Source organism: Bradyrhizobium sp. Mp19, from assembly GCF_029952935.1.
Classification (GTDB): domain Bacteria; phylum Pseudomonadota; class Alphaproteobacteria; order Rhizobiales; family Xanthobacteraceae; genus Bradyrhizobium; species Bradyrhizobium elkanii.
In genome coordinates, this window is sequence record NZ_JASAUT010000057.1 from 1 (window position 1) to 51,356 (window position 51,356).

47 protein-coding genes and 1 riboswitch are annotated in these 51,356 nt (G+C 66.0%); of the genes, 32 read left to right on the forward strand and 15 right to left on the reverse strand.

The window, feature by feature from the left end; translation table 11 throughout:
* Nucleotides 1-301: 301 nt before the first annotated feature.
* Nucleotides 302-2,770 (reverse strand): ATP-dependent helicase HrpB, encoded by a 2,469-nt coding sequence (hrpB, locus tag QJT82_RS36900; protein ID WP_028343507.1) that lies wholly within the window; start codon nucleotides 2,768-2,770, stop codon nucleotides 302-304.
* Nucleotides 2,771-2,976: 206 nt separating this feature from the next.
* Here hrpB and QJT82_RS36905 point away from each other — a divergent pair, with 206 nt between their 5' ends.
* The 9 genes from QJT82_RS36905 (at nucleotide 2,977) to QJT82_RS36945 (ending at nucleotide 11,346) form a co-directional block, all read left to right on the forward strand.
* Nucleotides 2,977-4,044, forward strand: coding sequence for an acyltransferase family protein (locus tag QJT82_RS36905; RefSeq protein WP_028343508.1), 1,068 nt, complete (start codon nucleotides 2,977-2,979; stop codon nucleotides 4,042-4,044).
* A 246-nt stretch (nucleotides 4,045-4,290) separates the two neighbouring features.
* On the forward strand, nucleotides 4,291-4,902 hold the full coding sequence (locus QJT82_RS36910) for a sigma-70 family RNA polymerase sigma factor (RefSeq protein WP_016848063.1): 612 nt from the start codon (nucleotides 4,291-4,293) through the stop codon (nucleotides 4,900-4,902).
* A 405-nt stretch (nucleotides 4,903-5,307) separates the two neighbouring features.
* On the forward strand, nucleotides 5,308-6,063 hold the full coding sequence (locus QJT82_RS36915; RefSeq protein WP_028343509.1) for a cytochrome c biogenesis CcdA family protein: 756 nt from the start codon (nucleotides 5,308-5,310) through the stop codon (nucleotides 6,061-6,063).
* A 17-nt stretch (nucleotides 6,064-6,080) separates the two neighbouring features.
* The gene (locus tag QJT82_RS36920) at nucleotides 6,081-6,659 is read left to right on the forward strand and encodes a thioredoxin family protein (protein ID WP_028343510.1); all 579 of its coding nucleotides are present in this window, start codon (nucleotides 6,081-6,083) and stop codon (nucleotides 6,657-6,659) included.
* 190 nt (nucleotides 6,660-6,849) lie between these two features.
* Nucleotides 6,850-8,256 (forward strand): cytochrome ubiquinol oxidase subunit I, encoded by a 1,407-nt coding sequence (locus QJT82_RS36925; RefSeq protein WP_028343511.1) that lies wholly within the window; start codon nucleotides 6,850-6,852, stop codon nucleotides 8,254-8,256.
* Complete coding sequence (gene cydB, locus QJT82_RS36930; protein WP_028343512.1) at nucleotides 8,253-9,254, forward strand: cytochrome d ubiquinol oxidase subunit II; 1,002 nt, start codon at nucleotides 8,253-8,255, stop codon at nucleotides 9,252-9,254. Before QJT82_RS36925 ends, cydB begins: the two co-directional genes overlap by 4 nt.
* Before the next feature lie 101 nt (nucleotides 9,255-9,355).
* Nucleotides 9,356-9,484, forward strand: coding sequence for a DUF2474 domain-containing protein (locus QJT82_RS36935; protein WP_092078858.1), 129 nt, complete (start codon nucleotides 9,356-9,358; stop codon nucleotides 9,482-9,484).
* 170 nt (nucleotides 9,485-9,654) lie between these two features.
* Nucleotides 9,655-10,248 carry a L,D-transpeptidase gene (locus QJT82_RS36940; RefSeq protein ID WP_028343513.1) on the forward strand — a complete coding sequence of 198 codons (594 nt, stop codon included), beginning with the start codon at nucleotides 9,655-9,657 and terminating at the stop codon, nucleotides 10,246-10,248.
* Nucleotides 10,249-10,308: 60 nt separating this feature from the next.
* Nucleotides 10,309-11,346, forward strand: coding sequence for an amino acid ABC transporter substrate-binding protein (locus QJT82_RS36945; protein WP_028343514.1), 1,038 nt, complete (start codon nucleotides 10,309-10,311; stop codon nucleotides 11,344-11,346).
* A gap of 176 nt (nucleotides 11,347-11,522) precedes the next feature.
* Here the strand turns inward: QJT82_RS36945 and QJT82_RS36950 are convergent, their stop codons facing one another.
* Nucleotides 11,523-12,662 (reverse strand): acyl-CoA dehydrogenase, encoded by a 1,140-nt coding sequence (locus QJT82_RS36950; RefSeq protein WP_028343515.1) that lies wholly within the window; start codon nucleotides 12,660-12,662, stop codon nucleotides 11,523-11,525.
* Between the two features lie 127 nt (nucleotides 12,663-12,789).
* The gene (locus QJT82_RS36955) at nucleotides 12,790-13,974 is read right to left on the reverse strand and encodes an acyl-CoA dehydrogenase family protein (protein ID WP_028343516.1); all 1,185 of its coding nucleotides are present in this window, start codon (nucleotides 13,972-13,974) and stop codon (nucleotides 12,790-12,792) included.
* Between the two features lie 170 nt (nucleotides 13,975-14,144).
* Between QJT82_RS36955 and QJT82_RS36960 the strand changes: the two genes are divergently transcribed.
* The gene (locus tag QJT82_RS36960; protein WP_028343517.1) at nucleotides 14,145-14,690 is read left to right on the forward strand and encodes a carboxymuconolactone decarboxylase family protein; all 546 of its coding nucleotides are present in this window, start codon (nucleotides 14,145-14,147) and stop codon (nucleotides 14,688-14,690) included.
* A gap of 134 nt (nucleotides 14,691-14,824) precedes the next feature.
* Nucleotides 14,825-15,319 (forward strand): VOC family protein, encoded by a 495-nt coding sequence (locus QJT82_RS36965; RefSeq protein WP_028343518.1) that lies wholly within the window; start codon nucleotides 14,825-14,827, stop codon nucleotides 15,317-15,319.
* A 379-nt stretch (nucleotides 15,320-15,698) separates the two neighbouring features.
* Here the strand turns inward: QJT82_RS36965 and QJT82_RS36970 are convergent, their stop codons facing one another.
* Both QJT82_RS36970 and QJT82_RS36975 read right to left on the reverse strand, forming a co-directional pair.
* Nucleotides 15,699-16,202: a DUF2938 domain-containing protein gene (locus QJT82_RS36970; RefSeq protein ID WP_028343519.1), complete on the reverse strand. Its 504-nt coding sequence runs from the start codon at nucleotides 16,200-16,202 to the stop codon at nucleotides 15,699-15,701.
* Nucleotides 16,195-17,058: a class I SAM-dependent methyltransferase gene (locus QJT82_RS36975; RefSeq protein WP_028343520.1), complete on the reverse strand. Its 864-nt coding sequence runs from the start codon at nucleotides 17,056-17,058 to the stop codon at nucleotides 16,195-16,197. The genes QJT82_RS36970 and QJT82_RS36975 overlap by 8 nt, the downstream gene beginning before the upstream one ends.
* An 82-nt stretch (nucleotides 17,059-17,140) precedes the next feature.
* On the opposite strand from QJT82_RS36975, the gene QJT82_RS36980 reads away from it, so the two are divergent.
* Complete coding sequence (locus QJT82_RS36980) at nucleotides 17,141-17,578, forward strand: helix-turn-helix domain-containing protein (RefSeq protein WP_028343521.1); 438 nt, start codon at nucleotides 17,141-17,143, stop codon at nucleotides 17,576-17,578.
* A gap of 272 nt (nucleotides 17,579-17,850) precedes the next feature.
* On the opposite strand, the gene QJT82_RS36985 is transcribed toward QJT82_RS36980, so the two are convergent.
* The 3 genes from QJT82_RS36985 to QJT82_RS36995 form a co-directional block, all read right to left on the reverse strand.
* Nucleotides 17,851-19,065, reverse strand: coding sequence for an MFS transporter (locus tag QJT82_RS36985; RefSeq protein ID WP_028343522.1), 1,215 nt, complete (start codon nucleotides 19,063-19,065; stop codon nucleotides 17,851-17,853).
* A 171-nt stretch (nucleotides 19,066-19,236) separates the two neighbouring features.
* Complete coding sequence (locus tag QJT82_RS36990; RefSeq protein WP_028343523.1) at nucleotides 19,237-20,481, reverse strand: MFS transporter; 1,245 nt, start codon at nucleotides 20,479-20,481, stop codon at nucleotides 19,237-19,239.
* Nucleotides 20,482-20,789: 308 nt separating this feature from the next.
* Nucleotides 20,790-21,281: a type II toxin-antitoxin system HicB family antitoxin gene (locus QJT82_RS36995; RefSeq protein ID WP_028343524.1), complete on the reverse strand. Its 492-nt coding sequence runs from the start codon at nucleotides 21,279-21,281 to the stop codon at nucleotides 20,790-20,792.
* A gap of 86 nt (nucleotides 21,282-21,367) precedes the next feature.
* Between QJT82_RS36995 and QJT82_RS37000 the strand changes: the two genes are divergently transcribed.
* Nucleotides 21,368-22,240: a methyltransferase domain-containing protein gene (locus tag QJT82_RS37000; protein WP_028343525.1), complete on the forward strand. Its 873-nt coding sequence runs from the start codon at nucleotides 21,368-21,370 to the stop codon at nucleotides 22,238-22,240.
* A gap of 6 nt (nucleotides 22,241-22,246) precedes the next feature.
* Here QJT82_RS37000 and QJT82_RS37005 read toward each other — a convergent pair whose 3' ends face one another.
* Entirely contained in the window at nucleotides 22,247-22,921 is a 675-nt protein-coding gene (locus QJT82_RS37005) for a DUF938 domain-containing protein (protein WP_028343526.1), read from the reverse strand.
* A gap of 402 nt (nucleotides 22,922-23,323) precedes the next feature.
* Here QJT82_RS37005 and soxX point away from each other — a divergent pair, with 402 nt between their 5' ends.
* From soxX to QJT82_RS37045, 8 genes are all read left to right on the forward strand, one after another.
* Complete coding sequence (gene soxX, locus QJT82_RS37010; protein WP_051448082.1) at nucleotides 23,324-23,614, forward strand: sulfur oxidation c-type cytochrome SoxX; 291 nt, start codon at nucleotides 23,324-23,326, stop codon at nucleotides 23,612-23,614.
* A 32-nt stretch (nucleotides 23,615-23,646) separates the two neighbouring features.
* On the forward strand, nucleotides 23,647-24,141 hold the full coding sequence (gene soxY / locus QJT82_RS37015) for a thiosulfate oxidation carrier protein SoxY (protein ID WP_028343528.1): 495 nt from the start codon (nucleotides 23,647-23,649) through the stop codon (nucleotides 24,139-24,141).
* 293 nt (nucleotides 24,142-24,434) lie between these two features.
* Nucleotides 24,435-24,746 (forward strand): thiosulfate oxidation carrier complex protein SoxZ, encoded by a 312-nt coding sequence (gene soxZ / locus QJT82_RS37020; RefSeq protein ID WP_016848045.1) that lies wholly within the window; start codon nucleotides 24,435-24,437, stop codon nucleotides 24,744-24,746.
* Nucleotides 24,743-25,600 (forward strand): sulfur oxidation c-type cytochrome SoxA, encoded by an 858-nt coding sequence (gene soxA / locus QJT82_RS37025; protein WP_035632784.1) that lies wholly within the window; start codon nucleotides 24,743-24,745, stop codon nucleotides 25,598-25,600. The genes soxZ and soxA overlap by 4 nt, the downstream gene beginning before the upstream one ends.
* Nucleotides 25,597-25,911 (forward strand): hypothetical protein, encoded by a 315-nt coding sequence (locus tag QJT82_RS37030; RefSeq protein WP_080686912.1) that lies wholly within the window; start codon nucleotides 25,597-25,599, stop codon nucleotides 25,909-25,911. The genes soxA and QJT82_RS37030 overlap by 4 nt, the downstream gene beginning before the upstream one ends.
* Before the next feature lie 34 nt (nucleotides 25,912-25,945).
* A complete protein-coding gene (gene soxB, locus QJT82_RS37035; RefSeq protein ID WP_028343531.1) occupies nucleotides 25,946-27,694 on the forward strand; it encodes a thiosulfohydrolase SoxB in 1,749 nt (582 codons plus the stop codon).
* A complete protein-coding gene (locus QJT82_RS37040; protein WP_028343532.1) occupies nucleotides 27,691-28,146 on the forward strand; it encodes a hypothetical protein in 456 nt (151 codons plus the stop codon). Before soxB ends, QJT82_RS37040 begins: the two co-directional genes overlap by 4 nt.
* 386 nt (nucleotides 28,147-28,532) lie before the next feature.
* On the forward strand, nucleotides 28,533-29,573 hold the full coding sequence (locus QJT82_RS37045; RefSeq protein WP_028343533.1) for an MBL fold metallo-hydrolase: 1,041 nt from the start codon (nucleotides 28,533-28,535) through the stop codon (nucleotides 29,571-29,573).
* Between the two features lie 172 nt (nucleotides 29,574-29,745).
* On the opposite strand, the gene QJT82_RS37050 is transcribed toward QJT82_RS37045, so the two are convergent.
* The 3 genes from QJT82_RS37050 to QJT82_RS37060 form a co-directional block, all read right to left on the reverse strand.
* The gene (locus QJT82_RS37050) at nucleotides 29,746-30,561 is read right to left on the reverse strand and encodes an ABC transporter substrate-binding protein (protein WP_028343534.1); all 816 of its coding nucleotides are present in this window, start codon (nucleotides 30,559-30,561) and stop codon (nucleotides 29,746-29,748) included.
* Nucleotides 30,562-30,761: 200 nt separating this feature from the next.
* Nucleotides 30,762-31,535, reverse strand: a complete 774-nt coding sequence (locus tag QJT82_RS37055) for an ABC transporter ATP-binding protein (protein ID WP_028343535.1) — start codon at nucleotides 31,533-31,535, stop codon at nucleotides 30,762-30,764.
* Entirely contained in the window at nucleotides 31,532-32,575 is a 1,044-nt protein-coding gene (locus QJT82_RS37060) for an iron ABC transporter permease (RefSeq protein ID WP_028343536.1), read from the reverse strand. The genes QJT82_RS37055 and QJT82_RS37060 overlap by 4 nt, the downstream gene beginning before the upstream one ends.
* Nucleotides 32,576-32,687: 112 nt before the next feature.
* Nucleotides 32,688-32,886, forward strand: a riboswitch (cobalamin riboswitch).
* 108 nt (nucleotides 32,887-32,994) lie between these two features.
* Between QJT82_RS37060 and QJT82_RS37065 the strand changes: the two genes are divergently transcribed.
* The 3 genes from QJT82_RS37065 (at nucleotide 32,995) to QJT82_RS37075 (ending at nucleotide 36,750) form a co-directional block, all read left to right on the forward strand.
* Entirely contained in the window at nucleotides 32,995-35,262 is a 2,268-nt protein-coding gene (locus QJT82_RS37065) for a TonB-dependent receptor (RefSeq protein WP_028343537.1), read from the forward strand.
* Between the two features lie 112 nt (nucleotides 35,263-35,374).
* Entirely contained in the window at nucleotides 35,375-35,548 is a 174-nt protein-coding gene (locus tag QJT82_RS37070) for a hypothetical protein (RefSeq protein ID WP_016846987.1), read from the forward strand.
* 209 nt (nucleotides 35,549-35,757) lie between these two features.
* Nucleotides 35,758-36,750, forward strand: coding sequence for an ABC transporter substrate-binding protein (locus tag QJT82_RS37075; protein WP_051448081.1), 993 nt, complete (start codon nucleotides 35,758-35,760; stop codon nucleotides 36,748-36,750).
* Nucleotides 36,751-36,767: 17 nt separating this feature from the next.
* Here QJT82_RS37075 and QJT82_RS37080 read toward each other — a convergent pair whose 3' ends face one another.
* Nucleotides 36,768-38,015 carry a hypothetical protein gene (locus QJT82_RS37080; RefSeq protein WP_028343538.1) on the reverse strand — a complete coding sequence of 416 codons (1,248 nt, stop codon included), beginning with the start codon at nucleotides 38,013-38,015 and terminating at the stop codon, nucleotides 36,768-36,770.
* A gap of 226 nt (nucleotides 38,016-38,241) precedes the next feature.
* Here QJT82_RS37080 and QJT82_RS37085 point away from each other — a divergent pair, with 226 nt between their 5' ends.
* Nucleotides 38,242-39,480: an MFS transporter gene (locus QJT82_RS37085; protein ID WP_028343539.1), complete on the forward strand. Its 1,239-nt coding sequence runs from the start codon at nucleotides 38,242-38,244 to the stop codon at nucleotides 39,478-39,480.
* A gap of 28 nt (nucleotides 39,481-39,508) precedes the next feature.
* Here QJT82_RS37085 and QJT82_RS37090 read toward each other — a convergent pair whose 3' ends face one another.
* Entirely contained in the window at nucleotides 39,509-39,961 is a 453-nt protein-coding gene (locus tag QJT82_RS37090; RefSeq protein WP_028343540.1) for a helix-turn-helix domain-containing protein, read from the reverse strand.
* Between the two features lie 76 nt (nucleotides 39,962-40,037).
* Here QJT82_RS37090 and QJT82_RS37095 point away from each other — a divergent pair, with 76 nt between their 5' ends.
* Nucleotides 40,038-41,834: a chloride channel protein gene (locus QJT82_RS37095; RefSeq protein ID WP_028343541.1), complete on the forward strand. Its 1,797-nt coding sequence runs from the start codon at nucleotides 40,038-40,040 to the stop codon at nucleotides 41,832-41,834.
* 166 nt (nucleotides 41,835-42,000) lie between these two features.
* Entirely contained in the window at nucleotides 42,001-43,719 is a 1,719-nt protein-coding gene (locus tag QJT82_RS37100) for an amidohydrolase family protein (protein ID WP_028343542.1), read from the forward strand.
* A 241-nt stretch (nucleotides 43,720-43,960) separates the two neighbouring features.
* Here QJT82_RS37100 and QJT82_RS37105 read toward each other — a convergent pair whose 3' ends face one another.
* Nucleotides 43,961-45,277, reverse strand: coding sequence for an MFS transporter (locus QJT82_RS37105; RefSeq protein ID WP_028343543.1), 1,317 nt, complete (start codon nucleotides 45,275-45,277; stop codon nucleotides 43,961-43,963).
* 239 nt (nucleotides 45,278-45,516) lie between these two features.
* Between QJT82_RS37105 and QJT82_RS37110 the strand changes: the two genes are divergently transcribed.
* From QJT82_RS37110 to QJT82_RS37130, 5 genes are all read left to right on the forward strand, one after another.
* Nucleotides 45,517-46,278, forward strand: a complete 762-nt coding sequence (locus tag QJT82_RS37110) for a class I SAM-dependent methyltransferase (RefSeq protein WP_028343544.1) — start codon at nucleotides 45,517-45,519, stop codon at nucleotides 46,276-46,278.
* Nucleotides 46,279-46,314: 36 nt separating this feature from the next.
* Nucleotides 46,315-46,968 carry an ABC transporter ATP-binding protein gene (locus QJT82_RS37115; protein ID WP_028343545.1) on the forward strand — a complete coding sequence of 218 codons (654 nt, stop codon included), beginning with the start codon at nucleotides 46,315-46,317 and terminating at the stop codon, nucleotides 46,966-46,968.
* Nucleotides 46,965-49,424 (forward strand): ABC transporter permease, encoded by a 2,460-nt coding sequence (locus tag QJT82_RS37120; protein ID WP_264641750.1) that lies wholly within the window; start codon nucleotides 46,965-46,967, stop codon nucleotides 49,422-49,424. Before QJT82_RS37115 ends, QJT82_RS37120 begins: the two co-directional genes overlap by 4 nt.
* Nucleotides 49,414-50,499, forward strand: a complete 1,086-nt coding sequence (locus QJT82_RS37125; RefSeq protein ID WP_028343547.1) for a lipocalin-like domain-containing protein — start codon at nucleotides 49,414-49,416, stop codon at nucleotides 50,497-50,499. The genes QJT82_RS37120 and QJT82_RS37125 overlap by 11 nt, the downstream gene beginning before the upstream one ends.
* Nucleotides 50,500-50,868: 369 nt before the next feature.
* The gene (locus tag QJT82_RS37130; RefSeq protein ID WP_028343548.1) at nucleotides 50,869-51,261 is read left to right on the forward strand and encodes an MAPEG family protein; all 393 of its coding nucleotides are present in this window, start codon (nucleotides 50,869-50,871) and stop codon (nucleotides 51,259-51,261) included.
* The last annotated feature ends 95 nt before the right edge of the window (nucleotides 51,262-51,356 follow it).

Here is a 51,356-nt window from a genome sequence, read left to right on the forward strand (position 1 = left end):
GCCATCCCCGCCTCCCCCTTCAGATCGGTCTTAGAGAATCGCAGATTCGCCTTTGCGCAAAGCCCTCGCTTGCGGGGGAGGGCTGGGGTGGGGGCTCTCGCCGCGAGTCGCATCGCGGAGAGAGCCCCCACCCGCCGCGCTCAGGCGCGCAAGAGCGCTGCCGAGCGCGTCGGCCTCCCCCGCAAGCGGGGGAGGCGAAGCGAGCCTGCGGTCCGACTGATTCAACCAAGAACCATCGTGCTCTAGCTAGCGCAACAACGCGAAACGTTGACGCGGCACGACAAAGCGTTGCCTCGAAGATTCACGTGCCGCGCGGTTTCACGCGCCGGGTCGGCATCGCGCTGGCGGGATCTTCCGGCCAGGGATGGCGCGGATAGCGGCCACGCAGGTCGGAACGCACCGCGGCGTAACTGCCGCGCCAGAAACCGGGCAGATCGCGCGTCACCTGCACCGGCCGCTGTGCCGGCGACAGCAGTTCCAGCACCAGCGGCACCGCGCCCTTGGCGATCGAGGGATGGGTGTTGAGCCCGAACAGCTCCTGCAGCCGCACCGCGATGGTCGGGCCCTGCTCGGCCTCGTAATCGATCGCGAGTTGCGTTCCAGTCGGCGCCTCGAAATGCGTCGGCGCCTCGCGATCGAACCGCGCGCGCAATTCCCACGGCAGCAGCGCCATCAGCGCATCCGACAGATCGCCGGCGGACAGGTCCTTCAGCGCGGTCTTGTCGTAGAGCGCCGGCACCAGCCAGTCGTCGGCACGCGCGGCGAGCGCGGTGTCGGACAGATCGGGCCAGCTCTCGTCCTCGGCCCTGCGCAGGAACATGACACGGTCGCGCCATTGCTTGGAGTGCTTCGACCACGGCAACCGGTCGAGCCCGGCCGCGATCAGCCCGTCGGCGAAGACGCGCGCGGTCTCGGCCGAGGGCTGTAGCGGCATCGGTGCCTCCGACAGCGTGATCGCATGCAGCGAACGCCTGCGGCGGGCGCGCAGCGCCATCGCGCCGCGGTCGAACGTCACCTCTTCCACGTTCTCGATTTGATCGGCGAAGCGCTGCTCGATCTCCTCCTGGGTGATCGGCGCCGCCAGCAGGATGCGGCCGCTCGCGGCCGTGCCGGTCAGTTCGGCAACCGCGATATAAGGCAGCCGCGCCAGCGCCGCGGTCTGCTCGACGGCGGCGCCGCGGCCATTGGCCAGCACGAAGCTGCCATTGCCGCGGTTCCTGGCGACGCGATCCGGAAATGCGAAGGCCAGCATGACGCCGGTGGAGAGATCCTTCGTTTCGCCGGCGGCCGACTTCACCTGCACGGCCCAGCGCGCCGCCATGCTGCGGGCGCTCGATGCGCGCTGCGAACGGTCGCGGCGGAACTGGTCGAGCCTGACGTCGAGATCGACACTGTCGCCGCCGAGCCCGCGCTCGGTCAGAACCGCGGCGATCTCGGCCGCTTCCTCGCTCATACCGAAGCGGGCGGAATCCACGATCATGCGCGCCAGCCGCGGCGGCAGCGCAAGCGCGCGCAGGCTCTGTCCTTCCTCTGTAATGCGGCCATCGCCGTCGAGCGCCCCGAGCTCTGACAGCAGTGATTTGGCCTCCTTCAGCGCCGGCCCCGGCGGTGGATCGAGGAAGGCAAGGCCTGCGGGATCGCTGACGCCCCATTGCGCGAGATCGAGCACCAGCGAGGACAGATCGGCGGAGAGGATCTCGGGCGCGGTGTAGGCCGGCAGCGATGCGGTCTGCGGCTCGTCCCAGAGCCGGTAGCAGACGCCGGGCTCGATGCGGCCGGCACGGCCGCGCCGCTGGTCCACCGCCGCGCGCGAGGCCCGTACGGTCTCGAGCCGCGTCAATGCAATGTCAGGCTCGTAGCGCGGCACCCGCGCGAGGCCAGAGTCCACGACAATGCGCACGCCCTCGATGGTCAGCGAGGTCTCGGCGATCGAGGTCGCCAGCACCACCTTGCGGGTGCCCTTCGGCGCCGGCGCGATCGCGCGATCCTGCACGCTGGCATCGAGCGCGCCGAACAGCGGCACGATCTCGACCGCGGCGTCGTGCACGCGCTCGGCCAAAAAAGTCTGGGTGCGGCGGATCTCGGCGGCTCCCGGCAGGAAGGCCAGCACCGAGCCGGCATCGGCGCGCAGCGCGGCCGCGATCGTCTCGGCCATCTGCCGCTCCAGCGGCGCGTCCACCTTGCGGCCGACGTAACGGGTCTCGACCGGAAAGGCGCGCCCCTCGCTTTCGACCACCGGCGCGTCGCCGAGCAGTTTTCCGACGCGTGCGCCGTCGAGCGTTGCCGACATCACGAGGATCCGCAGGTCCTCGCGCAGGCCGGTCTGCGCGTCGCGCGCCAGCGCCAGCCCGAGATCGGCATCGAGCGAGCGCTCGTGGAATTCATCGAACAGCACCGCGGCGACGCCGTTGAGCTCGGGATCGTCGAGGATCTGGCGCGAGAAGATGCCTTCGGTGACGACCTCGATCCGCGTCGCGCGCGACACCTTCGAGCCGAAGCGCACGCGATAGCCGACGGTCTCCCCGGCACGTTCGCCGAGCGTCCTCGCCATCCGCTCCGCGCTGGCGCGCGCGGCGATGCGGCGCGGCTCCAGCACGATGATCTTCTTGCCCCTCGCCCAGGGTGCATCGAGCAACGCGAGCGGCACGCGCGTGGTCTTGCCGGCGCCCGGCGGCGCCACCAGCACTGCGGCGTTGTGACCATCGAGCGTGCGGTCGAGCTCATCGAGCACGGCGTCGATCGGCAGCGGACTATCGAATTGGCGCGGCAAGGATTCTCATCACCGCAGCGGCGCTCGGGTCGGGCTGCGTCCCATGGTTAACAATCCGTCTCGGATTTCCTCGCCTCTTAGACCATTCGCCAGCCACGGGAAACCCGCGGAAAGGTCCGGTTCGGTGGCACATCGCTTGTATCGATAAAGGAGAAAGCAACCGATCGGGCCGATGATAGGCCCGATCACGCCGGAACAGGACAAAGATGACCACAAACGGCACAGCCGCTGCGACAGATCGTTCCGCCCCACGCGCGAGCGGACGCGTCGATTGGGTCGACTATGCCAAGGGCATCTGCATCATCATGGTCGTGATGATGCATTCGGTGCTGGGGGTCGAGAAGGCCGCCGAGCAGACCGGCTTCATGCATTATGTCGTGATGTTCGCGAAGCCGTTCCGGATGCCGGACTTCTTCCTGATCTCGGGCCTGTTCCTGTCGGTCGTGATCGATCGCGACTGGCGCACCTATCTCGACCGCAAGGTGATGCATTTCGCCTATTTCTACGTGCTCTGGGTGACGATCCAGTTCGGCTTCAAGGCGCCGTCGCTGGCCGCCGAGACCGGCTGGGCCCAGGTTGGGCTGCAATATCTCGAGTCCTTCATCGAGCCGTTCGGCACGCTGTGGTTCATCTATCTGCTGCCGATCTTCTTCGTCGTCACCAAGCTCACGCGCAATGTCCCCCCGCTCGTGATCTGGCTGATCGCGGCGCTGCTGGAAGCGGCGCATGTCGCGACCGGCTGGACCGTGATCGACGAATTCTGCTCCCGCTTCGTCTACTTCTATACCGGCTACGTCCTCGCCGATTACGTGTTCGCGCTGTCGGACCGCGCGCGGGCACGGCCTGCGCTTGCCCTGCTCGGGCTTGGGCTCTGGGCGCTGATCAATGGCGGCCTGGTTGCGCTCGAGGTGAGCGAATGGCCGGTCGTCTCGCTGGCACTCGGCTTTGCCGGCGCCTGCGCGATCATCGTGACCGGCACGCTGCTGGCGCGCGCGCACTGGCTTGGCTTCCTGCGCTTCTGCGGCGAGCATTCGATCGTGATCTATCTCGCCTTCTTCCTGCCGATGGCTGCGACACGCACCCTTCTGCTGCGCTTCGGCGTCATCCACGACATCGGCCTGATCTCGTTGATCGTGACCGCGGTCGGCGTCGCCGGTTCGCTCGTGATCTGGCGGCTGGCGCTGGCGGCGCGGGCCAATTTCCTGTTCGAGCGGCCCGATGCGTTCTGGATTGCCCCGAAGAAGGCGACGCCCTCGCTGCAGGCGGCGGAATAAGCCCCGACAGTGCCAGAAGTCATGACCGCCGGATTCGTTCCGAGGGCGGGAATCCGGCCGTTCGAATTTTCCACACATTGAAATTATTGGCTTTTTGATCCCGAATGTTTCGTCGTCCGGCCGGCGACGAAACAATTCTCCCGGTCACGAAACCATTTTCCGCTTTTCGCGCAGACATCCGGAAACGGGCGCTAACTAACGTTTCTCCCAACGAACCGCCGCCCAACGGCGAACTGGGAGCCTGTCATGCCGAACGTCATCGCCATCAACGCTGCAGCCACGAAGCATATCGACGCTGCTCGCGCGACCTCGGATGAAACGCTGCTCGCGCGTATCGCCAAGAATGACCGCACCTCGATGCACACGCTCTATGCCCGTCATAACGTCCGGGTCTACCGCTTCGTGCTCCGCATGGTGCGCGACACCACCATGGCCGAGGACCTGGTCAGCCAGGTGTTCCTGGACGTCTGGCGCACCGCGGCCCAGTTCGAGGGCCGTTCGCAGGTCTCGACCTGGCTGCTCTCGATCGCCCGCTTCAAGGCGCTGACCGCGCTGCGCCAGCGCAAGCATGAGGACATCGACCAGGACGACGTGCTGGAGATCGCCGACGGCGCCGACACGCCGGAAACCTCGCTCGATCGCGCCACCACCAGCGAGATCCTGCGCGCCTGCGTGGCCAAGCTGTCGCCGGCCCACCGCGAGATCATCAATCTGGTCTACTACCATGAGAAGTCGGTCGAGGAGGCTGGCGAGATCATCGGCATCCCGCAGAGCACGGTGAAGACCCGCATGTTCTATGCCCGCAAGCAGCTCGCCGACCTCCTGCGGGGTGCCGGCGTGGATAGCGTCGCCGCATAAAGTATCGCAAATTCAATACCTTAACGGGAGATCACGCGATTCAGGCAGTTGTCCACGAAGCCGAAAAATTCAGGCGACGAAACAATTGAAACAATCGACGACATCACCCGGAAAAACACGATCTCTATACCCATATCCAACGACGCAACCTCATTTACTAAACCGGTTTCGATACCTCTTCGTTCTAACCTCCCAAGTAGCCTCCAACGACCCGGCCGGGATGCCCCCCAGCCGGGTCGCTCTGTTTTTGGCGCGGCGCCGTGATGCCGAGCGCGCCTCGCCTCACACAGACGTGACGCGGCTCGCGACCGGCCCGCCGTAACGGCCAAAACCGTCCCCGCGAAGAACATCAGGCGTACCCGGCACGGCCCTCTGGCGCGCCGGGACTCCGATGGACGGATGACGATGCTCAGCCTTGCCCTTGCCCTGCTTGCCGGTGTCGCCACCGTCGCCGCCCCTTGCACCCTGCCGATGCTGCCGATCCTGCTTGGGGTATCGATAGGCCAGACCGGCAAGGCGCGGCCCGTGATGATCGCGCTCGGTTTCGTGATGTCATTCTCTGCGGTGGCATTGCTGCTGAGCGCGATCACGCGCGCCTTCGATTTCGATCCGAACGTGCTGCGGACCGGCGCGGCCGTGCTGCTCGCGGGCTTCGGCCTCCTGATGATCTGGCCGGCGCCGTTCGAATGGCTGTCGATCCGGCTCACCGGCGCTACCAAAGCGTTTTCGAGCGAAGTGGGTACCGGTTCGCGTCGAGAAAACGCGTCTAAACAAGAGGGCAATGTCGCTGAGGCCGCGCCGTCGCACAGCCTGTTCGGCGGCTTCGTGCTCGGCTCTACGCTCGGCCTGGTGTGGACGCCGTGCGCCGGCCCCGTGCTCGGCTCGATCCTGACCATCGTCGCGACCTCGAAGGACACGGCGTGGGCGAGCCTGCAGCTCGTCACCTACGCGATCGGCGCCGCGATCCCGATGCTTGCGATTGCCTATGGCGGACAGGCCGTCACCACGCGCGTGCGCAGCATGGCGCGGATCGCGCCGCGCCTGCAGCAGGGCTTCGGCGTCGTGATCGTCGCATTCGCCGCACTGTCCTACCTGCAATACGACACGCTGATCGTGGCGTGGCTGACCCAGTTCTATCCCAACGGCCAGATCGGCCTGTAAGCCCAAAGGAGATATCGATGTCCCTGCGCTTGATTGCCGTATCCGCTCTGGTGGCGGGCCTTGGCCTCGGCGGTGCCGTGATCCCTGGCCTCTGCACCGAGTCAGACGCGCCGGCCCAGTCGGTGCCGCGGGCGATCGCCATGACCGCCGAACAGAGCCAGACCGCGCCCGAATTCGCCGGCATCAGCAACTGGTTCAATTCGCAGCCGCTGAAGCTGGCCGACCTGCGCGGCAAGGTCGTGCTGGTGGATTTCTGGACCTATGGCTGCGTCAACTGCGTCAACACACTGCCGCACGTCACCCAGCTCTATTCAAAGTACCGGGATCGCGGCCTCGTCGTGATCGGGGTCCACACGCCGGAATTCCCGTTCGAGCATTCGGCCTCCAACGTGCAGGCGGCGCTGAAGCGGCACGGCATCCTCTATCCGGTGGCGCAGGACAACAATTCGCAGACCTGGAACGCCTACCGCAACCAGTATTGGCCGGCGCAATACGTCATCGACCAGAACGGCAAGATCGTCTTCCAGCACGCCGGCGAGGGACAGTACGACGAGATCGACCGCACCGTCGCGCGGCTGCTCAACGCCAACAGCTGAGGCCTGATGAGATCAGGTTGAGCTGGAACGGCATCGGAGGTTCACCTCTCCCCAACGGGGAGAGGTGAACCGGGACCGCGCCAAGCCGATCCAGCCAAAACTCAACCCGCTTTAGTCGGACAATCCGCCCTCTTTGTCGTTACAGCTGACGTGGTAAGGTCCACGCCAGGTCGACGATGGATGGTGCGTGATGTTCGAAGGCTGGGATGCGGTCGTACTCGCCCGCGCGCAATTCGCTTTCACGATGTCGTTCCACATCGTGTTTCCCGCATTCTCGATCGGGCTTGCGAGCTATCTCGCGGTGCTGGAAGCGCTGTGGCTTGCCACCAAGCGCGAGGTCTACATCAACCTGTTCAATTACTGGCTGAAGATCTTCGCGGTCGCGTTCGGCATGGGCGTGGTCTCGGGCATCGTGATGTCCTACCAGTTCGGCACCAACTGGTCGTCCTTTGCCGACAAGACCGGGCCGGTGATCGGCCCGATGATGGCCTATGAGGTGCTGACCGCATTCTTTCTGGAAGCCGGTTTTCTCGGCGTGATGCTGTTCGGGCTCGAACGCGTCGGCCCCAGGCTGCACTTCGTGGCGACGCTGATGGTCGCGATCGGCACGCTGATCTCGGCGTTCTGGATTCTGTCGGCCAATTCCTGGATGCAGACACCGACAGGCCATGCCGTCAACGCCGACGGCCAGTTCGTCGCCGCCGACTGGCTCAAGGTGATCTTCAATCCGTCGTTCCCCTATCGCCTCGTGCACATGGTGCTCGCGGCGTATCTCACCACCTCGCTGGTGGTCGGCGCGGTCGGCGCCTGGCATCTGCTGCGCGACCAGCATCTGGCGGGAGCGCGCGTGATGTTCTCGATGGCGATGTGGATGGCGACGCTGGTGGCGCCGATCCAGATCCTCGCCGGCGACCAGCACGGCCTCAACACGCTGGAGCACCAGCCCGCCAAGGTGATGGCGATGGAAGGCCATTACCAGAGCCACAAGGACGGCGCGCCGCTGATCCTGTTCGGCTGGCCCGACCAGCGTGAGGCGAAGGTGAAGTATGCGATCGAGGTGCCGAAGCTGTCATCGCTGATCCTGAAGCATTCGCTCGACGCGCCGCTGGCCGGCCTCGACACCGTGCCGCGCGAGAACTGGCCACCGGTGCCGATCACCTTCTGGTCGTTCCGCATCATGGTCGGCCTCGGCTTCCTGATCATGGGGCTCGGCCTGCTCAGCCTTTTGATGCGTTGGCGGGGGATGATGTACCAGTCGCCGCTGCTGCATCGCTTCGCGGTCCTGATGGGCCCCGCCGGCTTCATCGCGGTGCTCGCGGGCTGGATCACCACGGAGACCGGGCGGCAACCGTTCACCGTCTATGGCCTGCTGCGGACGGCGGACTCAGCGTCGCCGCTGGCGGCGCCGGCGGTGGGCTCGTCACTGATCGCCTTCATCATCGTCTATTTCGCCGTGTTCGCCGCGGGCGTGATCTACATCCTGCGGCTGATGGCGCAGCCGCCGCATCCCGGCGAGCAAGGCCCGACGAAAGATCTTCCCGCCCGCGCGGCCGGCATCACGCCGGCGGCAGGTGCTGCCGTGGAGGGCGCACGATGATCGATCTCGCCACGATCTGGGCCTTCATCATCGCCTTTGCCGTGTTCGTCTATGTCGTGATGGACGGCTTCGATCTCGGCCTCGGCATCCTGTTTCCGCTGTTTCCGCAAAAGACCGACCGCGACGTCATCATGAATACGGTGGCGCCGGTGTGGGACGGCAACGAGACCTGGCTGGTGCTCGGCGGCGGCGGCATGATGGCGGCGTTTCCACTGGCCTATGCGGTGCTGATGCCGGCGCTCTACACGCCGATGATCGCGATGCTGCTCGGCCTCGTGTTTCGCGGCGTCGCCTTCGAATTCCGCTGGCGGACCCAGAAGGCGCGCAACAAATGGGATCTCGCTTTTGCCGGCGGCTCGCTGCTCGCGACGCTGGCGCAGGGGATCGCGCTCGGCGCCATCCTGCAGGGCATCCATGTCGAGGGACGTCAGTACGCCGGCGGCTGGTGGGATTGGCTGACGCCGTTCAGCGTCCTGACCGGCGTCGCGCTGGTGATCGGCTACGCGCTGCTCGGCGCGACCTGGCTGGTGATGAAGACCGAGGGCGAGCTGCGCGACCGTGCCTACCATCTGAGCTGGATGTTGTTGATCGCGATGCTTTGCGCGATCGGCGCCGTCAGCATCGCAACCCCGTTCCTCAGCGTGCAATACACCCAGCGCTGGTTCGCCTGGCCCAACATCATCCTCACCGCGCCGGTGCCGATCGCGGTCGCCGCCGTCACCGCGCTGCTGCTGCGCGCGCTCAGCGACAAGAACGACCACCAGCCGTTCTTCCTGACGCTGGCGCTGTTCGCCCTGTCCTATGCCGGGCTCGGCATCAGCATGTATCCGTACATCGTGCCGCAGAGCATCACGATCTGGCAGGCGGCGGCGCCGGCGAACAGCCAGATCTTCATGCTGGTCGGCGTCTCGATCCTGGTGCCGCTGATCCTCGGCTACACCGCCTGGGCCTATTGGGTGTTCCGCGGCAAGGTGCGCCCCGGCCACGGATACCACTGATGCCACCAGAGCGTTTTCCAGCGAAGTGGATCCCGGTTCGCGTCAAGAAAGCGCGTCAGGACGAGAATCTAGAGCCCCGTTCCGATTCCATCGGAACGGAAATGGCTCTAGTGCCGAATCAGCGGCCGCTCGGCCAGCGCCTGCTGTGGTTCGCAGCGCTGTGGCTCGGCGGCGTCGGCACCGTGGCGCTGATCTCGTTCGCCTTGCGACTCTGGATCGCGCCGAAATGAGGCGGCCCGTCTGACGTGCCTCGACGCACAGTGACAAAAAACAGAAGCATTACAGGGATATACCTGTGGCGACGTCCTAAACTTGCCATCAAGCTGCCGCTGAGATTTGATGCTGCCTGATTTGCGGGTGGAGCAACCATTTGGCCGCGCGCCAACAAGGAGAGCTTTGCATGACGAAACTTCGTCACCTGGTCTGGATGTTGATCGCGACGGGCGCGCTCGTGCTGTCGACGTCGCAGGGCTTCGCCCAGAGCCGCCCGGACTCCGACGAGCCCGGTCTTGTCGCCGACGACAGCTACGAGCTCGACCCGGAATGGCAGAAGCAGGTCGTGTACTACCGGACCAATGAGGCGCCGGGCACCATCATCGTCGCGACGGCCGAGCGCCACCTTTACCTCGTGCAGGGCAATGGCCGCGCGCTCCGCTACGGCATCGGCGTCGGCCGCGAAGGCTTTCAATGGCAGGGCCTTGTGAGCATCACCCGCAAGGCCGAGTGGCCGGACTGGGTGCCGCCGCCGGAAATGATCGCGCGCCAGCCCTATCTGCCGCGCTTCATGGCGGGCGGCCCGGGCAATCCGCTCGGCGCACGCGCGATGTATCTCGGCACCACGGTCTACCGCATCCACGGCACCAACCGGCCCGACACCATCGGCACCGCCGTGTCCTCCGGCTGCTTCCGCCTGGTCAACAACGACGTCGCCGATCTCTACAACCGCGTTCCGGTCGGCACCAAGGTGATCATCCGGCAGAAGCCCGAACTGTAGCCTTCAGCCTGCTTCGATATCCGTCCCGCTTTCCCCCCGATCATTCGCGAGAGAGAACCCATGCGTACATTTCGAGGCGGCCTGACGATCGGGCTCGCGATCGCCGCGCTGGTTGCGGCCGCCGCCATCACCTATGAGCGCTACGACACCCGCACACTGAAGCGCACCGTCCGCCGCGGCGACGTGCTGTGTGGCGTCAACAAGGGCCTGCCGGGCTTCTCGATCCCGGACGACAAGGGCAACTGGACCGGCTTCGACGTCGACTTCTGCCGCGCGGTCGCGTCGGCGATCTTCGACGACCCGTCGAAGGCGAAGTTCTTGCCGCTCGACGCCAGCGAGCGCTTCAAGGAGCTGCAGAACCGCAAGGTCGACATCCTCTCGCGCAACTCCACCTGGAGCATGTCGCGCGAGACCAATTACGACCTCTATTTCCCCGCGGTCGCCTATTATGACGGCCAGGGCTTCATGCTGCCGCGCTCGCGCAACATCGATTCCGCGCTCGACCTGAACGGCAGCAAGGTCTGCGTCCAGGCCAACACCACGACACAGCTCAATCTCGCCGACTATTTCCGTGCCAACAACATGAAGTACACGGAGATGAAGTTCGACAAGCTGGACGACGTCGTGAAGGCCTATAGCTCCGGCCAGTGCGATACGCTGACATCGGACGCCTCGCAGCTCTATGCGCTGCGGCTCAACCTCGCCAAGCCGAGCGACCACACGATCCTCGCCGATATCATCTCCAAGGAGCCGCTGGCGCCGGTGGTGCGCTTGCGCGACGACGACTGGATGATGATCGTGAAGTGGACGCTGTACGCCATGATCAACGCCGAAGAACTCGGCATCACCTCGAAGAATATCGACGAGGCGCTGAAGTCGAAGAAGCCGGAGGTGATGCGGCTGGTCGGCACCGAAGGCTCCTATGGCGAGGATCTCGGCCTGACCAAGGACTGGGCGGTGCGCATCATCCGCCATGTTGGCAATTACGGCGAGGTCTACGACCGCAACGTCGGCGCCGACTCCAAGCTGAAGATCCCGCGCGGCATGAACCAGCTCTGGAACGCCGGCGGCGTCCAGTACGCACCGCCGATCAGGTAATCAGCACGTAGCGAGGCCACAGCCGCCACCGCATCCTCAACTGTCATCACCCGCGAAAGCGGGTGATCCAGTACGCCGCGGCCTCTCCGCTCAAGCACAACCGCCTCTGGAATACTGGATCGCCCGGTCGAGCCGGGCGATGACAGTTTGTTGCGTGGCGACGACCACGCGGCCGATCAATACCCCTTGCCGCTCGCCAGCTGGTCGGTGTGGAAATTGCTGTCGCCGAACAGCTCCTGGCAGACCCGGGCGCGCTTCATGAAGAAGCCGATGTCGAACTGGTCGGTCATGCCCATGCCGCCATGCATCTGCACGCCCTCCTGCACGGCCAGCGTCGCCGTGGTGCCGGCGCGGGCTTTTGCCACCGCGACCGCGGTTGCGGCCTTGTCGGCATCCGTATCGAGCGCCTGCAACGCCTTCAGCACCGCGGCGCGGGTGATCTCGATGTCGATGTAGAGCTGCGCAGCCCGGTGCTGCAGCGCCTGAAATTCGCCGATCGCCTTGCCGAACTGCTTGCGCTCCTTCAGATAGGCCACGGTGCGGCCGAACACCTCGTCGGAGAGGCCGACCATTTCGGACGCTACCGCGCCGCGGCCGATATTGAGCACCCCCTCGAGCAGCCCAAAGCCCTGATCGACTTCGCCGAGCACGCTGTCGGCGTTGACCTCGACATTGTCGAACACGATGCGCGCCGCGTTGTGCGAATCGACCATCGCGGTGCGCTCGACCGTGAGCCCCTTGGCCTTCGGATCGACCAGGAACAGCGTGAGCCCGTTCTTGTCGCCGGCACTGCCGGCCGTGCGCGCCGCGACGATCAGAAGATCGGCGGTGTGGCCGTCGACCACGAAGGCCTTATCGCCCGACAGCTTGAAGCCGTTGCCGGAGCGCGTGGCCTGCAATTTCGTCTGCAGCGGGCGATGCTTGGCGCCCTCATCGATCGCGAGCGCCGCCAGCAGCGAGCCGTCGGCGATTTTGGGCAGATGCTGCGCCTTCTGCGCCTCGCTGCCGCCGCGCGACAGCGCCGAGGCGGCGAGCACCGAGGTCGCGAGGAACGGCGACGGCATCAAGGTGCGGCCGATCTCCTCCATGACGATGCCGGCCTCGACGCAGCCGAGCCCGCTGCCGCCGAACTGGTCCGGCACCAGGAGGCCGGAGAAGCCCATCTCCGCAAATGTCTTCCAGAGATCGCGCGAGAAGCCGGTGGCGTCCGTGGCATCGCGCAAGGACCGCAGATGCGCCACCGGCGCCTTGTCGCTGATGAGACCGCGCGCACTGTCGCGCAGCATGGATTGTTCTTCGGTGAGGACGAGGGCCATAGGAAAATCCGATCTAACGTACTAAGCAACTGTCTGAGTTCGTCATTCCGGGGCGATGCGCAGCATCGAACCCGGAATCTCGAGGTTCCGGGTTCGCCGCTTCGCGACGCCCCGGAACGACGGCAAGCTAGGCACCCGGTAGGTCGAGGATGCGCTTGGCGACGATGCCGAGCATCACCTCCGAGGTGCCGCCCTCGATCGAATTGGCCTTGGTGCGCAGCCAGGCGCGCGGGCGGGCGCCGCCCCTGGAGCGGTCGCTCTCCCATTCCAGCGCGTCGATGCCGCCGGCCGACATCAGGATCTCGTAGCGGCGCTTGTTGAGCTCGGTGCCGTAATATTTCATCGCCGAGGAGAACGCCGGATGCGATTGCCCGGCCTTGGCGAGATCGACCGCGCGCTCCGCGGCAGCCGCGAGCGCGGCCTCGTCGACCTCGAAGTTCGCGATCTGGCTGCGCAGCTGCGCGTCATCGAGCTTGCCTTGCGCGTCCGCACCGACCGAGTCGGCGGCGATCTGGCCGAGCGGACGGCCGACGCCGCGCTCGCCCATGCCGGAGATCATCGCGCGCTCGTGCTGCAGCAGGTATTTCGCGACATCCCAGCCGCGATTGACGGTGCCGACGACATGCGACTTCGGCACGCGGACATTGTCGAAGAAGGTTTCGCAGAACGGCGAATAGCCCGAGATCAGCAGGATCGGTTTTGTGGACACGCCCTTCGAGGTCATGTCGAAGAGAATAAAACTGATGCCGTCATGCTTCTCGGCCGCCGGATCGGTGCGCACCAGGCAGAAGATCCAGTCGGCGTAGTTGGCATAGGACGTCCAGATCTTCTGGCCGTTGATGATGTAGTCGTCGCCGTCGCCGACCGCGCGGGTCTGCAGCGAGGCGAGGTCGGAGCCGGCGTTCGGCTCGGAATAGCCCTGGCACCAGCGGATCAGGCCCGCGGTGATCTTGGGCAGATGCTCCTTCTTCTGCTCCTCGGTGCCGTATTTCAGCAGCGCCGGTCCGAGCATCGAGATGCCGAACGAGGTCAGCGGCTGACGCGCGCCGATCGCAGCCATCTCCTGGCGCACGATCTTGGCCTCCTCGCCGTCGAGGCCTCCGCCGCCATATTCCTTCGGCCAATGCGGCACGGTCCAGCCCTTGTCGCGCATCCGCTCGAACCAGACGCGCTGCGCTTCGGACGAGAATTTCGTGTTGCGGCCACCCCAGAAGGTGTCGCCATCCGAGGTCATCGGCTTGCGCATCTCCGCCGGGCAGTTCTGCTCCAGCCAGGCGCGGGTCTCCGCGCGGAATTTCTCGAGGTCGGCCATGGTGCGTTTCCAGTCAAAAAATCGTCGAATTGGATTCGACCTTAGACCTACGCAGCCGCCAAATTCAATATGCCTCGCGGCCGCGCCATGCTCTGGCGTCGCTACTCACTGCGCGCGATCGGGTGTATCGCCGAGATGGGGTAACGCTTGAAAAACAAAAGGAAACGGACATGCGGCTGAAGCTGCTTTCGCCTAGCGAAATGAACGCCGCCCAGAAAGAAACCTACGACGAGTCGATTGCCGGCAAGCGCGGGGCGCCACCCGCGCCGATGATGGCCTGGCTGAACAGCCCGGAGATGGCACGGCATGCCACGCGGCTCGGCGAGGTGCTGCGCTTCGACACGATCTTTCCCCCAAAACTGTCGGAGATCGCGATCCTCGTCACCGCGCGGCACTGGACCGCGCATTACGAATGGTATGCCCACAAGCGCCTGGCGCTGAAGGGCGGCCTCGACCCGAAGATCATCGAGGACATTCGCGTACGCCGGACGCCGAGCTTCGACGATCCCAAGGCCAGGGTGATCTACGACGTCGCCAAGGCGCTGCACGAAGGTCACGGCCTGCCGAAGGCACTGTATGACGAGGCGGTCGAGGTGCTGAGCCAACGCGGCCTGGTCGAGGTGATCGGCCTCTGCGGCTACTACACCATGGTGTCGATGACGCTGAACACGTTCGAGTTCCAGCTGCCCGGCGGCGAGCTGTCGGAGCTCTGCTAGGCCCGGCGACCGTGGCGCCTTTCGGAAACCTTGCGTTTCCGGATCGATCGCTCCGGCGTCGGCAAATCCAGACTATATCAGGGGGCGAACCTCGCCCCTGATGGCAGGGGCATTGACGTCAACGGAGTCCGCTCATGCCAGAGAATCCCCCCATCATCGCCGGCACGCGGATCGGGCATGTCCACCTCAAGGTGGCCGATCTCGAGCGCGCGCTCGGCTTCTATTGCGGCGTGCTCGGCTTCGAGCTGCAGCAGCGGCTGGGCGCGGACGCGGCCTTCATCTCGGCCGGCGGCTATCACCACCACATCGGCCTCAACACCTGGGAAAGCAAGGGCGGCCATCCGCCGCCGCCGGGCACCACCGGCCTGTTCCACACCGCCATCCTCTATCCGACCCGCCCGGCGCTCGCCGATGCGCTGCACCGGGTGCTGTCGGCCGGCATCCAGCTCGACGGCGCCAGCGACCACGGCGTCAGCCAGGCGCTGTATTTGCGCGATCCCGACGAGAACGGCGTCGAGCTCTATTGGGATCGCCCCGAGGCCGAATGGCCGCGCAGCGCGGACGGCAAGCTCGCGATGTTCACGCGACGGCTGGACGTTGAGGATCTGCTGAAGCAGCGGGCGGCATAATTCCGTAACTCGGAAGAAGCTTGTAGCCCGGATGAAGCGCAGCGAAATCCGGGTTCGCTCCATGAGGTGATACTGTTCCCGGATTACGCTTCGCTTCATCCGGGCTACGGGTTCTACAGGTCTTCATTCCCCTTCCCCCTGAAAGGGGGAAGGTCGGGATGGGGGTTAGCCGCGGGCTCTGCTGCAAATGGAGAGAGCAGATCCCCACCCGCTTTGCTCTGCGAGCAAAGCGACCTCCCCTTTTCAAGGGGAGGTGAAGAGGTAGCCCGGATGGCGCCAACGGGTCGCGCGAACGCGCGCCCGATGACAGGCTCCGCGAAATTCCGCGAAACCTGCGTATGTGGAGACGGTCCCCGGATTGCGCTTCGCTTCATCCGGGCTACGGGTTCAGGAACGGGTGCACGAGCCAACCAGCCGCGTAGAGCCCAAAGCCGAACACGGTATGCGTCACGAGGCTCTGCAGCCGCGCCGCCCATGGCCGTGGCGTGCGGTTCGCGGCGATGCCGGCGCCCATCGCGGGCTGCATCACCAGGAACGGCGCGGCCACGCTGCCGATCCCGACCATCAGGGCCGGAGCGATGGTGGGCTGCCGCAGCCAATCGAGGCCGAACATCGCAAGCAGCACGCCGGCAAAGCCGATCCCGATCAGATAATGCGCGGCCCATCCGATCACCCCTTCGCCCGCGACCTGCGGTGACGCGGCGATGCGGTCGTGGCGCAGGCGAGCGGATACGAGATGGCCGAGCCAGCGGCCGACCAGGGCATACTCCAGCGACGGGATGCCAAGCAGGCGCTTTCGAACCATCCCCCAGATGTCCATCACGACGGTCGCACCGGTCCCGATCAGCACCGCGCTCGCCACAAATTCCTCCGCTTCAACCATGCGCGGCCTCCGTCGGCGCTCGTGCCGCGACCATCCAGCACGCAGCAGTGAAGCGAATCTCGGTCCCATGGATGTAGCGATCGAACGCGCCGCGCACGGTCTCGATCACATGCGTTCGGCGCGGTTCCTCCATCGCCTGCAGCATCGTCCCGACCGGGCCGAGCCAACTCACATAGCGGGTCAGCTCCGATGCCGGAAAGCTGAGGGCGACATCGACCGGATCGATCGCGATCGCCTCCCAGCCGCTATCATCCAGGATAGCTTCGACCCGCTTCCGGTCGGCGAAGCCGAATTGCCCCGGCGCATCGGGACGCCGCGCCGGAAGATCCGGCAGCAGCGTCTTCGCCGCCTGTTCCGCCGTCGTCATGAACGGGTTCTCGGCGGCGCCACGCCACGCGATGAAGCGGAGCGCAGCACCCGGCCGGGCCGCGCGGCGCAGATTGACGAAAGCCTGCACCGGATCGGCAAAGAACATCACGCCGAGGCGCGAGACGATCATGTCGAAACTCGCTGGCGCGAACGGACAGGACTGCGCGTCGGCGCAGATGAAGCTGACCGGCCGCTCTTCCCGCTCCGCGCGGGCGCGCGCCGCCGCGATCATCGGCCCGGAGATATCGATGCCGGTGCAATGCCCCCGCCGGCCCAGCACGCCGGCAGCAGCGAAGGTCGTGGCGCCCGTGCCGCAACCGATATCGAGCACGCGGCTGGCCGCGGCATCGGACACTGCTCGGACGAGCAGCTCTTCAAGCGGCTTGAACATCCCTTCGAGCACGTCGCGCGTCTCGACCCAGGCGCGGCCGGCGGCGCCGTTCCAGAGTTTGACCTGCTCGTCGCCAGCTTGCGGTGCGACACCCATGATTCTCGTCCTTGTTGATGCTTGCCTTACGCAAGCGGTAGGCTGGATATTGCCAGTTCAAGTGAACTTGAGGTCAAGGGCCATGCGGGACATCGATATCGCGGAGGTGGCGGAGCTGTCGGGCGTGCGCGCCTCGACTTTGCGCTTCTACGAGGAGAAAGGTCTGATCGCCTCGCATGGCCGGCGCGGGTTGCGCCGCCTGTTCGATCCGGCGGTGCTCGACCGGCTGGCGCTGATCGCGCTCGGGCGCGCCTCCGGCTTCTCGCTCGACGAGATCGCAAGGATGTTCGCGCCCGATGGAAGGCCGCGCATCGACCGGAAAATGCTTTCTGCCAAGGCCGACGAGCTCGACCGCACCATCCGCAGGCTCAACGCGATGCGCGACGGCCTGCGCCACGCCGCCGTCTGCCCGGCTCCGAGCCACATGGAATGCCCGACCTTCCGACGCCTGCTCCGCGTCGCGGCGGCCGGCAAGATCAGCGAGCCGAAGAAGGCGAAGAAGCGGCCCAAGAAGTCGTGACAGAGATCGTAGCCCGGATGAAGCGCAGCGAAATCCGGAATTCCCTCCAAGAGGTGATACTGTTCCCGGATTGCGCTTCGCGTCATCCGGCTACAGGCTACTACAGGTCTTTATTCTCCTTCCCCCTGAAAGGGGGAAGGTCGGGATGGGGGTCAGCCACGGGCTCTGCTGCAAGTGGAGAGAGCAGATCCCCACCCGCTTTGCTCTGCGAGCAAAGCGACCTCCCCTTTTCAAGGGGAGGTGGAAAGGTGGCCCGGATGGAGCCAACGGGGCTACTTCCCTTTCGTCATGATCGTCGCCGCCGCGATCAGCTCGAGGCCAATGCAGCCGTAGAACGGCAGCGAATAGCTGCCCGAGAGATCGCGCAGCAGCCCGATCACGCCGGGGCCGAAGGCGTAGGTGATCTGGTTGATCGCGGTGATCAGGCTGACCAGCACGCCGAATGCACGCGGATCGAATTCGCGCTGCACGATCAGTGCCGGCAGCGTGATCAGATTGCCGACCGAGAAGCCGAACAGCGCGCAGGCGGCGATCTGCGCCACGTCATTGTGCACATTAATGATGACGGCGAGCGCGACCGCCTGGCTGACAAAGGACAGCGCCGATGCCAGCCGCTGGTTGAGCCGGTCGATCACGAAGGAGAACGAGACGCGCCCGACCACGGCCATCGCGGTCAAGAGCGCCATCGCCACCGTCGCGCGCTCGCGGCCGATCACCTGATCGAGATAGGCGATCAGATGCACGATGAAGCCGACCTGGGCGAACAGCACCAGCGCGAAGGCGATCGACACCGAGAGAAAGCGGATGTCGCGCAGCGCCCGCGCGCGCACCTGGGTCGCCGACGGCGCGTCGGCAGCGGCGGCCGTGACCGCGTGCAGATGCGCCGGCGGCCGCCCGACAAAGATCAGGATGACAGGCACCATCACCACGATCAGCAGCATCGCGGCCGCGATCATCGCACCGGAGAAGCCGAAAGCGCCGATCCCCGCCACCAGCAGCGGCACGCCGACGATGCCGCCGAAGCTCGCGCCGTTCAGCGCCAGGCTGATCGCCATGCCGCGCTTCTTGTCGAACCACAGGCCGAGCGTGTTGGTGATGATGCCGAGGCTGGTGCCGGCCCAGCCGAACGCCAGCAGCGCATCGGCGAGATAGAGCTGCCAGGGCTCGCGCACCTCGCCGATCGCAACCGCCGCGATCGCCATCGCGAAGGTGCCGGCGATCAGGCAGCTGCGCGCGCCGAACGCCTTGATCGCCTCGCTGACGAAGGCAACCAGCGCCGCGCCGAACAGGTAGAAGAAGGTCGTGCCCGAAGAGATCAGCGACGCCGGCCAGCCGTGCAGCCGCTGCAGCTCGGCGACATAGACGCTCTGGCCGTAGAAGCCCAGTCCCCAGCCGAAGGTCGCAAGCAGGAAGCAGACGACGACGATGCGCCAGCCCTCATAACCAAGCGAGGATTCGTCTGATAGCGTGGGTGAGGATGCGTCCATTTCTTGCTCTTGCTTCCGACATCGTCATGACCGGTTTTATCCGTTCTCACGATGTAAGGAGCCGTGCAAGCCGGTCACTTCGAAACGGATCGAAGTGTCAGCAATTGGCAGCAGGAGACCCTTTTGGGCATGATCTTGCGGAAAACCGCGCCACACTTTTCCGGATCATGCCTAGATGCTGGGATCCGGGATTTCTTCCACCGCGCGCAATTTCGTGCGTCGCCTGGCGAATGAAGCGAACGAGAGCACGGCAAGGCCGAGCAGCACAGGCGGGAACACCACCCAGTTGACGGCATTCCAGCCGTAATGCGCGAGCAGTTGGCCCGACGAGAACGAGCCGATCGCCATCATGCCGAACACGAGGAAATCGTTGAACGCCTGCACCTTGTTGCGTTCCTGCGGCCGGTGCGTTTCCAGCACCAGCGCGGAAGCGCCAACAAAGGCGAAATTCCAGCCGATCCCGAGCACGAACAGCGTCGCCCAGAAGTGCGGCGCAGTGACGCCTGACAATCCGATCATCGCGGCCACCGCCTCGAGCACCAGCCCGAGCGCGACGATAACGGGCGCGCCGAACCGCGCGATCAGCGAGCCCGTGAAGAAGCTCGGGCCGTACATCGCAACGATGTGCCACTGAATGCCGAAGTTGGAATCGCTGACCGACAGCCCGCACATCTTCATGGCGAGCGGCGCCGAGGTCATCACCAAATTCATCATCGGATAGGCGATCACGCCGCACAGCGCCGCGGCAATGAAGCGGGGCTGCTTTGCGATCTCGAGCAGCGGGCGGCCGCCATGCAGGTCCGCAGCCGCAGGCTTCGGCGCGTCGACGCCCGACAGCACCGCCATCGCCACCAGCGCGACCAGCGCCTGCATCACGAAGGAGAACGCGAACAGATAGGGCGGCCAGATGTCCATGGTCCACTGCACGAGCTGCGGCCCGAGCACGCCGGCGAACACGCCGCCGGCCATCACCCAGGACACCGCCTTGGGCCGGAACGCGACGCTGGCGCCATCGGCGGCGGCAAAGCGGTAGGACTGCGCGACGGCGCCGTAGAGCCCGCCGAGGAAGGTCGCGCCGCAGAACAGCCAGAACGATGAGTGCAGGATCGCCCAGGCGCCGAGCGCGCCGGTGAGCGTGCCGCAGAAGGTGCCGATGATGAAGGCGACGCGCCTGCCATAGGCGCGCGAGATCGCGCCGGTCGGCAGCGTGCCGGCGGCAAGCCCGAGCACATACATCGAGAGCGGCACCGTCGCGAGCGAGACGTCGGGTGCCAGCGTCGCGCCGACGATCGAGCCGGTGGCGAAGATCACCGCCGAATTGGCGCCGGTCAGCGCCTGCGCCGCCGCAAGCCGCCACACATTGCTGCGCGCCTGCGCGTCGTCGGCCGCCTCATCGGATGCTGTCACGTCGATCATCGGTAGTCCCGCCTCGAAGCCCCGGCGGGAGCCCCCAATCGCCGGCACTATGGAGAGCGGGTCGAGGCCGATCAACCGGCGCAAACGGACCGAGGCCATGCAGGAGGCGCACACGACATCGCTTGCTCTCACAGAGTGACGTCACAGCAGCCCGGCACTTCTATCAGTACCGTCATCCTGAGGAGCGCGTAGCGCGTCTCGAAGGATGCACGGCCAACAGCCGGGCCATCGACCCTTCGAGACGGCCGCGTTGCGGCCTCCTCAGGGTGACGGTGATAGAGTTGAACAATGGCGTGACGACGGACTTTCTACCGCGCTGGCTTCTTGCCAGGCCGCTTCTCGGCGCGCAGCGCGCCGGTCTTGTGGACCTTGGAGCGCGGCCCGACGAGGTGCGGCTTGTGAACGTGCCATTCAAGCGCGAGCGTCGCAGCGAAACCGAAAAAGCTCGAACGGCTCATGCCGAGTCCGGCGGCATGCTTGTCGATCCGTGTGATCAGGCTCTTCGGCAAATAGACGTTGACGCGCTCGGACGGGTCGGGCGGATCGACGCCGATCATGAAGAAGGCCGCGACGTCCGAGCCCTTCGGCGCCACGATGCGCTCGATCGGGGTCGGCTCCGGCAATGGCTTGCCCTGCTCGACCCAGCCGTCGACGGTCTGCGCCAGCGTTTGCTCGGCGCGCTCGATCGCGTCTTCCTGCGATCGCCCCGCGGCGACGCAGCCGGGAAAATCCGGGAACCATGCCCCGAACGCGCCGCGCGGCCCGCGCTCCAGCACGGCCGGATAAAGCCGCCTCTTCATTCTGGCCTCCGTCGTCGGAGTATGCTATTTCACACACATCGGTGTGTCAAATCACACAACAGGCGACATCGTGGGAGACCGCGGCAATGGACCCGCAAGCCGAACTCCGCGTCATCCGCGCGGCCTATGCCAAGCAGATCCTGGCCGCCGCCAACACCATCAATCCGCGGCTGACGGAGGCCTTCGCCGCCATTCCCCGCGAGGACTTCGTCGGCCCGGGACCATGGATGATGCTGCGATGGTGGAGCCGCGACTATGCGCCGACGCCCGATGCCGACCCGGTCTATCTGTACACCAACGATCTCGTCGCCTTGCGCCCCGAGCGGCGTCTCAACAACGGCCAGCCGTCGCTCCACGCCCATCTCATGCACCAGGCCGCGGCCGCCACCGGCGAGCACGTGGTGCATATCGGCACGGGCACAGGGTACTACACCGCGATCCTCGCGCATCTGGTCGGACCGTCCGGCCGCGTGACCGGCATCGAATACGATCCGGACCTTGCGGCGGACGCGCGCGCCAATCTCGCCGCTTACGCAAATGTCGAGATCATCCAGGGCGACGGCACGATTGCGCCGTTCGAGTCCGCCGACGTGATCTATGTCAACGCCGGCTGCACCCGGCCTGCCGCGCGATGGCTCGACGGGCTCGCCGCCGGCGGCCGCCTGATCCTGCCGCTGACGTCGGACGAGGGATTCAAGGGTGGCGCGCCGGAGCAGGTGGCGCGCTCCGGCGCCGTGTTCCGGATCCGGCGCGAGGGCGCAGAGTATCAAGCGGACTGGATATCGCCGGTCGCGATCATTCCCTGCGACGGCGGCCGGGACGAGACGTCCGAAAAAACGCTCGCCGAAGCCTTCGCCCGCGGCGGCTGGCAGAACGTGACCCGGCTCTACCGCGACGCCGGGATCCCCGACGAACGTTGCTGGCTGCGTGGGCCAGGCTGGTGCCTGGCTTACGATTGAGCGCGGCTACTTGCGGGCAAAAACCAGAATCATGTTGTTGGCCGGCATTTCGAAGCTGCCGGCGAGCTTGAGCCCGACGCTTCCCGCAAGCGTCTCGAGATCGGCGATGTCGCGCACGCCCCACTCGGCGTCGCGCTCGCGCAACGACGTGTCGAACACGGCATTGCTGAGCGCGGTGTGCTTGCCGCCGCGCTTGAACGGGCCGTAGAGCAACAGCCGGCCGTCGGCGCGCAGGTGCCGCGCGGCGCCGGCGAACAGGCCCTCGGCGACGCGCCACGGCGCGATGTGGATCACATTGGCGCAGAAGATCGCGAGCAGTTTGTCCGGACCTTTGCCGTCCGTCGGCGCCGGCGACCAGGCGGGATCGGACAGATCGATCGGCTGCGGCGGCCGGATGTTGGCAAGGCCGGCATGCGCGCGCCAGGCCTCGATGCTGCGCAGGTGCGCCGCATGGAGGTCGCTCGGCCACCAGGTGATGTCGGGCGTTTGACCGGCGAAATAGACGACATGCTGGCCGGTGCCGCTGCCGACTTCCAGCACGTCGCCGGATTGGCCGGCGAGGTAGTCTTTCAGGACGATCCAGATCGGCTGATGGTTGCGATGGAACGCCGGCGCATCGAGCCGCCCGTCCGCCTCGACCGGTTGGCCGTCCTTGCCGAACTCCGCCACGAATTCCGCCACCGCGCTTCTCCTTACCGCTTCTAGATCAGGCCGCTCCATCAGCAAAACCGGAACCGGGATGCCGACACTGCTGATCCGTCATCCTGAGGTGCGAGCTCTTGCGAGCCTCGAAGGATGAATCGGCCGCGGTCGGGCCGTCGACCCTTCGAGGCTCGCTCCGCTCGCACCTCCAGCGACAACGGCAAGCCGTTGCGCGGGGGTGACGGGTCTAATCTCGTCTATGTCGCCCCTGACATTAACCCCATCACAACACTCCTATTCTCCGTGTTGCCAGCCGATGGCCTTTGTGCTTTCCACTCTTTATATTGCGATGGGATCATCGAGATTGAAGCCCGGGAAACGTCCTTGATCGCCACTTTCTCCAAGTCAGCCTTCGTCCTGGCGCTGCTGGCAGGCACCGCCATGGCCGCGCCCGCGCAGGCCCAATCCGCCGCCGAGGGACAAAAGCTCGCCTTCGACCGCGGCAAGGGCAATTGCCTGACCTGCCACGTCATCAAGGGCGGCGACCTGCCCGGCACGATCGGCCCCGAGCTGAGCGGCCTGAAGGCCAAATACAGCCGTGACGAGCTGATCGCGATCGTGACCGACGAGACCAAGCGCAATCCACAGACGGTGATGCCGCCGTTCGGCCGAAACCGGATTTTGAGCGAGAAGGAAATCGACGCGGTGGTGGACTTCCTGCAGACGCTGTGACGCCGCAACCGTCGCTTGAGGAGATTTTTTTGATGAACATCACGACCAGCGAATTTTCTAGAGCGCGCCGGATGGTGCTGAAGGGCGCGGGCGTCGCCGCGCTGATCGGCCTCGGCGTCATTCCGTTCGACGTGCCGCAGGCGCTCGCCGCCGCCAACGACAAATATCCCGAAGACGCATTCAAGCAGAAGACCGAGGCCGACGCGATCAAGGCGCTCTATGGCAAGACCGCCGAGCCGACGGACAAGGTCAAGATGGACGCGCCGGAGATCGCCGAGAACGGCGCGGTGGTGCCGATCTCCGCGACCACGACGCTGGCCGATGTCACCTCGATCTCGTTTCTGGTGAGCGAGAACCCGATTTCGCTGGTGGCGTCGTACAAGATTCCGGCGGGCACGCTGCCGACCGTCGCCAACCGCATCAAGATGGCGAAGACCAGCAACGTCACCGTGATCGTCGAGGCCGGCGGCAAGCTCTACAGCGCCAAGAAGGAAATCAAGGTCACCGTCGGCGGCTGCGGCGGCTAGTGCATATATGAGCGTCGATCGAACCCGCGAACTCGCTGTGCCCCCTCTCCCGCTTGCGGGGTCCGAGGCGAGCGAAGCTCGCTCTCGAGGTTGGGGTGGGGGTATCGCCACGATGGACATTCTTCGTTTGGAGAGAGCCCCCACCCGGATCGCATCTAGCGATGCGACGCTGCCGAAGCCTTGCTTCGGCGTTCTTCAGAGACGGCCGCTGAAGGCGGCCTATGCTCCCCCGCAAGCGGGAGAGGTGAAGCGAGCCCGTCGATGGGCCGTCGCGACAACAGAGGACTAAACCGATGGCATCGAGCATTCGCGTGCGCGCCACGTCAAACGGCGACACCACCGAGGTGCAGGCGCTGATCCAGCACCCGATGGATTCCGGCTTCGTCAAGGACGCCAAGGGCGAGATCATTCCGCCGCATTTCATCCAGCAGCTCACCTTCGAGTATGACGGCAAGCCGGTGTTCGTCGCCGACTGGGGCGGCGGCGTCTCGAAGGACCCCTATGTCAAGTTCGCCTTCAAGGGCGGCAAGAAGGGCGACGATCTGAAGGTCAGTTGGGTCGACAACAAAGGCGCGACCGACACCACCACGGCGAAGATTCAATGACGCGGCGCCTCGCAATCCGCGCAACAATTGCCACGTTCGCGCTCGGCGTGCTGGCGTGCGCACCAGCGCACGCGGCCGACAGCGTCGATCCCGCCGCCGACAAGGCCGCGTTCCAGAAATTCTTCACCAGCAAATTCCCCAAGCTGAAGCTCGAGGATTTCGTCAACGGTCCCTATTCGATGAATGAGGACCTACACAGACAGTGGGAGGAGAAGGAGCAGTTTCCGCCCTACGAGTTCTCGCTCGAAGCCGGCAAGGAAATGTTCGCAACGCCGTTCAAGAACGGCAAGACCTACGCCGACTGCTTCCCGAACAAGGGCATCGGCATCCGCCAGAACTATCCTTACTTCGACGAGAAGGAAGGCAAGGTCGTCACGCTCGAGCTCGCGCTCAACCGCTGCCGCGAAGCCAATGGCGAGGCGCCGTTCTCCTATGTGAAGGACGACATGGCGGCGCTCACCGCCTACATGGCCTTCACCTCGCGCGGCAAGCCGATGGATATCAAGATCCCGAACGATCCACGCGCGCTCGATGCCTATCAGAAGGGCAAGGAATATTTCTACACCCGCCGCGGCCAGCTCAATTTCTCCTGCGCCACCTGCCACATCCAGAGCCCGGGCGAGCGGATCCGCGCCGAGGTGCTGGCGCCGGCGCTCGGCATCCTGAACGCGATGCCGATCTACCGCTCGGAATGGAGCGGCATGGGTACGACCAGCCGCCGCTTCACCACCTGCAACAGCCAGATCCGCGGCGTGCCGCTCAATCCGCAGGACGACGAGTACCGCAACCTCGAATATTATTTGTCCTATGTCAGCAACGGGCTGCCGATTTCGGGGCCGGGAGCACGGCCATGAGCGCGGCCATCAAAGCTGTCCTCGCAGCATCGGCCCTGCTGATCGCGACCGCGACCGGCGCCCTCGCCGCCTCCGAGGCCGACTACAAGGCGGCCTACGCCGCGGCCGAAGCCGCCAACAAGGAAGCCGGCAGCCTGCGCAACCAGTGGACCACCACCGCCTCGACATTATCTGCCGCAAAAAAGGCCGGTGAGGCTGGTGATTTCGACACCGCAGTCGCCAAGGCCACGGAGGCCGAGGCACTGGCAAAGGCCTCGATCTTCCAGGCCACCAGCGAAAAGGAACGCTGGAAGGACATGGAAGTTCGTTAAAAGCGCGCAGGCCAGGGGCCGCGCGGAGAGAATGATGATCATCCGCCGCCGGGAATTCCTGAAAGCTGCGGCCGCCGCAACGCTGACGGCCGGCCTGCCGCGCCTTGCGCGCAGCGCCGACACCGCCAGCGTCTACGACCTCGAACGGTTCGGCAACGCCCGCATCCTGCACATGACCGACACGCATGCGCAGCTGAAGCCGGTGTTCTTCCGCGAGCCCGGCGTCAATCTCGGCGTCGGCGCGATGGCCGGCCAGCCGCCGCACCTCGTCGGCAAGGCGTTCCTCGACCGCTTCGGCATCCGGCCCGACAGCGCCGACGCCTATGCCTTCACCTGCGTCGAGTTCGAGAAGGCCGCCGGCCGGTTCGGACGGCTCGGCGGCTTCGCCCACCTGAAGACGCTGGTCGACAAGCTGCGCGCCGATGTCGGCGAAAAGCGTTCGATCCTGCTCGACGGCGGCGACCTCTGGCAGGGCTCAGGGCTTGCCAACGCCATGAACGGCGCCGACATGGTGGAGGCCGCCAATCTGCTCGGCATCGAGGCGATGACCGGGCACTGGGAATTCACCTATGGCGAGCAGGTGCTGCGCGACAACCTCTCCCGCTTCAAGGGCGAGTTCCTGGCGCAGAACGTGTTCCTGACCGAGGAAGCCGCGTTCAACGACGCCAAGGCGTTCGACCCGGCTTCGGGGCGGGTGTTCAAGCCGTCCTTCATCAAGGAGATCGGCGGCCATCGCGTCGCGATCATCGGCCAGGCCTTCCCCTACGTGCCGATCGCGCATCCGAAGCGCTTCACGCCGGACTGGAAGTTCGGCATCCGCGACGAGGAGCTGCAGAAGCTCGTCGACGGCCATCGCAATAACGATAAGGTCGAGGCGGTGATCCTGCTGTCGCACAACGGCATGGATGTCGACCTCAAGCTCGCCAGCCGCGTCACCGGCATCGACGTCATTCTCGGCGGCCACACCCACGACGCGATCCCGATCCCGATCACGGTGACCAATGCCGGCGGCGTCACGCTGGTGACCAATGCCGGCTCCAACGGCAAGTTCATCGGCGTGCTCGATCTCGATCTCGCCAAGGGCAAGGTCGCCAATGTCCGCTACCGGCTGCTGCCGGTGTTCGCCGAACTGCTCAAGCCCGATCCTGCGATGCAGACGCTGATCGACAAGATGCGCGATCCGCATGTCGACGAATGGAACAGCAAGCTGGCCTCGGCCGACCGGCTGCTCTACCGCCGCGGCAATTTCTCCGGCACCGTCGATCAGTTGATCTGCGATGCGCTGCTGAACGAGCTCAACGCCGAGATCGCGCTGTCGCCGGGCTTCCGCTGGGGCATCACCACGCTCGCCGGCCAGCCGCTGACCATGGAAGACGTGCTGTCGGAAACCGCGATCACCTATCCGGAGACCTACGTCGCCACGATGACCGGCAGCCAGATCAAGGATGTGCTGGAAGACGTCTGCGACAATCTGTTCAACGTCGATCCCTATTATCAGCAGGGCGGCGACATGGTCCGCGTCGGCGGCCTCGCCTACACCTGCACGCCCGGCGAGACCGTCGGCAAGCGCATTTCCGAGCTGAAGCTCGGCAGCGGCAAGCATCTCGAAGCCGGCAAGCACTACAAGGTCGCAGGCTGGGCCTCGGTCAACCAGCAGAGCGGCGCGCCGATCTGGGATGTCGTCGCCAGGCATCTGCGCTCCGGCCGGCCGCCGAACCGCGACGAACCCGGCGTGACGCTGAAAGGCGTCGAGGACAATCCGGGCATCGCGAGGCACGGATGACGCGGCGCACGATCATCGCGGCGCTCGGCCTCGCGGCGATCGCACTGGCGACGCCGCTCGCCCGCGCCCAGCTGGCGCCGTTGCAGGACAAGCCGTTCGCCGAGCACAAGGTCGTGCTGCAGCTCTCCGACAACGATCCGAGGAAGCAAGGCCTCGTCATCAGCGTCGCCAACAATCTGATGAAGCACTACGATCCCGACAAGGTCGCGGTCGAGATCGTCGCCTTCGGCCCGGGCATCGACCTGCTCAAGCCCGACAACCCGAACCGCAAGCTGGTCGAGAGCCTGGTCGCGCAGGGCGCGCGGGTCGACATCTGCCTCAACACCGTCGACACGATCGAGCGCGACAGCGGCAAGCGGCCGGACTACATCGCCGCCGCCACCCCCGTGCAGGTCGGCGTCGCACAGATTTTGCTGCTCACCGAGAACGGATACACGCTGGTCCGTCCGTAACCCTGATCGCCGTCGTCCCCGACGCCACCATCGTACCATCGAAGTGGTGCACCTGATGGAGCTGCAGGAGCAGGGCTCGAGTTACGTGCGGCCGTAGAGCTCGCGTCAGCCCAAACCCATCGAACCCGTCACCCCTGAGGAGCCGCGAAGCGGCGTCTCGAAGGATGCACGGCCCCGATGTCTTCACGAGCGCCGTTCCTTTCCTGGAAGATTCGGGCCGTCCACCCTTCGAGGCTCGCTTCGCGAGCACCTCCAGCGACAAAGGCGAAGCCTTTGCGCGGGGGTGACGGGACAGGAGTCGCGCGGGGATGGATTTGCTTTGAATGGACCCTATCTATGGAATAATATCCTCCATGTGACTCGGCCCGGAGAATAGGTAAGCCGTCATGATCTTTCGCCAGCTCTTCGACAGCGTATCCGGCACCTACAGCTATCTGCTCGCGAGCCGCGCCGGCGGCGAGGCATTGATCCTCGATCCGGTGCTGGAGAAGGCCGACCGCTACTGCAAGCTGCTGCAGGAACTCGACCTCAGGCTGGTCAAGGCCGTCGACACCCATCTGCATGCCGATCACGTCACCGGCCTCGGCGAGCTGCGCGACCGCACCCAGTGCATCACCATCATGGGCGAGCAGAGCAAGGCCGACGTGGTGTCGATGCGCGTCTCCGACGGCGACAAGGTGACGATCGAGGGCCTTTGCCTCGAGGCAATGTACACGCCCGGCCACACCGACGATTCCTATAGTTATTTAATGGGCGACCGCGTCTTCACCGGCGACACGCTGCTGATCCGCGGCACCGGCCGCACCGACTTCCAGAACGGCAGCGCGCGGGCGCAGTACGATTCGATCTTCAACCGCCTGCTGAAGCTGCCCGAGGAGACTATGGTGTTCCCCGCGCATGACTACAAGGGCGACACCGTCTCCACCATCGGCGAGGAGAAGCGCTACAATCCGCGGCTGCAGGTCAAATCGATCGACGACTATGTCGAGCTGATGAACAACCTCAATTTGCCGAACCCGAAGCTGATGGATGTCGTGGTGCCCGCCAACATGCATGTCGGCCTGCACCAGGACGAACTCGCCAAGGAAGGCCTCTCCCTCAACGCGCGCGACGCCATCGCGAGCCTCGGCCGGCCCGATATCCTCCTGGTCGATTTGCGCGAGAGCGGCGAGCGGGCCAAGCACGGCACGCTCGCGGGCGCGCTGCACGCGCCCTATCCCGGAATCTGCGCCACCCTGCAGCCCGGCGGCATGCTGCGCGAAGTCGCGGCCGCAACCGGCCGCCGCGTCGTGTTCTTCTGTGCCTTCGGCGAGCGTTCGGCGATGGCGGTGGCCGCCGCGAAGAAGGCCGGACTGGTCAATACCGCTCATATCGAAGGCGGCATCGATGCGTGGAAGAAGGCCGGCGGGCCGGTGGTGATGGGGTAAACGTCCAACCGTCTAGCCCACACGAAAATATGAGACCGTCACCCTGAGGTGCGAGCGGAGCGAGCCTCGAAGGGTGCACGGCCACGTCCTGTCCGCAAACATTTGGAGACATCCGGGCCGTGCATCCTTCGAGACGCGCTACGCGCTCCTCAGGATGACGGATGACGAAGGATCACCGCGTCACTCGCTGCAACTCTTCCGTCAGCCGATCCAGCGCATCCGCCAGCATCACGCCGCCGCACACGGTGAGCCGCTCGGGCAGCACGATGCGCTTGCTTTGCGGATAGAAGCGCTCCAGCGCCGGATGCAGCAGGAAGGCGCGACCGTCATCCTCGGCGCGGTCGCCGGCTTCCGACACCAGGATGAAATCCGGCCGCAGTTTTACGATCGCCTCCAGCGAAGCAAACCCGCCTGCGCCGACGCCAAGTTCGCCGGCGGCGTTGGCGAGGCCGGCTGCCGCCAGCAGCGAGCTGACCAGGCTGCCGTCGCCAGGCACAAAGCCGCGCCGCTCCAGCGGCAGCACGCGGTAGTGATGCGCGCTTGCCGCGGCCCGCGCCCGGGTGGTGGCCGCGTCGAGGCGCGCGATCGCGGCCTCCGCGCGATCGGGATGCTGCACCACATCGCCCATCGCGCGAATCTGCTCCTTCACTTCGTCCAGCGTGCGCGGCACCGTGAATTCGACGAGGTGCAGCCCGTTGGCCTTCAACAGGTCGCGGGTCGCGCGCTTGTCGAACAGGCTGACCACGACGAGATCGGGCTTGAGCATCAGCACGTCCTCAGCCTCGCCGGACAGGCGCGGAAAATTTCGCGCCTTCTCGGCGGCCCAGGATTGCCAGGCATCGCGCGAGAAGCGGCTGAGACCGATGATCTGGTCCGGATCGGCCAGCGACAGCACAAGCTGGTCGCTGCAGACATTCATCGAGACGATGCGCGGTCCGGCGGCAAAGGAGATGCTCGCCGGCATGAACCAGGCAAGAACCGAAAACATAAGCGCAAGACAGAGCGAAGCAAGACGGCTGCCACGCTGAAGGTGTGCTCCCTCTCCCGCTTGCGGGGGAGGGTTGGGGTGGGGGTGTCGCCGCGAGTCATCTCGCGGAGAGAGCCCCCACCCGCTGCGCTCTTCGAGCGCAGCGACCTCCCCCGCAAGCGGGAGAGGTGAACTGGGCTCGTGGTGAGGCAGCGGCCACATCACACGTCCGCCCACGGCACGATGACGGCCTCCCGCTGAAATTCGGCACGATAGGCGCTGACCCGGAACACGCTGGCGAGGACGCTCTCCGACAATGCCTCGACAGGCGCGCCCTGTGCGGCCAGCCGCCCCTCCGCGAGCACCAGCACATGATCGGCAAAGCGCGCCGCGAGCCCGAGATCGTGCGTCACCACGATCACCAGCACGCCGGTGTCGGCGACGTTGCGCAGCTTCTGCATCACGTCGATCTGATGGCGCGGATCGAGCGAGGCGGTCGGCTCGTCGGCGAGGATCACCGGCGCCTCCACCGCGAGCACCCGGGCCAGCGCGACGCGGCTGCGCTCGCCGCCGGAGAGTTCGGTGACGCGGCGATCGCTGAATTCAGTTACGTCGACCGCCTGCATCGCCCGCAGCACCGCCTCCATATCCGTCGGCGACAGCCGCGCCGGATCGGTCGCGCCGTGCGGATAGCGGCCGAGCGCGACAATGTCGCGCGCCGGCAGCGGCCAGTGCACCATGTGCCCCTGCGGCAGATAGGCAAAGCGCTTCGCACGCTCGCGCAGCGGCAGCGACGCCAGCGGATCGCCGCCGATCCGGATCTCGCCGTCGGAGGGAATCAGCCCGGCCAGTGCACGCAGCAGCGTGGTCTTGCCGGCGCCGTTCGGCCCGACCAGCGCGACCAGATGGCCCGATGGCAGCGACAGCGAGATATCGTGCAGCACCTTGCGGCTGCCGAGCGAGGCATTGAGAGCGGCGGAGGAGAGCAGCGTCATGCCACACCTCCGCCGAGCGCGCGGCGTTCGCGCATGATGAGGTAAAGGAAGAACGGCACGCCGATGATCGAGGTCAGCACGCCGACCTTGATGTCCGAGGTCGAGGGGATGATACGCGCCGCGATATCGGCCGCGAGCAGCAGCGCCGAGCCGGTGAGCGCGCTCGGCACCAAGAGCCGCGCCGGATCGTGACCGATCAGCGGACGCATCAGATGCGGCGCGACGAGGCCGATGAAACCGATCGTGCCGGTGACCGCGACCGCGCCGCCGACGCCGAGCGCCACGCCCGTGATGACGAGTAGCCGCAACCGCCCGACATCGACGCCGAGGCTCTGCGCCGCCTCCTCGCCAAGCGTCAGCGCGCGGAAGGCGTTCGCCTGGCTGAGCAGGATGGCGGCGCCCGCGACGATGAAGGGCAGTGCCAGCGCCACGTGCTGGAAGCTGCGGTCCTCCAGCGAGCCGAGCAGCCAGAACGCGATCTCCAACACCACGAACGGATTGCTCGAGAGATTCATCACCAGCGCCGTCGCCGCCCCCGCAAAGCTCGAGATCGCAAGCCCGGCGAGGATCAGGATCAAGAGCCCGGCATTGCGGCCGGCGATCGCAAGCAGCGCGAACACCGAGCCGAAGGCGGCGATGATCGCCACCACCGGCAGCGCATAGGAGCGCACATCGGCGAGGCCCAGCGCGATCACCAGCACCGCGCCGAAGGCCGCCGATTGCGGCGCGCCGAACAGCGACGGCGAGGCCAGCGGATTACGCAGCAGCCCTTGCAGCGCCGCACCGGACAGCCCGAGAATAGCGCCGATCGCGAATGCCAGGATGGTGCGCGGCAGGCGGATCTCGCGCACGATCACCTGCGCCACATCGCTGCCGCCGCCGAACAGCGCCTCGATCACCGCAAGCGGCGACAGCCGCACCGGCCCGATGCCGAGCGAGATCAGCAGCAGCAGGACCACGAGCGCGAGCAGCGCCGCGGTGGCGCCCCACCGGCGTCGCGCCGCGACCTCGGCCGCCAAGGCAAAATCCTGCACGCTCATTGAATCCATGCTCTTACAGCGATCGCCGTGGCAGACAAGCGACACTCGACAAAAACCGTGGCCGCCCGGCCGCCGCCCGACTTCGGCCGGATTGACTTTGCTGCCCGGCCGAACCCTAGATGAACATGACGGTTCTTTCATGAGATGAAAAGGGAATGCGGTACGGGGAAACTTCCCCAACGCCGCGGCTGCCCCCGCAACTGTATGCGGTGAATCCTTCGTCACAGGCCACTGGGAATCTCGGTCCTGGGAAGGCGACGAAGGGTAACGACCCGCGAGCCAGGAGACCTGCCGTCAGCCGTGGTCACACGCGAGGATGCCGGTCGGGGAGTACAGGCATGAGCTTCACCTGATGCCGTGAGCACGATGGTGAGACTGGTTCGCGGTGACGTGCCACTGACGTTGCCGAGGCCTCGCTTATGTTCTCCTTCTCTCTCGATCGGCGACACCGCGCGCTTCTGCTCGCGTCGACGATGATCGCGCCGGCAATCCTTGTCCCCGCCGCGCGGGCGCAGCAGGCGCCCGCTCCCGATCAGCTGCCGGCGATCGAAGTCACCAAGCCGGGCGACCAGAACGTCACGCGCGCCAGGCCGGCCGCCGACGAAGCGCCGGCGCCGCGCCGCCCGGCGCCGGGCACCACGCAGAGTAACAATGCGGGCAGCGGCAGCGGATCTGGCACGACAGCGACCGGCGTGGCCACCGGAACGGGTGGCACCGGCGGCGGCCGCCAGTTCGCCGGCATTGTCGGCGCCTCCTCGGCCGTGATCACCGCCGACGACATCGCGCATTCGCCGGTGCAGTCGTTGCCGGAGATCCTCGCGCAGGTGCCGGGCGTGCAGCTGCAAACGCCCTATGGCGGGCCGAACGGCGCCAAGACCTCGGTCGACCTGCGCGGTTTCGGCGCATTCGCGACCGACAACACGCTGTTCCTGCTCAACGGCCGCCGCCTTAACGACGTCGACAAGGCCGGCTTCGACCTCACCACGATCCCGCTCGATTCCATCGAGCGCATCGAGATCACGCGCGGCAACAGCGGCGCCGTGCTCTACGGCGACAACGCCGTGGGCGGCGTGGTCAACATCATCACCAAGACCGGCGTCGGTGGCCCGCCGACGACGATGCGGGCCGAGGCCGGAATTGGCTCGTTCAACACCCGCATGGCCGCGGTCTCCGCGGCGCTCAATTCCGGACCGTGGTCCACCTCGTTCTACGGCAACGGCATCAAGTCCGACGGCTACCGCGTCAACAATGCGCTCGACCAGCGCAACGCGGTCGGCAACATCAACTACACCACGCCTGATCTCACCGCCTTCCTCACCGTCACCGGCAGCGACCAGAGGCTCGGCCTGCCCGGCGGACGGCTGGTCGATCCGTCGATCGGCGTCAACGAGCTGCTCACCGATCGCCGCGGCGCCGCGACGCCCTTCGACTATGCCAACCAGCAAACCGCCAGCGTCACCACCGGCTTCACCAAGACGCTGATCAACGGCGTCGACCTGATCGTCGACGGCGGCTGGCGGCAGCGCGAGACGCAGAGCGGCTTCTTCGGCAAGGTGCCGACCATCAGCTTCGCTTCGACATACAATGACGCTGCGCTGCAGACCTGGTCGCTCACGCCGCGGCTCAGCGTCAAGAATGTGATGCTGGGGATGCAGTCGACGATCCTGACCGGCATCGACTATTACGATTCGACCTTCCGCGAGGCGCGCGGCGCCTATCAGGGCGTCGACCCGTTCCACATCTACAATATCGAGCAGCAGTCCGTGGCCGGCTACTGGCAGCACACGATCGGCGTGCTGCCGACGACCGACTTCTCCTACGGCGTGCGTGTACAAAACACCAGCGTCTCGGCGCGCGATCGCTACGACCCGAACGCGCCGTTCGCGTTCGACGCGCAGGCGGCACCGCTCGACAGCAACGAGACGCAATACGCGCTGCATGTCGGCGTCGAGCATCGCCTGACCGACACCTTCTCGGTGTTCGGCCGCGCGGCACGCGCATTCCGCACGCCTGATGTCGACGAACGCGTCGCGTCGGGTCCGTCATTCGACCCGCTGACCTTCGCCCCGATCCCGCAGACCTTCCAGCTCAAGACCCAGACCTCGCAGGATGTCGAGGGCGGCTTTCGCGTCAGGACCAACCGCTTCCAGGTCCAGACCAGCGTCTATCTGATGGATCTCGACAACGAGATCCATTTCAACCCGGTGCTGTTCTTCAACACCAACCTCGACCCCACCCGCCGCTACGGCTCGGAGACCAGCGCGGCGCTCAAGGTCAGCGACAGCGTCACCCTGCGCGGCGGCATGGCGATCACCCGCGCGGTGTTCCGCGAAGGCATCTGGGCCGGCAACGACGTGCCGCTGGTGTCGCGCTACACCGGCAATCTCGGCGTCACCTGGAATATCTGGCAGAACTATCTGGTGTTCGACGCCACGGTGCGGGCCTGGAGCTCGCGCATCATGGACAACGACCAGGCCAACACCCAGAGCCGGATTCCCGGCAACGCCACCGCCGACATCAAGCTGAGCGGGCAGTATGACCGCTTCTTCTGGTCGCTGAGCGTGAACAACCTGTTCAACGCGCTCTATTACGACTACGCCATCGCGAGCACGTTCACGGAGGGCCGCTTCTCGGCCTATCCGCTGCCCGGCCGCACCTACATGGTAAAGGCCGGCGCGACGTTTTAGAGCTATCCGGTGGGGCGAGGTGTGACCCCGCCGTACCCTCTCATCACGTTACAAGCGTCCGCAAACTGGAGTAGAATTCCGGCAGCTGATTTGACCCGTGCAGGGGAAACGCATGGCCAAGGCCGGAAAGACGAGCAAGGACGGCGCCAAGACCAAAGACAAGACCGACGACAAGTCGAAGAAGCCTCCGCCGCCCGCAGCGCTGCAGGACGATGACTATTACGAGGACGGCGACATCGCCACGCCGAAGCTCGACCGCTACGGCAATGATGACGAGCCATTGTGAGGCGCGGCAGATGTCCATCCAAATGTCCCGGGCGCAGTTGCGCGCCGGGTCGCGGGCGGCGGCCTCGTAGCTTGCGAGCTACCGAGCCCGGTTCATCGTCGCCAAGCAGACATTAGGTCGCAGCGGGGTCATGGGCTGGCCCCCCTTCCGGATTGGTTGCCGTGCTAGGCTCCGCATGGACGCTGGGTCCTTGCCCGGGGGGCGGTGCCATGAGGTTTGCGAAGGCAGTGCTCACGGTCTTCTGCATGATCGCGTCGACGTGCGAACCGTCCAATGCGCAACAAGCCCCCAGGAAAGTAGGAATCCTTCTCAACGGCAGCCCGTCGCCGCTCTTCGACTCCATCAAGAAAAACCTTCTGAGCGACTTCGCCGACCGCGGCTATCTCGAAGGCCCCGACATCGTCATCGAACCGCGATTTGCCGAGTCGAAGCTCGAGCGCCTTCCGGGCCTCGCCTCGGAGCTGGTCGGTGCGAACGTGGATGTCATCCTTGCACTCGGCGGCCCGGCGTCGGTGGCGTCGCAGAAGGCGACGTCGACGATTCCGGTGATCTTTGCAATCGTGACCGACCCGGTTGCATTGAAGCTTGTCGCCTCGATGGAAAAACCGGGAGGCAACATCACGGGCCTCACCAACCTCGATCCGCAGCAGGCCAGCAAGCAATTCAAAATTCTGAAGGAGGCATTGCCCGGAATCACGCGCGTTGCGATTCTCAGCGATCAAACGATCCCCGGCGCCGATGAACGCGGGCTCGCTCCGATTGACCGTGCCAACGAGGCCGCAGCCAAGGCCTTGGGGTTGGAGCCGCAAATCGTGAAGGTCAAGAGTGCGGACGATCTGGAGGCCGCAATTGCCGGGATGGCAAAGGAACGCGCGGAGGCGCTGCTGGTCCTGGAAGTGCCGGTGCCCTTCAGCAATCGAAAGCAAGTTGGTGAACTGGCCCTGAAGAACCGCTTGCCGGCAATGTTTCCCGGCGGCCAGGCGGACGCGGGCGGGGTGATCACCTATGGCGCCAACGTCGCCGATACATGGCGCGAGTTTGCGACGTTCGCCGACAAGATTTTCAAGGGCGCGAAGCCGGGCGACCTGCCGGTCGGTGTCGTCACCAGGCGAGAGCTGATATTCAATCTCCAGGCGGCCCGGGCCGTGGGCGTCGAGATCCCACCCGAGCTATTGAAGCGTGCAGACAAGATCGTGCAGTGAATTCGCACTGAAGGATACTATTGAAAATCACCATTTTCGATCGCCTTGATGCTGCCGCGATCGAGCAGATGGGCGCCAAAACCACCGCGCGCCAGCGATGAGGCGATCTGCGGCGATGCCAGCAGCAGCGCCGTGGTCATCGCCAGCGGCACGGCACTGAGCCAATCGAGCCGCACCGGCGTCAGCTCTTCGCTGCTTCCCCGATAGTGCCCTTCGCCCGTGGCGATGCGGCCGCATTCCCGGATCAGGTCACGCCGCGTGCCATCGCGCGATGCACTGCCGAGCAGCGCCTGCATCGCCAGATGCGTCCGCACCCCGACGCGCCCCTCGGCCAGCGGCGCCGGGGTCTCGCCGCGCGAGACGCGCAGCAGCAAATCGACCAGATCGACGCCCGACTGAAAGGCGTTCATCGGCTCGACCAGCCGGGGGTTGCAGTCGATCAACAGCGGCGTTGCGCTGTCGAGCGGCATGATGACGTCGACCGAGAGCGCACCGTGCCAACGAAGATGCGCGCCGATGGTCTCGAGGCCGGCGCGGATCGCCGGCCTGCTCACGCTCTCCTTGATCGCCTCGCCGCCGCCGACACCGGCCGCAATCTGGCGGTAGGCATGGAAGCCGACAAGCGTGCCGTGGCAGAACACCGACTGCGCCTTCTCGACCGTGCCGGTGATCAGATCCTGCGCCAGCACCTCGCCGGCAAAATCGTCCGCGGACTCGAGGTCGTAGAGCGCGCGATTGAGATCGCCGGTATCGCGCACGAACCAGACGCCGCGGCTGGCGGTGCCGACCGACGTCTTGACCACGGATGGAAACCGCACCGCCTCGCGCAGCTCCTCGGCCGAGCTCACGATCCGGGTCGTCGGCTGCGGCAGACCGAGCCGGTCGAGCAGACGGCTGAAGCCGGCCTTGCTGTGCACGGCGCGATAGCTGGCGAAATCCGGCAGCGCCAGGCCGGTACGTGATGCCAGCCCCGCCGCGGCGCGGGCGAACAGAAATCCCTGCTCATGGGTCGGCAGCAGCACATCGAAATGTCGCGACGCCAACAGGCGCTCGACGAAGCGCAGGAATCCGGCTGGATCTGAGCGCAGCGGCGGACAATGGTGGTATTTACGGACGAAGCGGGAGTAGCGCGCCAGGCACCAGCGCGAGGGGTCGCAAACCTCGACGTGATGGCCGGCCAGTCCGAGGATCGTGATCGCCTCGCGGCCGGAGGTGCTGGAGCCCTCCGACACCAGCACGCGGAGCTGCTTTTTGGGGTCGATCATGGCCGATCATCGCCGTGCCGCCGCGCTTTGTCGCCGCATTTAATGCCGCATGTGTCGATCCGGCACGCCCGCGCCGGGGGCAGCCATGCGCCCGCGTTCATGGACAATTAGCGGCCAATCTCTATTTTCGGCGGGCCCTGCCGGGCATTTTGTTTGACGCGTTTTCTTCACGCGAACCGGTACTAACTTCGCTTGAAAACGCTATGGAACTGGGGTTTTCGACGACATGGTCGACGTTCTGGCCGCACCGCAGCAAGCGAAGGCCGACAGCGCGCTGCGCACGCTGACGGGGATTTCGGTCGCCCATTGGGTCAGCCATTTCCATATCTTCGTGCTGCCGATGCTGTTCCCGTTCCTGAAGCAGCAGCTCGGCGTCGGCTATGTCGAGCTCGGCCTCGCGCTGACGGTGTTCGCGGTGGTCTCCGGGCTGACCCAGGCGCCGATCGGCTACCTCGCCGACCATATCGGTGCGCGCAAGATCCTCTTGATCGGACTGACCGTCGGCGGTTGCGCGCTGATCGGGCTCGGCCTGCATCTCAGCTATACGTCGCTGATCATCTGCGCGGTGCTGCTTGGCCTTGCGAACAGCGTCTATCATCCGGCCGATTATGCAATCCTCTCGGCTCATATGGACGAGGCGCGGATGGGCCGCGCCTTCTCGATCCACACCTTTGCCGGCTTCCTCGGCGGCGCGGTGGCGCCCGCGATCATGGCGGCACTCGTCGCCTCGATCGGCGGCCTCGGCGCGCTGATCGTCGCCGGTGCGGTCGGTCCACTGGTGGCGCTGTTCCTGATCGTGCTCGGCATTCCCGATGCCGGCGCCAACAAGAACAAGACAAAGGACGACACAGCACCGAAGGCGAGCGTGATCACGCCGGCGCTGATGGTGCTGACAGCCTTCTTCACGCTGCTCAGCCTGTCGACCTCGGGCATCAACAATTTCGGCGTGGTCGCACTGATGGGCGGCTACGGCGCGTCGTTCTCGACGGCCAATATCGCGCTCACCGCATTCCTCGGCGCCAGCGCGGCCGGCGTGCTCGCCGGCGGCTATCTCGCCGACTGGACCCACCGCCACAGCCAGGTCGCCGCGGCCTGCTTTGCGGTCAATGCCGCCCTCGTGCTGCTGATTGCGCTGCTCAACCTGCCGCCCGTGGCGCTCACGCTGGCGATGGGGCTCGCCGGATTCCTCGGCGGCGTGATTGCGCCGTCCCGCGACATGATGGTGCGCAACGCGGCCCCGCCCGGCGCCGCCGGCCGCGCCTTCGGCATCGTCTCCACCGGCTTCAACTTCGGCGGCATCGTGAGCCCGCTGCTGTTCGGCTGGATCATGGACCAGCACATGCCGCACTGGGTGTTCGGCGCCTCCGTCGTGTTCATGGTGCTGACCGTGCTGCTTGCCCTGGTCACCGAGCGCAAGCCGCAGGCCTCTGCGTATCAGGCCGAGACGGCCAGCCCGCGCGCCTGACGCGCGAAACGTCGTGCATGGGGCGCGGTCATTCCGACCGTCGCGACAGCACCTGCTTCAGGAGCGGCTCGATCCGCGACAGTTCATCGAGATGGACCGCTGACAATTCGGCGAGATGATCGGCCGCAAGGCCGGTTAATTTCAGCAGCACCCGCCGCTGGTCGGCGGGATCGAGCACACGCTCGACCAGCCCGGCCTCGGACAGCCGGTCGACCAGTTCGACCGTGGTGTGGTGACGAAGCCGCAGCCGTTCGGCCAGATCGCCGACCGCAACCGGGCCGCCGCCCGGATAGCCCCTGATCGCCAGCAAGGCCTGATGCTGCCGCGGCGTCAGGCCCGCGGCCTTCGCGGCATCCTGGCTGAACTCAAGAAAACGGCGGATCAGATAGCGAAATTGCGACAGCGTCTCGTAATCGGCCTGGCTGGGAACCCGCTTTGGGTCCTGCCGCGGCGATTTCGACGGTCCTTTCAACGCTGCCATTCGATGTCTCCCGCTTGTAATTATATCGCAATGCGATATGACGCCGCGTCCACTTCACCCGAGCCTTACGCCACCAATGAGCGTCATTTCCACCAAATCGAGCGCCTCCGCCAAGATTGGCGACAAGGCCAGCCACCTCCTGAGCGACTTCACGACCGATCCCCGCGTCGTGGTGATCTCGGCGATCGCCGTGTTCGTCTCCGCCGCCGGCGTGCTGGCCGGTGCGGGATTGCTGCAGCTGATCAAGCTTGCCACCAACATCGCCTATTTCGGCCAGTTCAGCTTCGCCGACCTGAAATTGCAGGATTCGCCGCTCGGGCTCTGGACCGTGCTGGTGCCGGTCGCAGGCTCGCTGATCATCGGGCTGATGGCGCGCTTCGGCAGCGAGAAGATCCGCGGGCACGGCATCCCGGAAGCCATCGAGGCCATCCTGCTCGGCCGTTCCCGGCTCGACCCCAAGGTGGCGATCCTGAAGCCCTTGTCGTCGGCGGTGTCGATCGGCACCGGCGGCCCGTTCGGCGCCGAGGGCCCGATCATCATGACGGGCGGCGCGATCGGCTCGCTGATCGCACAGATGCTCCCGGTCAGCGACAACGAGCGCAAGACCCTGCTGGTGGCGGGCGCCGCCGCCGGCATGACCACCGTGTTCGGCACGCCGATCGCCGCGATCATGCTCGCGGTCGAACTGTTGCTGTTCGAATGGACGCCGCGCAGCTTCATTCCCGTCACCGTCGCCGCCGTGGTGGCGGCGGTCGGGCGCACCTTCCTGCACATGCCCGCGCCGCTGTTTCCGTTCACCGGCGGCGTCGACATCTCGGTGCTGCAGCTCGGCGCCTGGATGCTGATCGGAATCCTCTCCGGGCTGCTGTCGGGCGTGCTCACCCAGCTGGTTTATGGCTGCGAGGACATCTTCCTCAAGCTGCCGATCCACTGGATGTGGTGGCCGCTGATCGGCGGCCTGGTCGTCGGCCTCGGCGGCTTGATCGAGCCGCAGGCGCTCGGCGTCGGCTATGACAACCTCGCGTCGATGCTGAGCGGCGACGTCGTGCTGAAGGCCGCGCTGCTGCTGCTCGTGGTGAAGGCGGTCATCTGGTCGGTCGCGCTGGGCTCGGGCACGTCGGGCGGCGTACTGGCGCCGCTGCTCATCATGGGCGGCGCGATGGGAACGGCGCTGAGCGGCTATTTGCCTGAAGCGAGCCCCGGCTTCTGGGCGCTACTGGCGATGGCGGCGACGATGGGCGGCACGATGCGCTCGCCGCTGACCGCGACCTTCTTCGCCGTCGAGCTCACCGGCAACACCCATGTGCTGCTGCCGCTGATCGCGGCCTGCGGCACCGCGCATGGCGTCACGGTGCTTTTGATGCGGCGCTCGATCCTGACCGAGAAGGTGGCGCGGCGCGGCCATCATCTGGTGCGCGAGTACCGCGTCGATCCCTTCGCGCTGACGCGCGTGCGCGACGTCATGACCAAGACGGTCGAGACCGTCGCCGACACCATGACGCTGCACGGCGCGGCCGCCTTCCTGACCAACCCGAAGACGGGGCACCCGAGCTTTCCCGTCGTCGACGCCAGCCATCACGTGCTCGGCGTGATCGACCCGCCCTCGGTGCTGCGCTGGCGCCGCGCCGGCAAGCATCGCACCGCAACGCTCAAGCAGCTGCTGGCCGGCAGCAAGATCACCGTCGCCTATCCCGACGAATATCTCGACCGGCTCGCCGACCGCCTGATGCAGGTCAACGTCTCGCATCTGCCTGTGATCTCGCGCGAGGACCAACGCCTCGTCGGCTATATCGGCTGGAAGGATCTGATGCGCGTGCGCGCGAGGCTGCAGGCCGAGGAGACCCAGAAGACGGCGTTCTTCGGCGCGCGATAAGTTCGCGGCGGGTTGCCGGCGGAACAAATTTCCGCCGGACGGCAACGCTCGATCCCAGCTGGCAAATCAGCGCCAGCGCATCCCAGAGCTTCATCGGCGCTGGTTGACAGCATCAGGGGCTGACCCATGATGCCGTCAACCAAAAACAGCCTCGGGATGAAATGCCATGACCTCGACCCCAGACCTCGTGATCCGCGGCGGCACCATCGCTGACGGCAAGGGCGGCGACCTCTATGAAGCCGATGTCGCGATCACAGGCGGCAAGATCACCGGCGTCGGCAAGGTCTCGGCGAAGGGCAAGGAAGAGATCGACGCCCGCGGCAAGCTGGTGGCGCCCGGCTTCGTCGACGTCCACACCCATTACGACGGCCAGGTGACCTGGAGCCATGACATCACGCCGTCGTCGCAGAACGGCGTCACCACCGCGATCATGGGCAATTGCGGCGTCGGCTTCGCGCCGTGCCGGCCGAGCGACCACACCAGGCTGATCCAGCTGATGGAAGGCGTCGAGGACATTCCGGAGCCGGTGCTCTCCGCCGGCATTCCCTGGGCGTGGGAGAGCTTCCCCGACTACATGGAGTGGCTGTCAAAGCGCAATTTCGACATGGACATCGGCGCGCAGCTGCCGCATGCGGCGCTGCGGGTCTATGTGATGGGCGAGCGCGGCGCACGCCGCGATCCCGCAACGGCCGAGGACAACAAGGCGATGGCAGCGCTCGCCGGCGACGCCGTGCGTGCGGGCGCGCTGGGCTTCTCGACCTCGCGCACGCTCAATCACCGCACCTCGACCGGCGACTACACGCCGACGCTGAAAGCCGGCGAAGATGAACTGACCGCGATCGCCGGCGCGATGCACGGCGTTGGCCGCAGCGTGCTGCAATTCGTGCTCGACCAGAGCACCGTGCACGAAGACCTGCCGATGATGCTGCGGGTCGCCGAGAACACAAGGTGCCCGATCTCGTTCTCGGTCGCCCAGGCCGACAAGGCGCCGCGACGCTGGCGGCAGACCATGGACACCATCAATGAAGCCGCCGCCCGCGGCCTGTCGATCACGACCCAGATCGCGGCGCGGCCGGTCGGGCTGCTGCTCGGGCTCGAATTGTCGCGCAATCCGTTCCAGACCCATCCTAGCTATCGCGAGATCGCCAAATTGCCGCTGGCCGAGCGGCTCGCGCATCTGCGCCGGCCCGAGGTGCGCGCGGCGATCCTGAGCGAGAGCGCGACGGCGACCGACGATCCGCTGTTCTTCCGGCCGAACTACGACAAGATGTATCTCCTGGGTAATCCGCCGAACTATGAGCAGCCGCCGGAAAACGCGCTCGGGCCGCAGGCGCGGCGCCAGGGCCGTCAGCCGGAAGAGCTTGCCTATGACGCGATGCTGACCGACGAGGGTCGCGGCATGCTCTATGTGCCGTTCCTGAATTACGCCGACGGCAACCTTGATGCCGTGCATGAGATGCTGCGTGAACCGAGCGCGGTGCCCGGCCTCTCAGACGGCGGCGCGCATTGCGGCATCATCTGCGACGCCAGCTTCCCGACCTATCTCTTGACGCACTGGACGCGCGACCGCAGCCGCGGCGAGAAACTCTCGATCCCGTTCGTCGTCGCGGCACAGTCGCGCAAGACCGCGCTGTCGGTCGGCCTGCATGATCGCGGCGTGATCGCTCCTGGCTTCAAGGCCGACGTCAACGTGATCGATTACGACGGGCTGCATTTGCATCCGCCGAAGGTGCATTACGACCTGCCGGTCGGCGGCCGCCGCCTCCTGCAGCAGGTCGATGGCTATGACGCCACCATCGTGTCGGGCATCGTGACCCAGCGCGAGGGCAAGGCCACCGGCGCACGCCCGGGCAGACTGGTGCGCGGCGCACAGGGGATGAATTGAGAGACGCAGCGACCGGCGCGTAGCCCGGATGCAGCGAAGCGCCATCCAGGGCAGCTCTGTCCGCAGATGGCGCAGCCCCGGATTTCGAGCGTAATGCGATCCGGGTGAGGGGTTGAGGTCTCTCGAGGGACGGAGCTCGCGGAGGCAGACCCCCTCACCCGGATTTCCCGCTGACGCGCGAAATCCGGCCTCTCCCACAAGGGGAGAGGCGAAGTGGAGCGAGTTGCCAGAGGTGCGCCCCTTACGTCGGCGACATCGCGCCTTTGATCGTGCCTGCCGGCTGCGACGTGCCGGTCAGGCGCGCCCGCTCGGTGTTCGGCCACAGCAGCAGCAATCCGAGCAGGCCGGAGCCGGCCATGATCGCCGCGTTGATGGTGAAGCCGGACATGTAGCCGGCCGTCGGCGTGGCCGCGTGCTGGATCACATTGCCCATCACCATCGGCGCCAGAATGCCCGAGATCGTGTACAGCGCGCCGTAGATCGCGATGATCGCGCCGCGCTGCGACACCGGCGTGAATTCGCCGAGCATCGGCGGGCACACCACATAGATCGAACCGCACAGGCCCGAGCCGATCACCAGCAGCGCGATCATGATCCCGCCGGGCGGCGCATAGGGCAGCATCGCGAGAATGGCGCCGCCGATGATCAACGGCACCGAGCCGAGCACGCCGCGCGCGCCGCGGGTGGTGAAGCCGCGTGTCAGCATCAGCTGCGAGATCCAGCCGGTCAGCAGCACGATCGTCGCGCCGAAGATCCAGGGCAGGATCGAGACGAAGCCGGCCTGGTGCTGCGAGAAGCCGAGCCCCTCGATGATGAAGGACGTGAACCAGGTGAGCCCAAGCGACAGCGCCCAATAGGCGCCGAAGGTTGCCACCACGCAACCGATGAAGGTGCGCGAGGTCAAAAGCTTCAGGTAAGGAATCCGCGGCTCGTCGGCCGTCACGGCAGACGTCGACACCAGCGGCCCTTCCTTGCCGAGCGCGAACCAGGCGACGGCCCAGATCAGGCCGACGATGCCGAGCGCGCCGAAGGCGTGATGCCAGCTGTGATTGACGATGATCCAGTTCAGCGCGGGCACGGCGAGGATCACGCCGAATGCGGAGCCCTGCGACAGGATCGCGGTCGGCAGCGTGCGCTTCTCGTCCGGAAACCATTTGTAGATCGCGTGCGCGGCGACCGAGAAGGCCGGCCCCTCGCCGGCGCCGAGGATGATGCGGCAGATCACCAGCGTCGTGAAGCTGACGGTGCCGACCATCGGAAATTGCGCCAGCGACCAGATCACCGCCAGGATCAGCAGCACCCAGCGGGTGGCGACGCGATTGACGATGAAGCCGACCACGATCGCCGAGATCGAGAACAGCAGGAAGAATGACGAACCGAGATCGCCGAACTGCTCCTGGGTGAGGCCCATTTCCTTCTTGATCGGCACGCCGGCGAGCCCGACCACGATCTTGTCGGCAAAGTTCACCACCATGAACAGGAATAGAAGGAAGGTGATTTGCCAGGCGCCCTTCGGCGTCCCCTCTGACGTCCTCTTGGACGTCGCTTGCGTCGTCATGTCCGGCTCCCCGTCGTTTTCGTTTTTGGCTTCGTAAAATCGGCCCCGTCCGGCGATGCTAGCCACGCCTCGCCGTGCAACGCAACACCGCATTTCCTCGGGGTCACGCGCCCCAGAGCGCTTCCAACGGCCTGATCACGATCGCGTCGGTCGCGCCAGTGAAGCGGTGAACTGTCATGTCCCGACTGCTATGTTCGAGGCCAACGAAAAGCCGAGGTTATTGAAGGTTGGGTTATTTCATGAACAGATCGATCCTACGTGCGGCCGCTTGCATTGCACTCGTATCCGCCGCCCTGCTTGCCGTCCCTCAGGTTCGCGCGGAAGACGCCGCCAATCCCGACTACGCCGCGATCGTCGCCGCACCCGATCGCAGCGATGCGGATCGCCAGGTCGACCAGCGCCGGCAGCCGGCCAAGATGCTCGCCTTTGCCGGCGTCAAGCCCGGCATGACGATCCTCGACATGGCGGCCAGCGCCGGCTACAGCACCGAACTGTTGGCGCGCACCGTCGCGCCGTCGGGCAAGGTCTATGCGCAGGATTCCGCGACCGTGCTCGAGCGCTTCGTCAAGGACAAGTTCGACACCCGCGCCAAGGCACCGGCGATGAAGAACGTGGTCCATGTGGTGCGGGACTATGACGACCCGATCCCGCCCGAGGTCAAGAACCTCGACATGATCACCTTCTTCTTTTTCTATCACGACATCACCTATCTGCCGGTCGACCGCGCCGCGATGAACAGGAAGATGTTCGCCGCGCTCAAGCCGGGCGGCTTCCTCGTGATCGCGGATCACTCGGCCAAGGCGGGCGAAGGCACCAATGTCGCCAAGACGCTGCACCGGATCGAGGAGAGCACCTTGAAGCAGGAGATCGAGGCGGCCGGCTTCAAGCTGGTGGCCGAGGGCGATTTCCTGCATCATGCGGAGGACCCCAAGGACATTCCCGTCTTCAAGGCACCGGTGCCGATCGACGAGTTCGTCCTGAAATACCAGAAGCCGCAATGAGGCCCGGCCATCGCTTCATCTGACCAGACCGCCGCGGTGCTTCGCGTCACCGGCCTGACCAAGAGTTACCGCTCCGCCGGCGAAGACGTCGCCGTGCTGCGCGGCGTCGACCTTGCCGTTGCAACCGGCGAGAGCGTGGCGCTATCAGGCGAATCCGGCAGCGGCAAGAGCACGCTGCTGCATCTGATCGCGGGACTCGATGCCGCCGATAGCGGCGAGATCGCCCTCGCCGACATCGTCGTCTCCCGCCTCAACGACGCCGGCCGCGCCGAATTGCGCCGCGACCGGCTCGGCCTCGTCTTCCAGCAGTTCAACCTGATCCCGAGCCTGACGGTCGCGGACAATCTCGTGTTTCAGTCGCGCATCGCCGGCCGGCATGACGCCGCCTGGCACGACGAACTGGTCGAGCGCCTCGGCCTGAAAAGCCTGCTCAGGCGCTATCCCGAGCAATTGTCCGGCGGTCAGCAGCAGCGCGTCGCGATCGGCCGCGCGCTGGCGCCGAAGCCGCTGTTGCTGCTCGCCGACGAGCCGACCGGCAATCTCGACGAGGACACCGCGGACGAGGTGCTGGCACTGGCGCGCGACCTGGTGACCCGCACCGGCTGCGGCTTCCTGATGGTCACGCACAGCGCGCGGCTCGCCGCGACGCTCGACCGCCAGGTCACCCTGCATGCCGGGATCGTCGCATGAGGCGCGCGCTGTGGATTCTTGCGGTGCTGCTCAGCCACTGGCGGCGGCATCCGATGCAGATCGCAACGCTCTTGATCGGGCTGATCTCGGCCACCGCGCTGTGGAGCGGTGTGCAGGCGCTGAACCAGCAGGCCCGCATCGCCTATGACCGCGCCGCCGCGACCTTCGGCGGGTCGCGCACCGCGATGCTGGTCGCCAAGGACAGCGCGACCTTCCCGCAAGCACTGTTCGTCGATCTGCGCCGTGCCGGCTGGCCGGTGTCGCCGATGCTGGAGGGCCGGGTCCAGATCGACGGCCGCAGCTTCCGCCTGCTCGGCGTCGAGCCGGTGACGCTGCCGTCCGAGGTCGGCAACGCGCCGACGGTCGGACGCGGCAGCCTGCAAGCCTTCGTCACGCCGCCGGGCGAAATGCTGGTGGCGGGCGAAACGCTGCGCGATCTCGGCCTCAAGGAAGGCGAGCGGCCACAGGCCAACGGCACGAGCTTGCCGCCGCTGCGCGTGCAGGCCGAGCTCGCCCCCGGCGCACTGATCGTCGATATCGGCATCGCGCAGGACATCCTCAAAATGCCCGGCCAGGTCTCGCGCCTGCTGGTCAGCAAGTCCACAGCGCCGCACTCAGCGCTGGAAAGCGTGGCGGGTGACAAGCTCCGTCTGGTCGAGCCGAGCGCGGAGAGCGACCTCGAACGCCTCACCGACAGCTTTCATCTCAACCTCACCGCGTTCGGCCTGCTGTCGTTCTTCGTCGGCCTGTTCATCGTCAACTCCGCGATCGGGCTGGCGTTCGAGCAGCGGCTGCCGATGCTGCGCACGCTGCGCGCCTGCGGCGTCTCGGCGCGAATGCTCAACACCGTGCTGGTGATCGAGCTGGTGTCGCTGGCGCTGGTCGCCGGCCTCATCGGCCTCGTCTGCGGCTACTTCATCGCGGCTGCCTTGCTGCCGGATGTCGCGGCCTCGCTGCGTGGGCTCTATGGCGCGCAGATCCCCGGACAGCTTTCGCTCAAACCCGTCTGGTGGTTCGCCGGCATCGCCATCAGCATTCTGGGCGCGCTCGCCGCGGCGGCCGCGAGCCTTGCCAAGGCGATCCGGATGCCGGTGCTGGCGACGGCGCAGCCGCAGGCCTGGCAGCAGGCGCAGCGGCGCTGGCTCATTATCCAGAGCGCGGCGGCACTTGCGGTGTTTACGGTCGCCGCGGGCCTGATCTGGTTCGGCGATTCCCTGATCGCGGGCTTTGCCGTGCTGGCCGCGCTAATGCTCGGCGCGGCGCTGATCCTGCCGATGGTTCTGCAAATCGCGCTCGCGTTCGGCCAGCGCAGCGCGCGAGCGCCGGTCTGCATCTGGTTCTGGGCCGACAGCCGCCAGCAATTGTCGGGCCTGTCGCTGGCGCTGATGGCGCTGCTGCTTGCGCTCGCGGTCAATGTCGGCGTCGGCACCATGGTGGAAAGTTTCAACCGCACCTTCCTGGTCTGGCTCGACGGAAGGCTCGCCGCCGACGTTTACATCAGCGCCGCCAGCGATCAGCAGGCAAAGGAGATCAAGGCCTGGCTGCGCGACCGGCCCGAGGTTGAGGCCATCCTGCCCGGCGGCCGCGCCGACACCCAGCTCGGCGGCGCGCCGATCGAGGTGCTCGGCCTGCCGGACCACGCCACCTATCGTGACAACTGGCCGTTGCTCGAAAGCGCTGCGAATGCGTGGGTTCGGCTACGGCCGGGCGACACCGGCCTCGTCAGCGAGCAGCTGTCGCGACGGATGAAGCTGGCGATCGGCGATCATATCGAGGTGCCCGCCCCCGGCGGCAACTGGCCGCTCGAGATCGTCGGCATCTATGCCGATTACGGCAACCCCAAGGGCCAGATCGCGGTCAACTTCGCCGCGCTGACCCGGCGCTTCCCGCAGACACCAATGACGCGGATGGGCCTCAGCGTGGCACCGGACAAGATCGCACCGCTGATCACCGCGCTGCAGGAGAAATTCGGTCTCGATGATCGCAACATCGCCGACCAGGCGAGGATGAAAACGGAATCCAGGCGGGTCTTCAATCGCACCTTCTCGGTAACCGCCGCGCTCAACGCCTTCACCCTCGGTGTCGCCGGCATCGCGCTCTTGACCAGCCTGCTGACGCTGGCCAATTCGCGGCTGCCGCAGCTGGCGCCGCTGTGGGCGATCGGCCTGACGCGGCGGCGGCTCGCCGCGCTCGAACTGTTGAAGACCATGGCGGTCGCACTGATCACTGCGCTGTTCGCGCTGCCGCTCGGCCTGCTGGTGGCGTGGTGCCTGCTTGCGATCGTCAACGTCAAGGCGTTCGGCTGGCGGCTGCCCTTCCACGTATTTCCCTTGCAGCTGATCGAGCTGCTCGCGGTGGCGCTGGCCGCAGCATTCTGCGCGGCGGCGCTGCCGGTCGCGAGGCTTGCCCGCATGCAGCCGGCCAGCCTGATCAGGATCTTTGTCAATGAGCGCTAGCGTCACCATCACCCGTCGCGCCTTTGCCGGCGGCGCGCTGGCGCTGGCGCTCGGCGGCAAGGGCCTTGCGCAGGGCTTTGCCGGGCTCGGCGAGACGGCGGAAGGATTTGCCGCCGTCACGCCGGGCAAGCAGTTCACGTTCCCCGCGGACCACGGCCCGCATCCGGAATTCCGGATCGAGTGGTGGTACGTGACCGCCAACCTGTCCGACACGAGCGGCGCGGCCTATGGCGCGCAATGGACGCTGTTCCGCCAGGTGATGAAAGCAGGCGGACCGGCCGAGGGTTGGGCCAATCAGCAGCTCTGGATGGGCCACGCCGCCGTGACCAGCGCCGGCACGCACCGCTTCAGCGAGACCTTTGCCCGCGGCGGCGTCGGGCAGGCCGCCGTCGAAGCCACGCCGTTCCGCGCCTGGATCGACGCCTGGGAGCTGCGCGGGCGCGATCCGTTCGATGCGCAACGCGTCGCGCCGCTTGAGCTCAAGGCCTCCGCCACCGACTTCAGCACCGCGCTGCGGCTCGAGGCCGACCGCGCGCTGGTGCTGCAGGGCGACCACGGCTACAGCCGCAAGTCGGATCGCGGACAGGCCTCCTATTACTACAGCCAGCCGTTCTACAAGGCGTCCGGCCGTATCGTGATCGACGACAGACCGGTCGACGTCACGGGCATAGCCTGGATGGATCGCGAATGGAGCAGCCAGCCATTGGCGGCCGACCAAACCGGCTGGGACTGGTTCTCGCTGCATCTGCCCGGCGACGAGAAGCTGATGCTGTACCGGCTGCGCCAGAAGGACGGCCGCGAAAACCTGTTCGGCAACTGGATCACGCCGGACGGCCGCTCGGCCGAGATCGCCGCCGGCGGCAACAGCATCGTGCCGCTCGCAACCACCGAGATCGACGGCCGCAAGCTGCCGACGTCATGGCGCGTCAGCCTGCCCGCACGCGGCCTTGCCATCGAGACCACGCCGCTCAATGCACGGAGCTGGATGGGAACCAGCTTCCCGTATTGGGAAGGCCCGATCCGCTTCTCAGGCAGCCACGCCGGAATCGGCTATCTTGAGATGACGGGGTACTAGAGCTTTTCCCGTTCCGATGGAATCGGAACGGGGCTCTAGATTCTTGTTTTGACGCGTTTTCTTCAGGCGAACCGGTATCCACTTCGCTCGAAAACGCTCTAGGACGTGACGGAATTGGTCCGAATGGGGCCGCGGCATAACTATGCTCCCTCGCCCCGTTCTTACGGGGAGAGGGTTGGGGTGAGGGGCCGTCTCCGCGTACTCGGTGACAGCTGGTCTCGCCGAGGTCCCCCCTCACCCGGAACGCATCTGACGATGCGTTCCGACCTCTCCCCGCGCGCGGGGAGAGGTAAAGCAAGGCCGCATGTCACACCGGGCTTCGCTGTCCCGTCATGACATCGGGGTCAATGGAAAGAGGACACGCCTGACATGTACCACTACACCGCCATCGTCACCTGCCTTGCGGTCGCGCTGCACTTCTTCTTCGCGCTGCAGGTCGCCCGCGCCCGCGCGGTCTACGGGGTCAAGCTGCCGGCGATCACGGGCAATCCGGATTTCGAGCGCATCTACCGCATCCAGATGAATACGCTGGAATGGATGCCGATCTTCCTGCCGTCGCTCTGGCTGTTCGCGGTCTATGTCGGCGATGCCACGGCCGCGGCGGTCGGCGCAATCTGGGTGATCGGCCGCATCGTCTATTTCATCGGCTATCGCGAAGCGGTGGCGAAACGCAGCCCCGGTTTCGCCATCCAGGCGCTGGCCTGCGTCATCCTTTGGGTCGGCGCGATCGGCGGCGCGGTGTGGCGGCTGGTCCACGCGTAACGCCGCCACATATTCCGCCGTCGTCCCGGCGAAGGCCGGCAACTGTTATGTTGGTTTGGTCTGCAGGTAGGGCTTTCGGTCTCGCATCATGGCAT

Excerpts from the sequence above, each read along its gene's own strand:
- soxX (WP_051448082.1), top strand. The coding sequence starts at position 23,324 with ATGGCCGCGCCCGCGCAGGCCCAATCCGCCGCCGAGGGACAAAAGCTC.
- QJT82_RS36995 (WP_028343524.1), bottom strand. The coding sequence starts at position 21,281 with ATGAAGAGGCGGCTTTATCCGGCCGTGCTGGAGCGCGGGCCGCGCGGC.
- QJT82_RS36935 (WP_092078858.1), top strand. The coding sequence starts at position 9,356 with ATGGCTCTAGTGCCGAATCAGCGGCCGCTCGGCCAGCGCCTGCTGTGG.
- QJT82_RS36970 (WP_028343519.1), bottom strand. The coding sequence starts at position 16,202 with ATGGTTGAAGCGGAGGAATTTGTGGCGAGCGCGGTGCTGATCGGGACC.
- QJT82_RS36975 (WP_028343520.1), bottom strand. The coding sequence starts at position 17,058 with ATGGGTGTCGCACCGCAAGCTGGCGACGAGCAGGTCAAACTCTGGAAC.
- QJT82_RS37040 (WP_028343532.1), top strand. The coding sequence starts at position 27,691 with ATGACGCGGCGCACGATCATCGCGGCGCTCGGCCTCGCGGCGATCGCA.
- QJT82_RS36940 (WP_028343513.1), top strand. The coding sequence starts at position 9,655 with ATGACGAAACTTCGTCACCTGGTCTGGATGTTGATCGCGACGGGCGCG.
- QJT82_RS37050 (WP_028343534.1), bottom strand. The coding sequence starts at position 30,561 with ATGTTTTCGGTTCTTGCCTGGTTCATGCCGGCGAGCATCTCCTTTGCC.
- QJT82_RS36985 (WP_028343522.1), bottom strand. The coding sequence starts at position 19,065 with ATGGACGCATCCTCACCCACGCTATCAGACGAATCCTCGCTTGGTTAT.
- QJT82_RS37075 (WP_051448081.1), top strand. The coding sequence starts at position 35,758 with ATGAGGTTTGCGAAGGCAGTGCTCACGGTCTTCTGCATGATCGCGTCG.
- QJT82_RS37130 (WP_028343548.1), top strand. The coding sequence starts at position 50,869 with ATGTACCACTACACCGCCATCGTCACCTGCCTTGCGGTCGCGCTGCAC.
- QJT82_RS37030 (WP_080686912.1), top strand. The coding sequence starts at position 25,597 with ATGAGCGCGGCCATCAAAGCTGTCCTCGCAGCATCGGCCCTGCTGATC.
- soxZ (WP_016848045.1), top strand. The coding sequence starts at position 24,435 with ATGGCATCGAGCATTCGCGTGCGCGCCACGTCAAACGGCGACACCACC.
- QJT82_RS37000 (WP_028343525.1), top strand. The coding sequence starts at position 21,368 with ATGGACCCGCAAGCCGAACTCCGCGTCATCCGCGCGGCCTATGCCAAG.
- QJT82_RS36925 (WP_028343511.1), top strand. The coding sequence starts at position 6,850 with ATGTTCGAAGGCTGGGATGCGGTCGTACTCGCCCGCGCGCAATTCGCT.
- QJT82_RS36945 (WP_028343514.1), top strand. The coding sequence starts at position 10,309 with ATGCGTACATTTCGAGGCGGCCTGACGATCGGGCTCGCGATCGCCGCG.
- QJT82_RS37105 (WP_028343543.1), bottom strand. The coding sequence starts at position 45,277 with ATGACGACGCAAGCGACGTCCAAGAGGACGTCAGAGGGGACGCCGAAG.
- QJT82_RS36960 (WP_028343517.1), top strand. The coding sequence starts at position 14,145 with ATGCGGCTGAAGCTGCTTTCGCCTAGCGAAATGAACGCCGCCCAGAAA.
- QJT82_RS36955 (WP_028343516.1), bottom strand. The coding sequence starts at position 13,974 with ATGGCCGACCTCGAGAAATTCCGCGCGGAGACCCGCGCCTGGCTGGAG.
- QJT82_RS36950 (WP_028343515.1), bottom strand. The coding sequence starts at position 12,662 with ATGGCCCTCGTCCTCACCGAAGAACAATCCATGCTGCGCGACAGTGCG.
- QJT82_RS37100 (WP_028343542.1), top strand. The coding sequence starts at position 42,001 with ATGACCTCGACCCCAGACCTCGTGATCCGCGGCGGCACCATCGCTGAC.
- QJT82_RS37060 (WP_028343536.1), bottom strand. The coding sequence starts at position 32,575 with ATGAGCGTGCAGGATTTTGCCTTGGCGGCCGAGGTCGCGGCGCGACGC.
- QJT82_RS36980 (WP_028343521.1), top strand. The coding sequence starts at position 17,141 with ATGCGGGACATCGATATCGCGGAGGTGGCGGAGCTGTCGGGCGTGCGC.
- QJT82_RS36990 (WP_028343523.1), bottom strand. The coding sequence starts at position 20,481 with ATGATCGACGTGACAGCATCCGATGAGGCGGCCGACGACGCGCAGGCG.
- soxY (WP_028343528.1), top strand. The coding sequence starts at position 23,647 with ATGAACATCACGACCAGCGAATTTTCTAGAGCGCGCCGGATGGTGCTG.
- QJT82_RS37065 (WP_028343537.1), top strand. The coding sequence starts at position 32,995 with ATGTTCTCCTTCTCTCTCGATCGGCGACACCGCGCGCTTCTGCTCGCG.
- QJT82_RS37095 (WP_028343541.1), top strand. The coding sequence starts at position 40,038 with ATGAGCGTCATTTCCACCAAATCGAGCGCCTCCGCCAAGATTGGCGAC.
- QJT82_RS37090 (WP_028343540.1), bottom strand. The coding sequence starts at position 39,961 with ATGGCAGCGTTGAAAGGACCGTCGAAATCGCCGCGGCAGGACCCAAAG.
- QJT82_RS37080 (WP_028343538.1), bottom strand. The coding sequence starts at position 38,015 with ATGATCGACCCCAAAAAGCAGCTCCGCGTGCTGGTGTCGGAGGGCTCC.
- soxA (WP_035632784.1), top strand. The coding sequence starts at position 24,743 with ATGACGCGGCGCCTCGCAATCCGCGCAACAATTGCCACGTTCGCGCTC.
- QJT82_RS37125 (WP_028343547.1), top strand. The coding sequence starts at position 49,414 with ATGAGCGCTAGCGTCACCATCACCCGTCGCGCCTTTGCCGGCGGCGCG.
- soxB (WP_028343531.1), top strand. The coding sequence starts at position 25,946 with ATGATCATCCGCCGCCGGGAATTCCTGAAAGCTGCGGCCGCCGCAACG.
- QJT82_RS37070 (WP_016846987.1), top strand. The coding sequence starts at position 35,375 with ATGGCCAAGGCCGGAAAGACGAGCAAGGACGGCGCCAAGACCAAAGAC.
- QJT82_RS36965 (WP_028343518.1), top strand. The coding sequence starts at position 14,825 with ATGCCAGAGAATCCCCCCATCATCGCCGGCACGCGGATCGGGCATGTC.
- QJT82_RS37120 (WP_264641750.1), top strand. The coding sequence starts at position 46,965 with ATGAGGCGCGCGCTGTGGATTCTTGCGGTGCTGCTCAGCCACTGGCGG.
- QJT82_RS37085 (WP_028343539.1), top strand. The coding sequence starts at position 38,242 with ATGGTCGACGTTCTGGCCGCACCGCAGCAAGCGAAGGCCGACAGCGCG.
- QJT82_RS36920 (WP_028343510.1), top strand. The coding sequence starts at position 6,081 with ATGTCCCTGCGCTTGATTGCCGTATCCGCTCTGGTGGCGGGCCTTGGC.
- QJT82_RS36910 (WP_016848063.1), top strand. The coding sequence starts at position 4,291 with ATGCCGAACGTCATCGCCATCAACGCTGCAGCCACGAAGCATATCGAC.
- QJT82_RS37055 (WP_028343535.1), bottom strand. The coding sequence starts at position 31,535 with ATGACGCTGCTCTCCTCCGCCGCTCTCAATGCCTCGCTCGGCAGCCGC.
- QJT82_RS37045 (WP_028343533.1), top strand. The coding sequence starts at position 28,533 with ATGATCTTTCGCCAGCTCTTCGACAGCGTATCCGGCACCTACAGCTAT.
- QJT82_RS36915 (WP_028343509.1), top strand. The coding sequence starts at position 5,308 with ATGCTCAGCCTTGCCCTTGCCCTGCTTGCCGGTGTCGCCACCGTCGCC.
- cydB (WP_028343512.1), top strand. The coding sequence starts at position 8,253 with ATGATCGATCTCGCCACGATCTGGGCCTTCATCATCGCCTTTGCCGTG.
- QJT82_RS37110 (WP_028343544.1), top strand. The coding sequence starts at position 45,517 with ATGAACAGATCGATCCTACGTGCGGCCGCTTGCATTGCACTCGTATCC.
- QJT82_RS36905 (WP_028343508.1), top strand. The coding sequence starts at position 2,977 with ATGACCACAAACGGCACAGCCGCTGCGACAGATCGTTCCGCCCCACGC.